Annotated in this window: 52 protein-coding genes and 1 pseudogene (2 of these 53 running past the window's edge); 30 read left to right on the forward strand and 23 right to left on the reverse strand. The window is 73.1% G+C overall.

Annotated features, from left to right (window positions below; all coding sequences use genetic code 11):
• A protein-coding gene (locus DMB42_RS47775) for a cyclase family protein (RefSeq protein WP_125647224.1) crosses the window boundary here: on the reverse strand, positions 1-309 show its start. Its footprint begins 600 nt before the window's first position; 309 of the gene's 909 nt are visible here — the first part of the coding sequence; its start codon is at positions 307-309; its stop codon lies beyond the left edge, outside the window.
• A 29-nt stretch (positions 310-338) separates the two neighbouring features.
• Here DMB42_RS47775 and DMB42_RS47780 point away from each other — a divergent pair, with 29 nt between their 5' ends.
• Positions 339-1517 carry a serine hydrolase domain-containing protein gene (locus DMB42_RS47780; protein WP_125647227.1) on the forward strand — a complete coding sequence of 393 codons (1179 nt, stop codon included), beginning with the start codon at positions 339-341 and terminating at the stop codon, positions 1515-1517.
• Positions 1518-1525: 8 nt separating this feature from the next.
• Here DMB42_RS47780 and DMB42_RS47785 read toward each other — a convergent pair whose 3' ends face one another.
• Together DMB42_RS47785 and DMB42_RS47790 are read right to left on the reverse strand one after the other, a co-directional pair.
• On the reverse strand, positions 1526-2263 hold the full coding sequence (locus DMB42_RS47785) for an SDR family NAD(P)-dependent oxidoreductase (RefSeq protein ID WP_125647397.1): 738 nt from the start codon (positions 2261-2263) through the stop codon (positions 1526-1528).
• Positions 2263-2859, reverse strand: a complete 597-nt coding sequence (locus tag DMB42_RS47790; protein WP_260478364.1) for an isochorismatase family cysteine hydrolase — start codon at positions 2857-2859, stop codon at positions 2263-2265. Before DMB42_RS47790 ends, DMB42_RS47785 begins: the two co-directional genes overlap by 1 nt.
• 162 nt (positions 2860-3021) lie before the next feature.
• Between DMB42_RS47790 and DMB42_RS47795 the strand changes: the two genes are divergently transcribed.
• The 9 genes and pseudogenes from DMB42_RS47795 to DMB42_RS47835 all read left to right on the forward strand — a co-directional run bounded on the left by DMB42_RS47795 (position 3022) and on the right by DMB42_RS47835 (position 13031).
• On the forward strand, positions 3022-4791 hold the full coding sequence (locus tag DMB42_RS47795; protein WP_185845249.1) for a serine/threonine-protein kinase: 1770 nt from the start codon (positions 3022-3024) through the stop codon (positions 4789-4791).
• 50 nt (positions 4792-4841) lie between these two features.
• Complete coding sequence (locus tag DMB42_RS47800) at positions 4842-5204, forward strand: Zn-ribbon domain-containing OB-fold protein (RefSeq protein WP_125647232.1); 363 nt, start codon at positions 4842-4844, stop codon at positions 5202-5204.
• Complete coding sequence (locus DMB42_RS47805; protein ID WP_260478365.1) at positions 5201-5524, forward strand: VOC family protein; 324 nt, start codon at positions 5201-5203, stop codon at positions 5522-5524. Before DMB42_RS47800 ends, DMB42_RS47805 begins: the two co-directional genes overlap by 4 nt.
• 15 nt (positions 5525-5539) lie before the next feature.
• A complete protein-coding gene (locus DMB42_RS47810) occupies positions 5540-7054 on the forward strand; it encodes a class I adenylate-forming enzyme family protein (protein ID WP_125647238.1) in 1515 nt (504 codons plus the stop codon).
• The gene (locus DMB42_RS47815) at positions 7051-9117 is read left to right on the forward strand and encodes an acetate--CoA ligase family protein (RefSeq protein WP_312024809.1); all 2067 of its coding nucleotides are present in this window, start codon (positions 7051-7053) and stop codon (positions 9115-9117) included. The genes DMB42_RS47810 and DMB42_RS47815 overlap by 4 nt, the downstream gene beginning before the upstream one ends.
• Complete coding sequence (locus DMB42_RS47820) at positions 9104-9853, forward strand: glucose 1-dehydrogenase (RefSeq protein WP_125647241.1); 750 nt, start codon at positions 9104-9106, stop codon at positions 9851-9853. The genes DMB42_RS47815 and DMB42_RS47820 overlap by 14 nt, the downstream gene beginning before the upstream one ends.
• An 88-nt stretch (positions 9854-9941) precedes the next feature.
• On the forward strand, positions 9942-10163 hold the full coding sequence (locus tag DMB42_RS47825) for a hypothetical protein (RefSeq protein WP_125647244.1): 222 nt from the start codon (positions 9942-9944) through the stop codon (positions 10161-10163).
• 16 nt (positions 10164-10179) lie between these two features.
• Positions 10180-10851 (forward strand): annotated as a pseudogene (locus tag DMB42_RS47830) (SDR family NAD(P)-dependent oxidoreductase); the annotation flags it as partial.
• Positions 10852-11222: 371 nt separating this feature from the next.
• Positions 11223-13031: a CHAP domain-containing protein gene (locus DMB42_RS47835; protein ID WP_125647250.1), complete on the forward strand. Its 1809-nt coding sequence runs from the start codon at positions 11223-11225 to the stop codon at positions 13029-13031.
• 20 nt (positions 13032-13051) lie between these two features.
• Here the strand turns inward: DMB42_RS47835 and DMB42_RS47840 are convergent, their stop codons facing one another.
• Genes DMB42_RS47840 through DMB42_RS47850 form a run of 3 tightly spaced genes read right to left on the reverse strand, consistent with a single transcriptional unit; the run spans position 13052 to position 15979 of the window.
• Entirely contained in the window at positions 13052-13864 is an 813-nt protein-coding gene (locus DMB42_RS47840) for a TIGR03619 family F420-dependent LLM class oxidoreductase (RefSeq protein ID WP_125647253.1), read from the reverse strand.
• Complete coding sequence (locus DMB42_RS47845) at positions 13861-14844, reverse strand: acyl-CoA dehydrogenase family protein (protein WP_125647256.1); 984 nt, start codon at positions 14842-14844, stop codon at positions 13861-13863. Before DMB42_RS47845 ends, DMB42_RS47840 begins: the two co-directional genes overlap by 4 nt.
• A 19-nt stretch (positions 14845-14863) precedes the next feature.
• The gene (locus DMB42_RS47850; protein WP_125647259.1) at positions 14864-15979 is read right to left on the reverse strand and encodes an acyl-CoA dehydrogenase family protein; all 1116 of its coding nucleotides are present in this window, start codon (positions 15977-15979) and stop codon (positions 14864-14866) included.
• Between the two features lie 66 nt (positions 15980-16045).
• Here DMB42_RS47850 and DMB42_RS47855 point away from each other — a divergent pair, with 66 nt between their 5' ends.
• Positions 16046-17137, forward strand: a complete 1092-nt coding sequence (locus tag DMB42_RS47855; protein WP_125647262.1) for a helix-turn-helix domain-containing protein — start codon at positions 16046-16048, stop codon at positions 17135-17137.
• Here DMB42_RS47855 and DMB42_RS47860 read toward each other — a convergent pair.
• Together DMB42_RS47860 and DMB42_RS47865 are read right to left on the reverse strand one after the other, a co-directional pair.
• Positions 17115-18080, reverse strand: a complete 966-nt coding sequence (locus tag DMB42_RS47860) for an alpha/beta hydrolase (RefSeq protein ID WP_125647265.1) — start codon at positions 18078-18080, stop codon at positions 17115-17117. The genes DMB42_RS47855 and DMB42_RS47860 overlap by 23 nt on opposite strands.
• A 119-nt stretch (positions 18081-18199) precedes the next feature.
• Entirely contained in the window at positions 18200-18856 is a 657-nt protein-coding gene (locus DMB42_RS47865; protein ID WP_125647267.1) for a type 1 glutamine amidotransferase domain-containing protein, read from the reverse strand.
• 72 nt (positions 18857-18928) lie between these two features.
• On the opposite strand from DMB42_RS47865, the gene DMB42_RS47870 reads away from it, so the two are divergent.
• Positions 18929-19822, forward strand: coding sequence for a LysR family transcriptional regulator (locus tag DMB42_RS47870; protein WP_125647270.1), 894 nt, complete (start codon positions 18929-18931; stop codon positions 19820-19822).
• Positions 19823-19868: 46 nt separating this feature from the next.
• The gene (locus tag DMB42_RS47875; protein WP_125647273.1) at positions 19869-20597 is read left to right on the forward strand and encodes a dienelactone hydrolase family protein; all 729 of its coding nucleotides are present in this window, start codon (positions 19869-19871) and stop codon (positions 20595-20597) included.
• On the opposite strand, the gene DMB42_RS47880 is transcribed toward DMB42_RS47875, so the two are convergent.
• The 3 genes from DMB42_RS47880 to DMB42_RS47890 are packed head-to-tail and all read right to left on the reverse strand — an operon-like array spanning position 20589 to position 25216.
• A complete protein-coding gene (locus tag DMB42_RS47880) occupies positions 20589-21329 on the reverse strand; it encodes an ABC transporter ATP-binding protein (protein ID WP_125647276.1) in 741 nt (246 codons plus the stop codon). The two genes, DMB42_RS47875 and DMB42_RS47880, sit on opposite strands and share 9 nt — an antisense overlap.
• Positions 21330-23987 carry an ABC transporter permease subunit gene (locus DMB42_RS47885; RefSeq protein ID WP_125647279.1) on the reverse strand — a complete coding sequence of 886 codons (2658 nt, stop codon included), beginning with the start codon at positions 23985-23987 and terminating at the stop codon, positions 21330-21332. It abuts the gene before it with no gap.
• Positions 23984-25216: an ABC transporter substrate-binding protein gene (locus tag DMB42_RS47890; protein WP_125647282.1), complete on the reverse strand. Its 1233-nt coding sequence runs from the start codon at positions 25214-25216 to the stop codon at positions 23984-23986. The genes DMB42_RS47885 and DMB42_RS47890 overlap by 4 nt, the downstream gene beginning before the upstream one ends.
• Positions 25217-25346: 130 nt before the next feature.
• On the opposite strand from DMB42_RS47890, the gene DMB42_RS47895 reads away from it, so the two are divergent.
• The 4 genes from DMB42_RS47895 to DMB42_RS47910 all read left to right on the forward strand — a co-directional run bounded on the left by DMB42_RS47895 (position 25347) and on the right by DMB42_RS47910 (position 27983).
• On the forward strand, positions 25347-26435 hold the full coding sequence (locus DMB42_RS47895) for an alcohol dehydrogenase catalytic domain-containing protein (RefSeq protein ID WP_125647285.1): 1089 nt from the start codon (positions 25347-25349) through the stop codon (positions 26433-26435).
• A gap of 62 nt (positions 26436-26497) precedes the next feature.
• Entirely contained in the window at positions 26498-26989 is a 492-nt protein-coding gene (locus tag DMB42_RS47900; RefSeq protein WP_125647288.1) for a cupin domain-containing protein, read from the forward strand.
• Positions 26989-27633, forward strand: coding sequence for a metalloregulator ArsR/SmtB family transcription factor (locus DMB42_RS47905; RefSeq protein WP_125647291.1), 645 nt, complete (start codon positions 26989-26991; stop codon positions 27631-27633). Before DMB42_RS47900 ends, DMB42_RS47905 begins: the two co-directional genes overlap by 1 nt.
• Before the next feature lie 17 nt (positions 27634-27650).
• On the forward strand, positions 27651-27983 hold the full coding sequence (locus DMB42_RS47910; protein ID WP_125647294.1) for a hypothetical protein: 333 nt from the start codon (positions 27651-27653) through the stop codon (positions 27981-27983).
• A gap of 32 nt (positions 27984-28015) precedes the next feature.
• Here DMB42_RS47910 and DMB42_RS47915 read toward each other — a convergent pair whose 3' ends face one another.
• On the reverse strand, positions 28016-30247 hold the full coding sequence (locus DMB42_RS47915) for an MMPL family transporter (RefSeq protein WP_125647297.1): 2232 nt from the start codon (positions 30245-30247) through the stop codon (positions 28016-28018).
• 98 nt (positions 30248-30345) lie between these two features.
• On the opposite strand from DMB42_RS47915, the gene DMB42_RS47920 reads away from it, so the two are divergent.
• Positions 30346-30867, forward strand: a complete 522-nt coding sequence (locus DMB42_RS47920) for a TetR/AcrR family transcriptional regulator (RefSeq protein WP_125647300.1) — start codon at positions 30346-30348, stop codon at positions 30865-30867.
• A gap of 97 nt (positions 30868-30964) precedes the next feature.
• Positions 30965-32200, forward strand: coding sequence for a Gfo/Idh/MocA family protein (locus DMB42_RS47925; RefSeq protein WP_125647303.1), 1236 nt, complete (start codon positions 30965-30967; stop codon positions 32198-32200).
• 14 nt (positions 32201-32214) lie between these two features.
• Here DMB42_RS47925 and DMB42_RS53865 read toward each other — a convergent pair whose 3' ends face one another.
• The 3 genes from DMB42_RS53865 to DMB42_RS47945 all read right to left on the reverse strand — a co-directional run bounded on the left by DMB42_RS53865 (position 32215) and on the right by DMB42_RS47945 (position 36705).
• Positions 32215-34341 (reverse strand): serine/threonine-protein kinase, encoded by a 2127-nt coding sequence (locus DMB42_RS53865; RefSeq protein WP_185845250.1) that lies wholly within the window; start codon positions 34339-34341, stop codon positions 32215-32217.
• A gap of 108 nt (positions 34342-34449) precedes the next feature.
• Complete coding sequence (locus DMB42_RS47940; protein ID WP_125647310.1) at positions 34450-35871, reverse strand: serine/threonine-protein kinase; 1422 nt, start codon at positions 35869-35871, stop codon at positions 34450-34452.
• 9 nt (positions 35872-35880) lie between these two features.
• The gene (locus tag DMB42_RS47945; protein ID WP_125647314.1) at positions 35881-36705 is read right to left on the reverse strand and encodes a TIGR03619 family F420-dependent LLM class oxidoreductase; all 825 of its coding nucleotides are present in this window, start codon (positions 36703-36705) and stop codon (positions 35881-35883) included.
• A gap of 86 nt (positions 36706-36791) precedes the next feature.
• Here DMB42_RS47945 and DMB42_RS47950 point away from each other — a divergent pair, with 86 nt between their 5' ends.
• Both DMB42_RS47950 and DMB42_RS47955 read left to right on the forward strand, forming a co-directional pair.
• A complete protein-coding gene (locus tag DMB42_RS47950; protein WP_125647318.1) occupies positions 36792-38039 on the forward strand; it encodes an LLM class flavin-dependent oxidoreductase in 1248 nt (415 codons plus the stop codon).
• Positions 38036-38905 carry a TIGR03619 family F420-dependent LLM class oxidoreductase gene (locus DMB42_RS47955; RefSeq protein WP_125647321.1) on the forward strand — a complete coding sequence of 290 codons (870 nt, stop codon included), beginning with the start codon at positions 38036-38038 and terminating at the stop codon, positions 38903-38905. The genes DMB42_RS47950 and DMB42_RS47955 overlap by 4 nt, the downstream gene beginning before the upstream one ends.
• Positions 38906-38962: 57 nt before the next feature.
• Here the strand turns inward: DMB42_RS47955 and DMB42_RS47960 are convergent, their stop codons facing one another.
• A complete protein-coding gene (locus tag DMB42_RS47960) occupies positions 38963-39436 on the reverse strand; it encodes a MarR family winged helix-turn-helix transcriptional regulator (protein ID WP_185845251.1) in 474 nt (157 codons plus the stop codon).
• Between the two features lie 62 nt (positions 39437-39498).
• Between DMB42_RS47960 and DMB42_RS47965 the strand changes: the two genes are divergently transcribed.
• The 3 genes from DMB42_RS47965 to DMB42_RS47975 are packed head-to-tail and all read left to right on the forward strand — an operon-like array spanning position 39499 to position 41913.
• Positions 39499-40677: an NAD(P)/FAD-dependent oxidoreductase gene (locus DMB42_RS47965; RefSeq protein ID WP_125647326.1), complete on the forward strand. Its 1179-nt coding sequence runs from the start codon at positions 39499-39501 to the stop codon at positions 40675-40677.
• Between the two features lie 49 nt (positions 40678-40726).
• Complete coding sequence (locus DMB42_RS54545; RefSeq protein ID WP_260478366.1) at positions 40727-41539, forward strand: HipA family kinase; 813 nt, start codon at positions 40727-40729, stop codon at positions 41537-41539.
• Entirely contained in the window at positions 41536-41913 is a 378-nt protein-coding gene (locus DMB42_RS47975) for a DUF3037 domain-containing protein (RefSeq protein ID WP_229824995.1), read from the forward strand. The genes DMB42_RS54545 and DMB42_RS47975 overlap by 4 nt, the downstream gene beginning before the upstream one ends.
• 43 nt (positions 41914-41956) lie before the next feature.
• Here the strand turns inward: DMB42_RS47975 and DMB42_RS47980 are convergent, their stop codons facing one another.
• The 4 genes from DMB42_RS47980 to dxr form a co-directional block, all read right to left on the reverse strand.
• The gene (locus tag DMB42_RS47980) at positions 41957-42799 is read right to left on the reverse strand and encodes a GNAT family N-acetyltransferase (protein ID WP_125647406.1); all 843 of its coding nucleotides are present in this window, start codon (positions 42797-42799) and stop codon (positions 41957-41959) included.
• Between the two features lie 36 nt (positions 42800-42835).
• Positions 42836-44416, reverse strand: a complete 1581-nt coding sequence (locus DMB42_RS47985) for an alpha/beta hydrolase (RefSeq protein WP_260478367.1) — start codon at positions 44414-44416, stop codon at positions 42836-42838.
• A gap of 129 nt (positions 44417-44545) precedes the next feature.
• A complete protein-coding gene (ispG, locus tag DMB42_RS47990) occupies positions 44546-45712 on the reverse strand; it encodes a flavodoxin-dependent (E)-4-hydroxy-3-methylbut-2-enyl-diphosphate synthase (protein ID WP_125647334.1) in 1167 nt (388 codons plus the stop codon).
• Positions 45713-45752: 40 nt separating this feature from the next.
• Positions 45753-46943: a 1-deoxy-D-xylulose-5-phosphate reductoisomerase gene (dxr, locus tag DMB42_RS47995; RefSeq protein ID WP_125647337.1), complete on the reverse strand. Its 1191-nt coding sequence runs from the start codon at positions 46941-46943 to the stop codon at positions 45753-45755.
• 197 nt (positions 46944-47140) lie between these two features.
• Between dxr and DMB42_RS53870 the strand changes: the two genes are divergently transcribed.
• The 3 genes from DMB42_RS53870 to DMB42_RS48005 are packed head-to-tail and all read left to right on the forward strand — an operon-like array spanning position 47141 to position 48838.
• Positions 47141-47512 (forward strand): hypothetical protein, encoded by a 372-nt coding sequence (locus DMB42_RS53870; RefSeq protein ID WP_185845252.1) that lies wholly within the window; start codon positions 47141-47143, stop codon positions 47510-47512.
• Positions 47509-47691, forward strand: a complete 183-nt coding sequence (locus DMB42_RS53875; protein ID WP_185845253.1) for a hypothetical protein — start codon at positions 47509-47511, stop codon at positions 47689-47691. Before DMB42_RS53870 ends, DMB42_RS53875 begins: the two co-directional genes overlap by 4 nt.
• A gap of 55 nt (positions 47692-47746) precedes the next feature.
• Positions 47747-48838 (forward strand): serine protease, encoded by a 1092-nt coding sequence (locus DMB42_RS48005; RefSeq protein ID WP_125647340.1) that lies wholly within the window; start codon positions 47747-47749, stop codon positions 48836-48838.
• A 74-nt stretch (positions 48839-48912) separates the two neighbouring features.
• On the opposite strand, the gene DMB42_RS48010 is transcribed toward DMB42_RS48005, so the two are convergent.
• Positions 48913-50340 (reverse strand): aldehyde dehydrogenase family protein, encoded by a 1428-nt coding sequence (locus DMB42_RS48010; protein WP_125647343.1) that lies wholly within the window; start codon positions 50338-50340, stop codon positions 48913-48915.
• Between the two features lie 293 nt (positions 50341-50633).
• Between DMB42_RS48010 and DMB42_RS48015 the strand changes: the two genes are divergently transcribed.
• Positions 50634-51281: a TetR/AcrR family transcriptional regulator gene (locus DMB42_RS48015; protein WP_125647346.1), complete on the forward strand. Its 648-nt coding sequence runs from the start codon at positions 50634-50636 to the stop codon at positions 51279-51281.
• Positions 51282-51316: 35 nt separating this feature from the next.
• Here DMB42_RS48015 and DMB42_RS55740 read toward each other — a convergent pair whose 3' ends face one another.
• Positions 51317-53050, reverse strand: a complete 1734-nt coding sequence (locus tag DMB42_RS55740) for a PucR family transcriptional regulator (RefSeq protein WP_260478368.1) — start codon at positions 53048-53050, stop codon at positions 51317-51319.
• A 91-nt stretch (positions 53051-53141) separates the two neighbouring features.
• On the opposite strand from DMB42_RS55740, the gene gabT reads away from it, so the two are divergent.
• Positions 53142-54470 (forward strand): 4-aminobutyrate--2-oxoglutarate transaminase, encoded by a 1329-nt coding sequence (gabT, locus tag DMB42_RS48030; RefSeq protein WP_125647349.1) that lies wholly within the window; start codon positions 53142-53144, stop codon positions 54468-54470.
• Between the two features lie 210 nt (positions 54471-54680).
• The gene (locus DMB42_RS48035; protein ID WP_185845254.1) at positions 54681-54881 is read left to right on the forward strand and encodes a hypothetical protein; all 201 of its coding nucleotides are present in this window, start codon (positions 54681-54683) and stop codon (positions 54879-54881) included.
• A gap of 53 nt (positions 54882-54934) precedes the next feature.
• Here DMB42_RS48035 and DMB42_RS48040 read toward each other — a convergent pair whose 3' ends face one another.
• A protein-coding gene (locus DMB42_RS48040) for a saccharopine dehydrogenase family protein (protein WP_125647355.1) crosses the window boundary here: on the reverse strand, positions 54935-55666 show its 3' portion. The gene runs 483 nt beyond the window's last position; 732 of the gene's 1215 nt are visible here — the last part of the coding sequence; its start codon lies beyond the right edge, outside the window; its stop codon occupies positions 54935-54937.

Raw genomic sequence — 55666 nt, forward strand, 5'->3', positions numbered from 1 at the left:
GCCGTGGTGGGTGACGAGCAGGGCGTCGTCGGCCACGCGCAGGCCGTCGCCGACGGGCCGGGCGCCCGCGGCGTAGTCGCCGCCGTCCACGGACATGAAGTGTTGCGGCAGCGGGCGGCCCCGCAGGTGGGGGACCGTCGTGGGGGCGGCCGAGGAGGTGGCGCCCCTGATCGGCATGGCCAGGCTCAGCACCTCGCCGGTGACGGCGCTGCGCAGGGCCTCCAGGACCAGGGCGGGGGTGAGCAGGTTGAGGGTTCCGCGCTGATCGTCTGGGCCGAATCGTCCCCAGTTGTTAGGCTCGTGCACCAAGTAAGCGCTTCCTTTCCTGCGGAGGTCTGATGTACTGCGATCCCCGGTTCTCCCGCGTGCGCGAGGCGTTCGAGCGGAACTTCGCCGAGGGCGAGGAGCTGGGCGCGGCCGTCGCCGTCTACCAGGACGGCGAGCTGGTCGTGGACCTGTGGGACGGCGTCGCCGACCGGCACACGGGCCGCCCCTGGGAGGCGGACACCCCGGCCTTCGCGTACTCGTGCACGAAGGCCGTCGCGGCCACCGTGCTGCTGCGGCTGGCCGAGCGCGGGCTGGTGGACGTGGCGGCGCCGGTCGCGGACGTGTGGCCGGAGTTCGCCGCCGGGGGCAAGCAGAGGGTCACGGTCGAGCACGTGCTGACGCACTCCTGCGGGCTGCCGGTGATCGAGACGCCGGTGCCCGTGACGGAGTTCGAGGACCAGCCGGCCATCGCCGCCCGGCTCGCCGGTCAGACGCCTCTGTGGGAGCCGGGGACGGCGCACGGGTACCACGCGCTGACGTACGGCTTCCTGGTCGGGGAGGTGGTGCGGCGGGTCACGGGCAAGTCGGTGGGCGAGCTGGTGGCCGCGGAGATCGCCGGGCCGCTGGGGCTGGACCTCTGGGTCGGGGCCCCCGACGACGTGATCGCCCGCGCCGCCCGCCTCAAGGCCCCCTCCCGCCCGGCCCCCGCAGCCCCCGAAACCCCGGCTCCCGAGAACGCGGACAGCCCGGCGGGCGGGGGGCGGGACCTGTTGGCCGAGATGAGCAGGGCGGTGCTCGACCCCGGCAGCCTGATGAACCGGGCGCTCGGCAACCCCGCCATCCGCCTGTTGGAAGGCGGCGCGAACAACCCGGTGATCCTGCGCGCCGGCTGGCCCGCCGCCGGGGTCGTCACCACCGCCAAGGGGCTGGCCGGGTTCTACCGCGCGCTGGTCGGCGGCGACGTCCTGGCCTCCGCGACCCTCCAGGACGCCCTGCGCCCCCGCGTCAGCGGCCCCGACCGCGTGTTGTTCATGGACACCACGTTCGGGCTCGGCTACATGCGTCCCTCGTTCACCTTCCCGATGCCGTCGAAGACCGCGTTCGGCCACTCGGGCATGGGTGGCTCGCTCGGCATGGGCGACCCCGACCGCCGGCTGGCCTTCGGGTACGTGATGAACAGGATGGCCGACAGCCTCACCGGCAACCTGCGCGGCCTGCGCCTCGTCGAGGCGGTCCACCGCTCCCTGTGACCCGCGCGTCACTGCATGGTCACGCCGCCGCTCACCGACAGCGTCTGCCCGGTGATGTAGGCGGCCCGGTCGGTGCACAGGTACGCGATCAGCCCCGCCACGTCGGCGGGCGTGCCGAGGCGGCGCAGCGGGATGCCCCGGGCGATCTTGTCCACGAGTCCCGGCTCGGCCTCGGACACCCGCCGGAGCATGGGCGTGTCGGTCGGCCCCGGGCAGACCACGTTCGAGGTCACCCCGCCCTTGGCGGCCTCGCGGGCCAGCGTCTTGGCCAGGCCGAACAGGGCCGCCTTGGTGGCCGCGTACGCCCCCTCGCCGCCCGACCCGGCCCTGGCCCCATCTGAGGAGACGAACACCAGCCGCCCCCATCCCCTGGCCGTCATCCCGGGCAGGAGCAGCTTGGTCATGAGCATCGGCCCGCGCAGGTTGACCTGCCACATGAGGTCCCAGTCGGCCGGGTCGCTCGCCGTGAACGGCCCCACGACCGACACCCCGGCGTTGTGCACGAGCACGTCCACGGGCCCCGCCTCGGCGCAGAACGCCTCGACGGAGGCGGGCGAGGCCAGGTCCACGGGCAGCGCCCGCGCCCCGGGCAGGGCGGCGGCCGTGCGGCGGGCGTTCGGCAGGTCCACGTCGGCGACGGTCACGCGGGCGCCGAGCGCGGCCAGGTCGGCGGCGATCGCCGTGCCGATGGCGCCGGCTCCCCCGGTCACGACGGCGGCGCGGCCGTCGAGGCGCAGGCCGTCCATCACGTCCACGCCCCGACGAGGTCGGCCGCGGCGACGCGGGTGGCGAGCAGGCCGATCGTGTTGCGCAGGACGGCCTTCGCGTAGTCCTCGGGGATGCCGGCCACGGCGTCCTTCACCACCGTGACCCGGTATCCCAGGTTGACCGCCTCCAGTGCCAGCCCCGGGATGCCCAGGTTGAGCGAGACCCCCATCGCGACCACGGACGTGACGCCGAGGGAGCGCAGCGTCATGTCGAGCGAGGTGCCGGTGAACGGCGAGAACCCGTGGTGGCGGCGGCTCTCCAGGTCGCCGTCCTCGCGCAGCTCGGGCAGGACTTCCACGGCGGGGGTGCCCTCCAGCATGTGCGCGGGGTCCTTGAGCAGGGAGATGATGAACGGGCAGTTGCCGGTGTGGGAGCCTGCCCGGTCGGGCCGGAAGGCGGCGGTGCAGTGGATCACGGGGAGTCCGGCCGCCCTGGCCGCGTTCAGGACGCGGGCGGCGTTGGGGACGACGTCGTGGCGGGTGCAGGCCGCCACCAATTCCGGAAATTTCGTGAGATCGCCGACGACCCCTCGCTGCATCTCCATCACCAGTACGGCCGGCCGCTCCACCCGCACCCTCCATAATTTAGCCGAGCGCTTGCTTGGGCAAGCTCAGCATAACACCGCCCCCCACAGCCCCACCCATCACCACATGAGGCGAAATTTCTCCAGACGTGACAACCCACACCCCGGGTGAGACCGTCGAATGCACGACGGCATGCCTGATGGGGGTTGGACTTGGTCCCTGGTTACCGTGAAGTTCGCCAGCTCGGCGCGGGCCGTACCGGCCGCGTGTTCCTCGCCACCTACCAGTCCACCGGCGCCTACGTGGCGATCAAGTACCTGAACGCCACCCTGCGCAGGGACGCCGAGTTCATGGAGCGCTTCAGGGCCGACACCCACCGCCTCGTCGAGCTCGACGACCCCGGCGTCGTCCGCCTCTACGAGTACGTCGAGACCCCGGCCAGGGCCGCCCTCGTCATGGAGCTCGTGGACGGCGTGTCGCTGCGCACACTGCTGGCCGAGCACGGCCGGACCTCGCCGGAGGCGGCCCTCGTGCTGCTCAAGGGCATCCTGGCCGCCCTGGCCGCCGCGCACGAGAAGGGCGTGCCACACCGGGACGTCAAGCCGGAGAACGTCCTGGTCCAGGCGGACGGCACCGGCAAGCTGGCCGACTTCGGCGTGGTCGTGCACGCCGAGGAGCCGGGGGTGCCCGCGGGGAGCCCGGCGTACATGTCGCCCGAGTTGTGGACGCAGGGACGGGCGGGGCCGCCGGCCGACCTGTACGCGGCGGCCTGCGTGTTGTTCGAGGCGGTCAGGGGGCGGCCGCCGTACCGGGCGTACAAGGAGGGCACGGGCGGCGAGCAGGACGTCCTGGCGCTGCGTGACCTGCACCTGATGGAGCCGGTGCCGCTGGAGGTGGTCCCGGACGCCCTGCGCGACCTGCTCAGGCGCGGGCTGGCCAAGGATCCGGCGCTCAGGTACGCCTCGGCCCGGCAGTTCGCGGCCGAGCTGGAGGAGGACGCGGTCGCCGCGTACGGACCGGACTGGGAGCAGCGGGGCCGACGCCGGCTCGCCGAGCTGGCCACGCTGCTCGCGCTGCGCTTCCCGCTGGCGGCCAGGACCGAGCAGGTGAGGCGGGCCTCGGCCGGGAGCCGCGGACGGGCGGTCAGGCTGCCCGCGCTGCCGCCGCACCTGTGGGTGGCCGGCGCGACGGTGGTCGCGGTGGCGATCGCCCTCGTGCTCTCCGGGGGGCGGTGGTCGCCGGGCGCGGGCACGATCCTGATGCCGCAGCCGAAGCCGTCGGGCGAGCTGAACCCCGCGCCGGTCGACGCGCACACGCCGACACCCAGGAGGAGCGTGCCCGTCTCCGCCCGCGGCAGCGCGCGCCCGACCACACCGCCCGTGTCCACCGGCGCGCCGCCCGTGCCGCCGGTGTCCACCGGGGGGCCGGTGCCGACGCCGGCGCAGAGCGGGAGCGCGGTGCCGCCGCCCTCGGTACGGGAGGCCAGCATCGCCCGGTGGAGTGGTTCGGCGGGCGCGATCAGGGTGTCCGCGGACGGCACGGGGCCGGTACGGCTGAGCATCGCCTACACCCGGCGGCTCGACGGCGGCCCGGTCAGCACCGTACGGCGGGAGACCCGCACCCTGCGCGGCAGCACCGCCTACACCAGCGGCGTGCGGCAGGACCCCGGGAGCGTGAGCTGCGGGACGCGGGCCTACCTCGGGATCGTCGTCATGACCGAGCCGGCGGCGGTCAACGGGCCGCAGGTCAGCGAGGTCGCGGTGGACGGGCCCGCGTGCCCCTCGCCGTCGGCCACGCCCACGCCGTCCCAGGCCCCCTCGGCCACCCCCTCGGGGGCGACGCCCACGGCGACCGGCGCGCCCGTCGCGCGTCCCAGCTCGGACGCGACGCCCCCGGCGCCCGGCTACTCCGGCGAGGGCGCCCTTCCGGATGCCACGGACGAGCCCACGGCGGAGCGCGGCGGCCTGGTCGAGGGCTACTAGCGGGGGCGGGGACCTTGTCCGGTAACCAAGCGTGCGCTAGCTTGGCAGCGATGAGCGGTGACACCTCCCCCACCGGCGCCCCCGGGCCGCACGGCGAGCTGGTGATCCGGCGCTGCGTGTCCTGCGGCCGCCGCGCCTGGCTGCCCGAGCCGTCGTGCCCGTCGTGCGGCGGCGGCGAGCACGCCGTCGAGCCCGCCGCGGGCACGGGCACGGTGCACACGTTCACCGTCGTGCACCGGTCGTTCGCGCCCGGCTACCGGGGGCGGGAGCCGTACGTGCCGGCGTGGGTGGACCTGGAGGAGGGTGTGCGCGCGTTCGGGCACGTGGTGGGGTGCGCGCCGGAGGAGGTCCGCGTCGGGATGCCGGTGCGGGTGACGTTCGTGGACGATCTACCGCATTGGAGGCCCGTGTGAAGCTCGGCAACGTGCTCATCCCCGTCGCCGACCTGGACGAGGCGATCGCCTTCTACGGGCTGCCGGTGAAGTTCAGGGACGGCGACAGGTTCGCCGCGCTGGACGGCGGCGGCGTCACCGTGGCGCTGGCCGGTCCCGAGGAGCACGTCACCGCGTCGGCGGCGCCGTCGTACAAGGTGGACGACGTGGCGGCGGCGGTGCGGGAGATGGCGGCGCGGGGGGCCGAGGTGGTGCGCGCGCCCGAGGACGGGCCGCACGAGAGGCGGGCCGTGTTGCGCGACCCCTCAGGAAACACGTTCGTGCTCTACTCGCCCCTCTGACCTGGAGGCACCCCCATGGCGCGATCACCCTACGGCAACTACGGCCACGCGATCCTGACCGCGGGAGCGCTGCGCACGCCCGACCGGGTGGCGCTGACGTACTGCGGCGAGCGCGGTTTCACCTACGACGAGCTGAACCGGGTCGTCAACCGCCGCGCGAACGCCCTGCTCGCGGCCGGGATCACCCCGGGGCAGCGGGTGGCGGCGCTGCTCAACGAGACGCTGCGGGTCGCCGAGGTCTACCTCGCGCAGGCCAAGATCGGGGCGGTGACGGCGGCACTCAACCCGTACTGGCCGGTCGAGACACTGCGGGCGGTGGTGGCCGCCTCCGGCTGCACGGCCTTCGTGTACGACTCCACGGTCGCCGACGTCGTCGGCCAGATCAGGGACTCGCTCCCGGACGTCACCACCTGGATCGACGCCGGGGAGCTGACCGACGGCCCGGACGAGGAACCCCCACTGGCCGGCTTCCACGACGACCCGCTGGCCCTCTACTACACCTCGGGCACGACCGGCCTGCCCAAGGCCGTCGTGCACACCCACGCCTCCTCCCTGGCGACGGCCCAGATCTGGCTGGACGTGCCGCGCGGCCCCGGCTCGGTGTTCGGCACCGGGGCGATCATCTGGGGCATCGGCTTCCCGGCCATCGTCGGCCCCGCCCTGTACGCGGGCATGCGCCTGGTGCTGGAGCAGGACTGGGGGCCGGCGAACTTCCTGCGCGTGGTGCCGCGCGAACGGGTCACGCACGTGTCGCAGATCCCGTCGTTCTACGCGGCGCTGCTGGGGTCGTCCGAGCACGAGGGCGTGGACCTGTCGTCGATCCAGGTGATCATGCTGGGCGGCGAGCCGCTGACCGCGACGATGCTGGAACGGATCAAGGGCAGGCTGCCCGGGGCCGGGGTGTACTCGTACTACGGGCAGACCGAGGCGCCGTACACGTGCATGGGCCGGGTGGACGACGGCTCGACGCCGCTCGGCTCCTCCGGCCGGGCCCGTACGGGCAACGCCGTACGGATCACCGACCCGGCCGGCGCCCCCGTGGTCGGCGCGGTCGGCGAGATCAACCTGGCCGGGCCCCACCGCATGGCGGGCTACGACGGGACGGACGACTCGGGCGTCCTGCGCGGCGACTGGTACGTGGGCGGCGACCTCGGGACGTTGTCGGCCGACGGCGTGCTGCGTGTCCTCGGCCGCCGCGAGGACGCCATTCTCAAACACGGCCTATGGACGCAACCCGCCACGATCGAGGAGGCCGTCTCCGCCCTGGACGGCGTGGCCGAGGCCGGCGCGGTGGGCGTCCCCGAGGGGGCGGACGAGCAGCGGGTGCTGCTGGCGGTCGTACCGCGGGCCGGGCACTCGCTGGAGGCCGCCAAGCTGTCGCTCGCGCTGGCCGACACGCTGCCCGCGCACCAGCGCCCCGACCACATCGTGGTGACCGGCGAGCTGCCGCACTCCCAGGACGCCTCCGGCGGGCCGGGCAAGCTGCTGCGCCGGCAGATCCGCGAGCAGCACGGGCACCTGCTCGGGTGAGCGGCGGCGAGGTTCGTGCCGCCCTCCGCGAGCACGAGGTCAAGGCGATGGTCGCGGCGGCCGGCGTGCCGGTGCCACGCGGGGTGGTGGTGCGCGAATCGGACGTGGCCGGCGCCCGCGAATCGGACTTCGCGGTGGCGCGGGGGCTGGCCGAGCCGTTGGTGTTGAAGGCGTTCGGCCCCGGGCTGGTGCACAAATCGGACGCCGGGGCCGTACGGCTCGGGCTGCGGGCGGACGAGCTGGCGGCGGCGGCCGGGGAGATGCGTGCCCGGCTCGACGGGCTTCTCGTCGAGGGGTTCCTCGTCGAGGAGCAGGCGCCCGCGGGCGTGGAGCTGATCGTGGGGCTGGTCGGCGATCCGGGGTTCGGCCCGGTGCTGCTGGTCGGGCTGGGCGGCATCTGGACGGAGGCGATGCGCGACACGGCGCTGCGCCTCTGCCCGATCTCCGAACGGGACGCGCGGCTCATGCTGGACTCGCTGCGCGGCTCGGCGCTCCTGCGCGGCCACCGCGGCCGGCCGCCCGTGGACCTGGACGCCGTGGTCAAGCTGCTCATGACGGTCGGCGGCCCCGGAGGGCTGTGGGAACGGCTGGAACTGGGCGAGTTCGAGCTGAACCCGGTCATCGCCACCCCTTCGGGCGTGACCGCCGTGGACGCCCGCCACCTGCCGGGCCCGGCCGCGCCGCGCCCGTCCGTCCCCCGCGAGCCGGCGGACTTCCTGCCGCTCTTCGAGCCCCGCGCGGTGGCCGTCGTCGGCGCCTCCGCCACCAGGCCGAACTTCGGGAACATGTTCCTCGACTTCTACCGGGCCGCCGGCGTCCCGCTCGTGGCCGTGCACCCGACGGCGGCCGAGGTGGCGGGGGTGCCCGCCGTACCGTCGCTGGCCGCCGCCGAGGTGGACTACGCGCTGGTGGCGGTGCCCGCCGACCGGTGCGCGGAGGTGGTCCGGCAGGCGTCGGGCATCCCGTACGTGCAGGTGATGAGCGGCGGGTTCGGCGAGGCGGGGCGTACGGACCTGGAACGCGGGCTGGCCGAGGCCGCGCGCGCGGCGGGCACGCGGCTGGTCGGGCCCAACTGCATGGGCGTGTACTGCCCGCGCGGGCGGCAGACGTTCGTCGGCGGCGGGATCGGGCCGGCGGGCTCGGTCGCGCTGATCTCCCAGAGCGGCGGGCTCGCGGGCGAGGTGATCAAGGTCGGGGAGCGGCGCGGCCTCGCGTTCAGCCGGGTCGTCACCGTGGGGAACTCGGCCGACGTGACCCCCGCCGAACTGCTGTCCTGGCTGGCCCGCGACACCGAGACCCGGGCCGTCGGGCTCTACCTGGAGGACCCGCGCGGCGGCCGGGAGCTGTACGAGGCGCTGGGCGCGGCCGGGCTCCCGGTGGCGCTGCTGGTCGGCGGGCGCAGCTCGCAGGGGCGGCGGGCGGCGCTCTCGCACACCGGCGGCCTGGTCGGCGACCTGCGGGTGTGGGAGGCGGTCGCGGCCCAGACGGGGACGGCGCTGGTGTCCTCGCAGGACGACCTGATCGGCGTGCTGGCCTTCTTCCAGGCGCACGGCTCGCGGGTGACGGACGGCGACGGGGTGCTGGTGATCGGGCCGAGCGGGGGCGCGGGCGTGCTGGCGGCCGACGCGTTCGACCGGGCGGGGGTGCGGCTCGACCCGCTGCCGGAGGGCGTGCTCGACGGGCTCGGCGCCGCCGCCCCCGGGAACCCGCTGGAGGTGCCGGTGGGGCCGCGCGGGCGTCCCGGGCTGGTGCCGGAGGTGATCGAGGCGGTCGTCCGGCGGCGGCCGTACGGGGACGTGGTCGCCCATGTGAACGTCCAGAGCTTCTTCACCTACGGCGACGCGGCCGAGCCCCTGTACGCCTACGCGCGGGCCCTGGCCGGCGCGCAGGAGGCGCTGCCGCGCGTCAGGATCACACTGGTCACCAGGAACGGCGAGTGCGCGCCCCCGGGCGTCGAGGACGAGGTACGGCGAATCGCGGCGGCGGCGGGCATCCCCGTCTACCGCACCATGGAGGCGGCCGCGGTGGCCGTCGCGGCAGGAGGTCGACGTGGGGCTGCTTGACGGCAAGGTCGCGCTGATCACGGGCGGGGCCAGGGGCATGGGCGAGTCGCACGTGCGGCTGTTCCTCGAAGAGGGCGCGCGGGTGGTCTTCGGCGACGTGCTGGAGGAGGAGGGCAAGGCGCTGGCGGCCGAGACCGGCGCCGCGTACGTGCGCCACGACGTACGCAGCCCCGCCGAGTGGCGGCGGGCCGTGGACACGGCCACGGAGCTGCACGGACGGCTCGACGTCCTGGTGAACAACGCCGGCATCCTCACCTACGGCCGCATTCAGGACATGGAACCCGAGGACTTCGACCGGGTGATCGACGTGAACCTCAAGGGCACCTGGCTCGGGGTCAAGTCGGTGATCGACCCCATGAAGGCGGCCGGGCGCGGCGCGATCGTGAACATCTCCTCGATCGAGGGCTTCGTCGGGGCGGAGGGGTTGTCGGCGTACGCGGCGTCGAAGTTCGCCGTCCGGGGGCTGACGAAGTCGGCCGCGCGGGAGCTGGCCCGGTTCAAGATCCGGGTGAACTCGGTGCATCCCGGGGCGATCAACACGGCGATGGCGGTGAACCCGGACCTGATGGCCGAGGTGGACGTGGAGGCGTTCGTGAAGTCGATGGTGATCAAGCGGTTCGCCAAGCCGGTGGAGGTCTCGCACGTGGTGGCGTTCCTGGCCTCGGACCGGGCCAGCTACTGCACCGGCAGCGAGTTCACCGTGGACGGGGGCCTGCTGACGGGCGCGGGCTACTGAGGTCTGCCGCGAAGTGCTGATCAACGGCGTGTCGTAGCCGGACACGGATGCCACATCCGGTGACTCCGCCCGCGACCACAACTGCCTGGTGAGCTTCTTCACCAACGCCCGCTTCCGCTCCTCGCTGTCCCACTGGGAGGACGCGGCCGAGGGTGTCAAGGTCGTCCACACACCGGAGACCGGTGAGCCGATCTTCGAGTACCGGTCACTGTCGTTGCCCGACCGGCCAGGACACCGGCTGATGCTGCACACGCCGCAGCCGGGCACCGCCACCGGGGCGCGGCTGTCCGAGCTGATGGCAAGCGCCTGAAGGTGGCGGTGCCAGTGGCATGGGCTTCGCCACCGCGCAGAGACTGCTGGACGAAGGCGCGTACGTCGTCATCAGCGGACGCGACCAGGTCCGTCTCGACACCGCGGCCGCCCGCTTGACGGACGCCCTGCCGGAGTCCGGCTCGGGCCGGGTGCTCGCGGTTCGAGCCGACGTCGCCTCCCCGGCGGACCTCGACCTTCTGATGCGGCGGATCGAGACCTGGCACGGCGGCCTGGACGCGGTCTTCGCGAACGCCGGCGTGGGCGTGTTCAAGCCGAGCGCCGAGATCACCGAGGCGGAGTTCGACCACACCGTCGGCGTCAACTTCAAGGGCGTCTTCTTCACCGTCCAGAAGGCGCTGCCGCTGATGCGGGACGGCGGCGCGATCGTCATCAACACGTCCTGGACGCTGTATCGCGGGCTGTCCGTCGCCTCCGTGTACTCCGCCAGCAAGGCAGCCGTCCACAACCTCGCCCGGACGCTGGGCGCCGACCTCGCGCCGCGCGGCATCAGGGTCAACTCGGTCAGCCCGGGTTACATCGACACCGAGATGTACCGCGACGCCAACCCCGCCCCGGAGAGCGCGGCGCACAACTCGGCCCAGGTACCGCTCGGCGCCCTCGGTCACGCCGACAACGTCGCGGCGGCGGTGGCGTTCGAGCCGGTTGATACCGCACTCGACGACTGAGCGGGCGTGATGGCCGGCCGGGCCGAACGTCGGCGGGCGGCCACCGCGACCGCCCCGCCGCCGCCGGGCGGCCCGGTCCCAGCCGGGCTCTGGGCCCACGGCTGCCGGGCGCGGTGTGACGGGTGGCTCTTTTCTTCTTAAATCGCCGGTTCCAGACAGTCCCGGTGGCGGGGCTGAACTGGGATTATGCGCCTGGTGGTGTCTTTGCCCTCTCTTGGGGTGTGCTTGACCTTGGTCACGAAGCGGTAACCTCGCTCAGCACGGAAGACAACAGGTCTCCGGCTTTGTCGCATGTATCCCGGGTTACCCCGCCGTACCCCGGTATGCGTGGATAAATCCGGATCTTGCCCGGAAGGTTCCCCCATACTTCCATGACGCCAGAGATGCAGAAGTACATCGACCTGCTCGAAAGCCAGCTGGGCTACTCCGAGAAGGCCGGCGCGTACACCAAGTTCGGCGACTGGTACGGAAAGACCGTCGAGTTCGACGCCGACTACTCCGCCGCACCCTGGTGTGACATGTACCTCTCCTGGGCCGCGCACAAGCTCGGCTACCAGGAATGGATCGGGCAGTTCGCCTGGACCGTACGGCACGCCGAATGGTTCAAGGCACAGGGGGCCTGGGGCAAGACGCCCAAGCCAGGCGCTTTCGTCTTCTACGACTGGAGCGGGTCCGGCGAGATCGACGGCATCGACCACGTCGGCATCGTCACCGCGGTCCGGGGCGACAAGATCCTCACCATCGAGGGCAACATCGACGGGGGCGTCGCCAAGCGCAAGGAACGCGACACCAGCAAGGTCGTCGGCTACGGCTACCCCGAGCGCATCAAGGCCCGTCTGGAGGAGGAGGCGGCCCAGAAGCGGGCCGACGAGCAGGCGGCGATGCCCGCCAGGCCCGGCACCGACGTCGGAACGCTCCAACTCCCCGAGGACTCCCTCAGCTCCCTCATCCCGCACGTCGAGCAGGAACGTCCGGCCTCGGCCCCGCTGGCCGCCCGTCCGAAGAGCACCGCCGAGCGGCCCGCCAAGGCCACGGCGACCTCGCCTTCCGGGTCTCCCGCCGTACCCTCGCCGGCCGCCTCGCCCGAGACGGCGGCGGCGCCCGTACCGACGGCGGCGGCCGGGCGGTCGGGGCAGAAGTCCAAGCACGCGAAGGCGACGACCGCCGACACCACGGCCGCCACCGCCGAGCCCCTCCCCACCCTCGTGGACGCCTCCTCGTCCGGCTCGCTGTCCACGATCGGCTCGCCGACGCTGGTCGGCTCGGCCCTGATCGCCGCCCTGGCCCTCCTCGCCCTCGCCAAGACCCGCCAATCCCGCCTTCGCCCCGCCAACGCCTCCCTGAAGCTCACCCCACCCCCGGCCCGCTTGAGAACCGCCACAACCGCGCCCGCCCCGACCCCCACCGTCGCGGGCCTCACCATCGGCACGGACACCACCGCGGGCACCACCGCGGGCACCACCGCGGGCCTCACCATCGGCGTGGGCACCACTTCAGCGGGCGAACTCAGGGTGCGCGACGCCTTGGGTGTCATCTCCTCGGAGCCTGGCCTCTCGGGCAGGGGTTCCGGAGAGGGCCGTCGTACCGGCGGCGCGGTCCCCGCGCCCGGCTCACGTCGCAGGCGTGGCTCCCACGCCGCAGGCGCCCGCCGCCGCCCCTCGAAGGCACACCCCGAGCACCCCCACCCGGCCCCCCTCCGCCTCACCGCCGCCAACCCCTCCGAGGAGGGGTTCGAAGCGTTCAGTGATCCGATGGCGCCGCCGCGGCGGTTGGACAGCGCGGCGTTCCGGCCCGCGCCCGACACCGCGCCCTTCGAGCCCACCTTCGACACCGGCCCGCTGGTCCCGATCTCGCTTCCCCCGGCGTCCAGCAGCTTCAGCGCCTTCTCCCCCGCCCCTCGTACGAGGGCGACGCCGCGTTCCGCCGAGGCGTCCGGGATCGGGGCGACCTACCGGGGCCGTCGCCGCCGCCCCGAGGCACCCACCGACCCGTACGTCCCCGAGCCCACCCCCTGCTGGGACGACCTCGCCCCGCGCGGCCGCCGCCACCGGCGCGCCACGACCGCCACCTCGCAGACGGTCACCGTCGAGACCTTCGTCCAGGACGCCCCCCTCAGGGGCCGCCGCCACCGCACCCGCGAAGTCCTCACCACACCCGACTGGGGACGCCAACCGGCCTGACCCGGCGGACACCGCCGCCGTCAGCCCACTCCGTACTCCGCGGCGAAGGCGGCCAGGCGGGTGACCGCGTCGCGGCTGCGCGTCCATGGGCGGACAATGAGCCGTTCCACCCCCAGCTCCACCCAGTCGGCCACCTCCCGGGGAGAGGCCAGCGCGTACGCGTGGGCGGTGACCGGCACCCCCGCCCCCAGCCGCGCCACCTGCGGCCTGATCGACTCGATCGTGTGCGGCATGCTGATCCACCCGTCGCACAGCCGGGCCGCCCGGCGCAGCGCCGCGGCCGACTCCCCGCCGGCCAGCACCGGCAGCCGCCCCTGTACGGGCTTGGGCTCGAAGGCGACCTCGGGAAACCGGTAGAACCGCCCTGAGTGCGCGACGACGGGTTCGGTCCAGAGCCGCCTGATCACCTCGATGGCCTCGGGCGGCCGGGCGCCGCGGGTCTCGAAGGGCAGCCCGGCCGCCGTCCACTCCCCCTGGTACCAGCCGGCGCCGACCCCGCAGACGGCCCGCCCGCCGGAGAGCACGTCCAGGGTGGCGAACGCGCGGGCCACGGCGAACGGGTGGCGCAGGGCGGGCAGGTACACGGCGGTGCCCAGCCGGACGCGGGTGGTGAGCCCGGCCAGCCAGCACAGGTAGGCCGGGGCGTCGAACAGCGGCGTCGTCGGCTTGATGCCGGGATCCTCGGTCCCGGGGTAGACCGCGAGCGACAGGTCGGTGGCGAACACCAGGTGCTCGGGCAGCCACACCGACTCGAACCCCAGCTCGTCGGCGGCCACGGCCACGTCCTTCCAGGCGTCCGGGTGCAGCAGGCCGAGCGGGACGCCGTACTTCACGGGTTCCTCCGCAGGTCGCCGCCGAACAGGGAGGCGCGCACGCGTTCGCGGTGGAGGGCGGCGCCGCCGTACGCGGCCGACAGCGACCAGGCGCGCGCGAGCCAGAACCGCAGGTCCAGCTCCTCGGTGTAGCCGATCGCCCCGTGGGTCTGGAGCGCGACCCGGGCGGCCAGCGTCGCCGCCTCGCCGGCCGCGGCCTTGGCGGCGCTGACGTCCCGTTCGGCGGTGGGCGCGGACCGATCCACGGACAGCGCCGCCCGGTGCACCAGCGGCGCGGCGAACTCGACGGCCACCGCCACGTCGGCGAGCTTGTGCCGGACGGCCTGGAAGGACCCGATCGCCGCCCCGAACTGCCTCCTGACCCGCGCGTACGACACCGAGACCCCGAGCAGCTCCCGCGCGACCCCGACGAGCTGGGCGGCGGTCGCGACCGTGACGGCCCGCGCCGCGAGCGCGACCCGGTCCGCGCCGGGCGCCGCGAGGTCGTCCTGGCCGGACGGCTCCACGGCGACGTAGACCAGCGGCCGGCACGGGTCCACCCCCGGCCTGGCCGCGAGCCGCGCCGCGTGCCCGGGAAACACCCGGGCCGCACTCCCGGTACGCGCCACGACGAGCACGTCGGCGAGATCGGCGTCGGCCGCGTACGTCTCCCCCGGCAACAACACGCCCACGCACACCGCCCCCGAGGCGAGCTTGGGGACGCGCGGCACCAGGAACGCCGCCGCCACGGCGGTCTGCACGACCGGCCCCGGCAGGCACGCCCGCCCGGTCTCCTCGACGGCTGGCAGCACGTCGGTCAGGCCGAGCCCGAGCCCGTCGAGCTCCGGCGGCAGGAGCAGCCCGAAGAAGCCCAGCTCGGCGAGCTGGTCCCAGGCGGGACGGCGTTCGGTCCGCAGCGCGCCGGGCGGGCAGTGCGCCCGCAGCACGTCGCGTACGGTCGCGCCCAGGGCGAGTTGCTCGTCGGTGAAGGCGAAGTGCATGAGGGCGACTCCAGAGGACTCAGCGGGGCAGGCCCAGGACACGCTCGGCGATGATGTTGCGCTGGATCTCGTTCGTGCCCGCGTAGATGGGCCCGGCCAGCGAGAACAGGAAGCCGTCCAGCCAGTCCGTGCCGCCCGCGCGGTCGCCGAGCAGTTCCATGGCCAGCTCGTGCATGCGCAGGTCCAGCTCCGACCAGAAGACCTTGCCCATGCTGGCCGCGGCCCCGATCTCGGCCCCGGCCATGATCCGGCGGGCGGTGGCGAAGGTGTGCAGCCGGTACGCCTCGGCCGCCGTCCAGCAGCGCGCGGCCTGGTCGGCAAGGGCGGGGTCGGCGAGGCCGGGGTCGGCGTCCCTGGCCAGCTCGACGAGCCGGTCGGCGGTGGCCAGGAAGCGGCCGGGGCTGCGCAGGGTCAGGCCGCGTTCGGAGGAGGTGGTGGCCATCGCGATCCGCCAGCCGTCGCCGGGTTCGCCGAGCACCATGGAGTCGTCCGCGAACACGCCGTCGAAGTGCAGCTCGGCGAACCCGGGCAGGCCGTCGAGCTGCGCGATCGGCCGTACGGCGACCTCGTCCAGGGGGAACAGGAAGTACGTCAGGCCCTTGTGCCGCGCGCCGGAGGTGCGGAAGAGGCCGAAGCCGTGGGAGGCGTGGGCGGCCCGGGAGCTCCAGGTCTTGTGGCCGTACAGGCGCCAGCCGCCGTCGACGCGCTCGGCGCGGGCGGTGAGCGCGGCGAGGTCGCTGCCGGCCTCGGGTTCGGACCACGCCTGCGCCCAGACGTCCTCGGCCGCCGCCATCCGGGGCAGCCAGCGTCGCCGCTGCTCGGGGGTGCCGAACCGCATGAGGCTCGGGGCGAGGAGGAAGATGCCGTTCTGGCTGACGCGGGCGGGGGCTCCGGCGGCCCAGTACTCCTCCTCGAAGATCAGCCATTCGATCAGGGACGCGCCGCGGCCGCCGTACTCGCGGGGCCAGGAGACGACCGACAGCCGCTCGCCGGCCAGCAGCGCCTCCCAGGCGCGGTGCGCCTCGAAGCCCTCGGGGCCGTCCATGGGCGGGAGCCGTTCCGGCACGTGGGCGGCCAGCCAGTCGCGAACCTCGGCGCGGAAGTCCAGCTCGGCCGGGGAGAAGTCGAGATCCACGAAACCAACCTAGCGCACGCTTGGTCGCCTGGCCAGGCCGCCGCCCGCGCGCATATTGTGAGGGGCGTGCAGGGTCTTCTGCTCCGGCTGTCCACGCTCGACGCCGACGCCGAGAGCGCGGTCCGGGTCATCGCCTACTTCGACTCGCTGGTGCGCGATCACGTGACCGTGCCGGTGCTGCTCGCGGCCACCGCGCGGCTGGCGCAGTGTCCGGCCGGCCTGTTCGACGCCGCCGCCGGCGAGCGCGTCAGGGTCGCGCCCGACGGCCGGCCCGCCCCGCCCGAGGGCGGCGCGTCGCAGGTCAGGGAGCTGAGCGGCGGGCTGGGCAGCGTGTGGATGGAACGCGAGGGCGCCGCGCACGGCCTCGACGAGATCGTGCTCGAACGGTTCGCCGCGGCGGCCGAGCTGACCTTGGAGCGCGCCGCCGCGCAGGCCCGCGAGGGTCAGGACCCGGCGCTGGTCGAGCTGGTGCTCTCGGCCGAGACCGGCGAGGCGGAGCGGGCGCGGGCGCTGCGGCTGCTCGGGTTCGCCCCGTCCGCCCCGCTCCAGGCCCTGGCCTTCGCCTCCCCCCACGTCCCGCCCCCGAACCTCCCCCACACCCCGCCCCAGGGGCTTCCCCGTGATCCGGTCGCGGGCGGGCTGCGGGCCATGGGCCATCGTGTACGCGCCGCCAGGATCGGCGACACCCAGGCCGTACTGGTGGCCACCCCCCTCGACGGCGAGCTGCCCGAGGGCTCGCGCGTGGGCATCGGCCCCGAGCTGCCCGGTTCGCACGCCGCCGAGTCGTGGGCCAAGGCCCGCACCGCGCTGCGTTTCACCGGCCCGTACGACCGGGTGGTGCGCTGGACCGACCTCGGGGCCCTCGCGCTATTCGCCGACCTGCCCGGCGCGGCCGTCGCGGAGCTGGCCGACGTGCGGGCGATGGCCAGGCTGGGCGAGGATCACCTGCTCGCGGTGCGCGCGCTGTGCGCGGCCGGGTCGGTACGCGCCGCCGCCGCCGAGGTGCACCTGCACCACAGCTCGATGGCCGGCCGCATCGCGCGGGCGGAGTCGGTGCTCGGCTTCTCCCTCGCCGGCCCCGCCGGCCGCCTGCGCGCGCACCTCGCCCTCGCCCTGGTACGCCTGCTCGCGAACGCTACAACCGGTACGCCCGCCTGAGCGCGGCCAGCCGGCCCTCCCGCGCCCGCCTGCTCAGCGCGGTGTCCGGCACCATGATGTCGAACCCGTGGAAGGCCCCGGGGTAGAGGTGGAACTCGGTGGACACCCCGGCGCGCGAGAGCCGCTGGGCGTAGTCGATGTCCTCGTCCCTGAACACTTCCAGCTCGCCCACGTCGATGAACGCGGGCGGCAATCCCGACAGGTCCTCGGCCCGCGAGGGCGCCGCGTACGGCGGGACGTCCGCGCCGCCCGCCCGGTCGCCGAGCAGGGCGGACCAGCCGAAGAGGTTCGCGGCCCGGTCCCAGACGACGGCCTCGGTGAACTCCCGGCTCGACGGCGTGTTGTTGCGGTCGTCGAGCATCGGGCAGATCAGGAGCTGGAAGACCACCTCGGGCCCGCCCCGGTCACGGGCGAGCAACACGGTCGCGGCGGCCAGCCCGCCACCCGCGCTGGCCCCGCCGACGGCCAGCCTGGCGGGGTCGAGGCCCAGTTCCTCCGCGTTCTTGGCGGTCCACACCAGGCCCGCGTAGCAGTCCTCGACCGGCGCGGGATGCGGGTGATCGGGCGCCAGGCGGTAGTCGACGGAGACCACCACGACGCCGAGCCGCTCGACGTAGTCGATCATCACGGCCTCGTCGACCTCGGGCACGCCGAAGATCATGCCGCCGCCGTGTATCCAGTAGAGGCCGGGCCCGCCGGTTCCCCCCTCGGCCGGACGGTAGATCCGGACCCGTACGTCCGGCTCGCCGTCGGGGCCGGGGACGTGGCGGTTCTCGATCAGGACGTCGGTCTCGGCGGGCGGCGCCGCGGCCAGCATCGCGTTCATCTGCGCCCGCTGCCCGGCCAGATCCTCCGGTGACAGGGCCGTCACGTCGAAGGCCGGGAACGGCGCGAGTTCGAGCGCGGTACGCAGCTCCGGATCGAGATTGGGGTGGAACGCCATGCGGACTTCCTTCCACGGGGTGTGGCCTGCCGTACCCCTCGATCGTCGGCTCCCGCGCGAGGGTGCGGCAACCGCCATCCGGCTGCCGTTGCGCGTACCGCGCCCGCCGGTCGGCGAGGTCAGGCGAGCAGGCCGACCACCCGTTCGGCCAGGGGCGCGGCGCTGGCCGGGTTCTGGCCGGTGACCAGGCGGCCGTCCACCACGACGTGGGCCTGCCAGTTCGGGGCGGGCTCGTGCCGGGCGCCCCGCTCGGTCAGCGCGTCGGCCAGCAGGAACGGCACCACCTCCGCCACTCCCCGCGCGGTCTCCTCGCTGTTGGTGAACGCGGCCACCCGCTTGCCGTCCACCAGGTGGGAGCCGTCCGACAGGGTCAGGCCGACCAGCGCCGAGGGGCCGTGGCAGACGGCCGCCACCACGCCGCCGCGCTCGTAGATCTCCCGGCCGACGCGGGCGACGTCGGGGTCGCCGGGGAAGTCCCACATGGTGCCGTGGCCGCCGGCGTACAGGACGGCGTCGTAGGCGGAGGCGTCCACACCGGCCAGGCGGGCGGTGTCGCGGTGCAGTCCGGCGGCGAGGAAGGCGGCCTGGACGTGGTCGTCCGGGTCGTAGCCGTCCCGCGCCTGCGCGCCGCCCGCGACGCTGGCGACGTCCACCTCGAAGCCCGCCTTGGTGAAGATCTCCCAGGGGTGGGCCGCCTCGGGCACGTAATATCCGGTACGTTCCACGCCGCCGAGGTCGTCATGGCTGGTCAGCACGATCAGAATGCGCTTGCTCATACGTCCAGGATCGCCGTGCGCCGCCATCAGCCGCAAATAGCGAAATATTAGTCTTGCCATCAGAATGGTGATATGTCGCCACTCTCGTTGGACCTGCTGCGGACCTTCCTCGCCGTCCACCGCACCGGCTCCATCACGGCCGCCGCGCAGACGCTCGGCCTGTCACAGCCCGCGGTGACCGCCCAGGTCAAGACGCTGGAGGCGACGCTCGACCGGCCGCTGTTCGACCGGCTGCCACGCGGTGTCGCGCCCACCCCCGCGGCCGCCGAGCTGGCCCGCCGGATCGCCCCCGCCCTCGACGCGCTGGACGAGGTGGCCGGGTCGGAGCTGCCCTCGGACGAGGCCGTGCACCTGGGCGGCCCGGCCGAGTTCCTGTGCGAGGTGGTGATGCCGATGCTCGCCCCGCTCGTACGGGACGGGCTGCGGCTGCGCACCACCCTCGGCCTGGCCGACGACCTGCTGGCCGACCTCGCGGCCGGACGGCTCGACCTGGTGTTGTCCACGATCCGGCCCCGGGTGCGCGGCGTGCGGGCGGACCCGGTGTACGACGAGGAGTTCGTCCTGGTCGCGGCGCCGTCCCTGGCCGCCACGCTGCCGCCTGGCCGGGTCGGGCCCAAGGAGCTGGCCACGGTCCCGATGGTGGCCTACGCCGAGGACCTGCCCATCGTGCGCCGCTACTGGCGGACCGTCTTCGGGCGGCGGCCGTCGATGGCCGCGCAGGTCGTCATCCCCGACCTGCGCGGCGTGCTGAGCGCGGTACGGGCCGGGACGGGCGTCTCGGTCCTGCCCGCGTACCTGTGCCGGCGCGACCTGGCCGAGGGCACGCTGGTCGTGCTGGCCGAACCGGCGGAGCCGCCGATCAACACCGGCTACCTGGCCGTACGGTCGGGGGCGCTGGCCAGGACGGCCGTGGCACGAGTACGGGCCCACCTGCTGGAGGCGTTCCGGGCGGCGCCGCCGTACTGAGGGCGAAATCAGATGGTGGACGATCACCTTGGGGCATGCTGGGCACATGTGTCATTCCACCGACAGCCGACCGCCCGCCCCGCCGATCCAGGGCGAGGTGGCCGCGCACGAGCAGATCACCCTGACCTCCGCCGACGGCACCCGGTTCATGGCCTACCGGGCCGACCCGGCCGAGCCGAACGGCCGCGGTGTGGTGATCATGCCGGACGTGCGCGGCCTGCACCCGTTCTACCGCGACCTCGCGATGCGCTTCGCCGAGGCGGGGTTCCGTACGATCGCGATCGACTACTTCGGCCGTACCGAGGAGAGCGGCGACCGCGGCGACGACTTCGACTACCTGCCCCACGTCAACCAGCTCAAGCTCGACCAGGTGCAGGCCGACGCGGCGGCGGCCACCGCCGAGCTGGCCGGTGACGGCCCGGTGTTCACGGTGGGCTTCTGCATGGGCGGCGCGCTGTCGTGGCGTCAGGGCGCCGAGGGCAACGGCCTGGCCGGGAGCATCGGCTTCTACGGCGCGCTGCGCTTCATCGACGAGCCCACGACCGGGCCGGGCGCGCCGCTGCTGCTGCTCAGGGGCGGCGCGGACACGGTGTCGAGCCCCGAGGAGTTCGACGCCTACACCGCGGCGCTCGACCGGGTGGGCACCGAGCACGAGACCCACGTCTACGAGGGCGCGCCCCACTCCTTCTTCGACCGCTCGTTCAAGGAGTGGGACGGGGTCTGCCAGGACGCCTGGCGCCGCGTCCTGTCCTTCACCGAGCGGCACTCAGCCTAGGTACGCGGCCCGCACCACCGGATCGTCGCGCACCTGCGCGGGCGTCCCGGACGCGATCACCCGGCCGAGGTCCAGCACGACGATCCGGTCGCAGATGTCCATGACGAAGCCCATGTCGTGCTCGACCAGCAGCACGGTCGTGTCCAGGGTCCTGACGACCTCGGCGAGCCGGGCGGTCTGGGCGGCGTCCAGGCCGGAGGTGGGCTCGTCCAGCAGCAGGAGTCTCGGGCGGTCGGCGAGCGCCCGGGCCAGCTCGACCAGGCGGCGCTGCCCGACCGGCAGCGCGGCGGCGTACGCGTCGCGCAGCGGCGTGAGCCCGCACAGGTCGAGCACCTCCGCCACACGCGTGCCGCGTTCGCGCTCGATCCGCCGCCGGCCCGGCCAGCCGGCCAGGTCGGCGGCCAGCCCGCCGCCACCGCCGTGCCAGTCGAGCGCGGCCAGCACGTTCTGGGCCACGGTGAGCCGGCCGAAGACCTGGGTGCGCTGGAACGTCCTGCGCACCCCGGCCCTGGCCCGCCGGACCGCCGGCATGCCGGTCACGTCCCGCCCGGCCAGCCTGACCCGGCCCGCGACCGGTCTGCGCAACCCGGACACGACGTCGAACAACGTGGTCTTGCCCGCGCCGTTCGGGCCGATCACGCCGCAGACCTGGCCCGGCCCGGCCTCGAACGTCACCCCGTCCAGCGCCCTGACCCCGCCGAAGGCCACGGACACGCCCTCCACCGCGAGCATTCACCTCACCCCCAGGTAGGCGGCGGTCAGCCGGTCGCCGTCCACCTCCGAACGCGGGCCCGTCCAGGTGACGCCGCCCAACCGCATGAACGCGACCCGGTCGGCGACGGCCAGCGCCTCGGTGGCCTTCTCCTCGACCAGCAGCAACGCCACACCCCGGTCGCGCAGCTCGGCGAAGACGTCGAACACCTGCCGTACCACGAGGGGCGCGAGGCCGAGCGACGGCTCGTCGGCGATCAGCACGCGCGGCGGGCGCACCAGGGCCGGGGCCAGCGTGAGGAGCTGCTGCTCGCCGCCCGACAACGCGCCCGCCGCCACCGTACGGCGGGCCGCGAGCTGCGGCAGACGGTCGTAGACCGGCCCGGGATCCACCAGCCAGGTACGCAGGTTCTCCTCCACGGTGAGCCCCGGGAACACGCCCCGGCCCTCGGGGGCCAGCAGGACGCCCGCGCGGGCCCGCCGGTGCGCGGGCCAGGCGGTGACGTCCACGCCGTCGAGCAGGACGCGTCCGCCGGTCGCGGGCAGGTCCCCGGCGGCGACGGCGCACGTGGTGGACTTGCCCGCGCCGTTCGCGCCGAGCAGCGCCACCACCTCGCCGGGCCGCACCTCCAGCGTCACCCCGCGCAGCACGGTGCAGTCGGCGTAGCCGGCCACGACGTCCTCCAGCACGAACAGCGGCGAGCCGCCCCCGCCCGGCGCGGCCCGCCGTGGCACGGCGGCGCGGACGTCCGCCACGACCGACGGGACCGGCGCGACCAACCCGACCGGCGCGACGGCGGCGGTGCGACGGCGGTGCCGGGCCTCGGCGAACTGGGCGAGCACGCCGTCCGGATGCCGGGCCAGGATCATGCCGCCGGCCCCGAACAGGATCGACCCGACGTGCGCGGACACCCCCCAGGTCGCCAGCAGCTCCGGCACGGCCACCGCGACCAGCCCGCCGAGCACCGCCCCGCCGATCCTGCGCACGCCCTGCAGCACCACCACGGCCAGCCACACGAACCCGGAGAACGCGGGCAGGTCGGTGGCGGTGATCGACCCCTTGGAGATCGCGAACAACACCCCGCCGAGCCCCGCGATGCCCGACGCCAGCACGAACAACACGATCTTGGCGCGCGGCGCCGACAACCCGGAGGTGACGGCCGCCGCGGGCGCGGACCGTACGGCGAGGACGGCCCGCCCGGACGCCGACCGCTCCAGATTGCGTACCAGCAGCGCCACCAGCCCGATCAGGGCCAGCAGCACGGCCACCCGCACCCGCGGGTCGGAGGTGTCGGCGAAGCCGAGCCCGAGCGCGGGCAGCGTCCACCCGATCGTCCCGTTGCTGAAGGCGTCCACCTGGAACAGCACCTGGTCGGCCAGCAGCGCCAGGGCCAGCGTGGCCAGCGTCAGCACCCTCCCGCCCAGCCGCAGCGCGGGCAGCGCCACCACCAGGCCGACCGCCCCCGCGGCGAGCACCCCCAGCAGGATCGCCAGGGCGAACGGCAACCCGGAGGCGAAGGCCCATCCGCAGGTCAGGGCCGCCATGGCGGCGAAGGCGGCCTGCGCCAGGTTCACCATGCCGCCGATCCCGGTCACCACCACGAACGAGCAGAAGATCAGCGCGAGCACCAGCCCCTGGGCCGCGACGCCCACGTAGTACTGCGGCCCGAGCAGCGCGAAGGCCGCCAGCACGACCAGGCCCGCCGCCCACGGCAGCCGCCTGCGCCAGACGGGCACCCCGGCCAGCCGGTCGGGCGGCGGGACGTCCTCGGCGGCGCTGCCCGCCACCCGCTCCCGCGACCGGTTCAGCAACACCAGCCCGGCGAACAGCAGGATCACCGGTACGGCGGTCCGCAACCCGGTGACCTCCTCCAGGAAGTCGGTGTACCCGGCGACCAGGTTCTGCACGACCCCGAGCGCGAGCCCGGCCGCGAACGTCCAGGGGATCGAGCGCAGCCGTCCGAACACCGCCGCCGTCGCCGAGGCGAACAGCAGCACCGTGTACGCCGTCGCGTCCAGCCCGAGCACCGGCACCGCCACCACGCCGGCCAGCCCGGCGAGCCCGGACCCGAGCATCCAGGCCAGCGCCGAGGTGGCGTCCACGTCGATGCCCCGCAGCGTGGCCAGGCGGCGGCGGTCCACGGAGGCCCGCATGCGCAGCCCGTACGGCGTGTGCCGCATGAACGCCCACAACCCCGCCGCCGCGACGGCCGAGACGGCGAAGGTGATGAGCTGGTCGCTGTCCAGCCGCACCCCGAGCAGGTCGAACCCGAGCGCCGGGTGCGGGCCGACGCCGCGCGGCAGCGAGGTGGCGTCCGCGCCGGGCAGTCCGGCCAGGTCCACGACCAGCAGGCCGATCGCGGGCAGCGCGATGGTGAGCCCGATCGTGGCGACGATCTGCGCGGTCTCCCCCGCCTGGGCGAGCCCGCGGAACATGGCCCGGTGCAGCAGGAAGCCGAGCGCGGGCGCGAACAACCCGGCCGCCAGAAGCGCCGACAGCCACGCGGGCAGCCCGGCGGCGGCGACGAGTTCGTGGAACAGCAGGGCGGCCAGGAAGGCGACGGCGCCGTGGGCGAAGTTGAACACCCCGGTCGCCGCGTACGACAGGGTCAGGCCGGAGCCCATGATCGCGAAGACGGCCCCGGTGACCAGGCCGCTGAGCACGTACTGGAGGATCATTTCAGCGGCACGTTGTCGAAGCAGGCCATCCGCCTGGCCACCTGGAAGGCGCCGCCCTCCAGCTTGACCAGGGCGCCGCAGCCGTTCGGCTCGCTGTGGTCCCTCGGGTAGCGGATGCGGCCGAACCCGGGGTTCTCGTACAGGTAGTCGCCGTTGGCGGTGGCCAGGAACTTCTCCCTGGTCAGGTCCTTGCCGGTGCGCCGGAGCACGTCGAGGAAGATGTCGGCGGCCCAGTAGCCGATCGCCAGGTGCTGGGTGAGCGCGGTGCCGGGGGCGACCTTCTCCACGTCCTTCTTGAGCTGGGCGATCTCGGGCGCGGGCGACTCGAACGGCTCGAACATGGGCGCGGCGATCACGCCTTCGAGCGCCTGCGCACTGGCCTGGTCCTTGAGGATGGCCACGTCGTAGCTGGTGGCGTCGGTGAGCACGCCCTTGTAACCGGCCCGCTTGAGCGCCGAGTACAGGCCGACGTTGAACTTGGTGCCCGCGATCACCGACACGACGACGTCGGGGGCCTTGCCGCCGTCCGAGGTCATGATCTTGTTGACGTACGGGAGCCAGTCGGGGGGCGGGGCGGCGGCCGGGAGGCCGGAGTTCACGCCGGCCAGCCTGAATCCGGCGGCGGTGAACGACTGGGAGATGGTGGTGCCGCCGTACTTGCTGCCGCTGGAGTCGCTGGTCTGGACGTAGACGCTCTTGCCCTCGGCGCCGCCGAGCAGGTCGGCCATCTGCCTGCCCCACCACGTCTGGGAGCCCGCGCCCTGTTTGGGCGCCAGGCAGCCGTTGTAGCCGAACCCGGTCCTGGTGCCGCACCACTGCGGCCCGGTGGCCCAGCCGAACCAGGGCACGCCCTGCTGTTCGAGGAAGGCCGCGCCGCCGAAGTTCGGGGCGTGCACCGGCACCAGGGCGAACACCTGGTCCTTCTGCACGAGCTTCTTGGCCGCCGCGTCGCCCTTGGCCGCGTCCTGGGCGTCGTCCTCGGCGCCGATGAAGTCGATCCTGCGGCCGAGGACGCCGCCCTCGGCGTTGGCGCGTTCGAACCTGGCCTTCGCGCCGATCTCGGCGTCCCTGGTCGAGTAGCCGCTCGCGCTGGTCTTGGTCAGCACGCCGCCGATCTTGATCGTGGTGTCCGTCACTCCCGTGCCCGACTGGGCCGTACCGGTCTGCTGGGCCGCGCAGCCGGTGACGAGCAGCGTCAGGGTGAGCGCCGCCGCGCCCCGCCGTACCATGTTGTTCTCCCTCGCGATTCGGCCTAGCGCTCGCTTGGTTTCGCTGAGCGTAGATTTGCCGGGAAGGGGTGTCAACGGGCACCCGAGCAACCGCTTGCTCGCAAGCGGCGCGCCGGGCTAGCGTGGGCGCATGCTGATGCGCGCGGCCGTGCTGACCGGGTTCCACGAGCCCATGGAGATCCGCGACGTGGAGATCGACGACCCCGAGCCCGGCGAGGTGCGCGTCCGGATCAGGGCCTCGGGCGTGTGCGGCTCCGACCTCAAGGCCATCGACGGCAAGAGCCCGGTGGTGGCCGCGCCGCCGTTCATCCTCGGGCACGAGAGCGCGGGCGTCGTGGAGAGCGTCGGCGCGGGCGTCACCACCGTCAGGCCGGACGACCACGTCATCATCGCCATGAGCGGCCCCTGCGGACACTGCCGCCACTGCGGCTCGGGCCGCTTCCACCTGTGCTCGGGCCCGCTACGGCTGCCGACCATCATGGGCGGCCCGCCCCGGATCACCCTGGACGGCCGGGAGACCCGCCGTTTCATCGGCATCGGCTCCTTCGCCGAGTACGCGGTGGTCACCGAGGCCATGTGCGTGAAGATCGCCGAGGACGCCCCCTTCGACGCCATGTGCCTGCTGGCCTGCGGCGTGATCACCGGCGTGGGCGCGGTCCTGAACGTGGCCGAGGTGCCGCCGGGCGCCTCGGTCCTGGTGGTGGGCTGCGGCGGCGTGGGACTCAACGTCATCCAGGGCGCGGTGCTGGCCGGCGCGACCACGATCATCGCCGCCGACGTGGCCGAGCAGAAGCTCAAGCTGGCCGAACGCTTCGGCGCCACCCATCTGCTCACCGCCGGCGACCTGCCCCGCCAGGTGGGCGCGCTGGTCCGCGGCGGCGTCGACTACGCCTTCGACGCGACCGGCGTGCCCGGCGTGCTGGCGCGGGCCTTCGCCGCCACCCAGCCGGGCGGGACCACGGTCATGGTCGGCAGCCCGCCCCAGGGCCACCCGATGGAGCTGGACACCGGCCTGCTGTTCTCCTCCCGCCGTCTCATGGGCACCCAGGGCGGCGACGCCGCGCCCCACCGCGACCTGCCCATGCTGGCCGCCCAGTACCTGCGCGAACGGCTTGACCAGGACGGCCTGATCACCGAACGCCTGCCACTCGACCGGATCAACGACGCCGTCGCCCACGTACGCCAGGGCACGGTCGCCCGCACGGTCATCACGTTCTGAGGACACGCCCGGGCCGATCTTCCTATATTCTAACTTTCTTTGGAATATTGGAGGAATCCCCCATGTCCTACCCCGAGCAGCGCTACCTGGCCGAATCCGGCACGACCAACGGCACCCTGCGCCTGGCCGACGCCGCCCCCGACCTGGCGATGAAGAGCGGCACCAACGTCCACTACCTGGGCACGGGCGGCTCGACGAACGGCGCCTTCGGCCTGTACCGGTGGGAGATGGGCCCGCGCCCCAGCGGCCCGGCCCCGCACTTCCACCGCACGATCACCGAGTCGTTCTACGTGTTGTCGGGCACCGTGCGCCTCTACGACGGGATCAAGTGGACCGACGGCCGGCCGGGCGACTTCCTGCACCTGCCGGAGGGCGGCATCCACGCCTTCCGCAACGAGTCGGGCGAACCGGCCTCGATGTTGATCCTCTTCACGCCCGGCGCGCCGCGCGAGGCGTACTTCGAGGAGCTGGCCGGCCGCGCCGTCACCGGCCGGGAGCTCAGCCCCGAGGAGTGGACCGAGCTCTGGCTGCGCCACGACCAGTACCCGGCCTGATGCCGGAGTTCCCGGAGGAGCCGATCTACCGGCACCTGGCCCGCATCGGCAAGGCACTGTCCAACCCGGTGCGGCTGCGGCTGCTCGACGTGCTCGACCAGAGCGAGCGTACGGTCGAGGAGCTGGCCGAGGCGGCGGGCGTACCGCTCAAGAACACCTCGGCCCAGCTCCAGCACCTGCGCGCGGCCCACCTGGTCACCAGCAGCAGGGACGGCACGCGGGTTCGCTACCGGCTGGCCGACGAGCAGGTCTCGCGTTTCCTGGGCACCCTCCAGCACTTCGCCCACGACCGGCTGTCCGACCTGCGCGGGGCCGTACAGGAGCGGCTGGGCGACCTGGCCGGCGTCACGGCGGACGAGCTGGCCGAAAGGCTCGCCGATCCCGACACGGTGATCATCGACGTACGGGCGTCGTCCGCGTACGCGAAGGGGCACGTGCCGGGCGCGGTCTCGGTGCCCCTGGAGGAGCTGGAGCACCACCTGGACGAGTTGCCGGCCGACGCCCGGATCGTGGCCTACTGCGGCGGGCCGTACTGCGTGGTCTCGCCCGAGGCCGTACGCCTGCTGCGCGAACGCGGCTTCGACGCCCGCCCGCTGGACGGCGGACTGATCGGCTGGCGGCGCTCCGGGCACGGGCTCGCCTGAGCGCGTACTGTGAGCGGGTGAAAGCCCACAGTGAGCGCACCCTCGCGCGGGGAGCCGTCGCGGCCGGCCTGCTCGCGGCCCTGACCATGGGCGGCGCCGGCCCCGCCGAGGCCCGCTACCGCTACGACTTCCGCAGCCCGGAGGTGGCGATCTGGAGCGAGCCCAAGGGCGGCGCGGCCCAGGTGGGTGTGGGCCGCCCCGGCGACGGCTTCGACTCCGACTACTCGGAGGAACACGAGCGGTACCAGTGCGACGACCTGTACGACAGCACCCTGTGGCACCACGGCACCGACGCGGCCACCGGGGTCGTCGGCTGGGTCCCGGCCTGCCACGTCGACGACCCCGACTGACCCTGCGGCGACCGCGTCACGGGGCCGGCTCACTAGCGGCCGGCGCCCACCGGCTCCTGCGCGCGCCCTGCCTGGGGAGCCGGGTCCTCCTCCTCGTGCCCCTCGACCGACAGGTTCGGCAGCAGGCGGTCCAGCCAGCGCGGGCACCACCAGTTGGCCCGCCCGAGCAACACCATCGTGGCCGGTACGAGGAACCCGCGGATGACGGTCGCGTCCACCGCGATGGCCACGGCCAGCCCCACGCCGAACGTCTTGACCATCGCGTCCGGATAGGCGATGAACGCCACGAACACCGCGACCATGATCAGAGCGGCCGAGGTGATGACCCGCCCGGTCGAGCCGAGCCCTTCGGCCACCGCCCGGCTGTTGTCGCCGTGCCGGACGTGGGCCTGCCGCACCGCGGTCAGCAGGAACACCTCGTAGTCCATCGACAGGCCGAACAACACCGCGAACAACATCAGCGGCACGTAACTCTCGATCGGCACCGAGAAGAACAGTGTCTGGAGGTAGGAGGAGTCCGCCGGGGCGTCCATGCCGACCAGGCCGCTGCCGAGGCCGATCGAGAACACCAGCGCCAGCGCGCCGAACGCGGCCCCCAGGGACACCAGGTTCATCACCGCGGCCTTGACCGCGACGACGGGCGCGCGGAAGGCGAGCAGCAGGAGCAGGGCGCTCAGCAGCACGACCACGCCGATGACCAGCGGGGTGCGTTCCGCCATGCGGTCGCCGGCGTCGGTCATGCCGGCCACCTTGCCGCCGACGTGCACCTGGACGCCCGGGATCGAGACGTCCCTGACCCGCCTGACCACCTCGGCCGCCTGCGGGTCGCTCGGGGCGTAGTCGCTGATCGTCTGGAGCAGGACCGAGCGGCCGGAGGAGTTGACCTTCGGGTCGGACACGTGGGCGACCCCGTCGATGCCGGCGACCTCGTCCGCGATCCGCTTCACGGTCGCGTCCCCGGCGCCGGACACCTTCTCCGGCAGCTCGGCGACCACGATCAGCGGGCCGTTGCTGCCGGGCCCGAAGGCCGTGGCCATCAGCTCGTACGCCCGCCGCCCCGGCGAGTCCTTGGCCGCGTACCCCTCGTCCAGCGGCCCCAGCTTCAGCGCGAGCGCGGGCGCGGCCAGCGCGGCGAGCACGAGGACGCTGCCGATCAGCACCCGCCACGGCCTGCGGGCCACCCACGCGCCGAGTCCGGCCCAGCCGGAGCCCCCGCCCCGGGTGGACGAACGCCCGCGCACCAGCGGGATCCTGAGCGCGTTGACGCGATGGCCGAGCAACCCGAGCAGGGCGGGCACGAGCGTGACCGAAGTGAGCACGGCGAAGACGACGGAGATGCCGGTCACCCAGCCGAGCGTGCTCAGCAGCGGGAACCCGGCCAGCATCAGCGCGCTCAACGCGATGATCACCGTGCCGCCGGCGAACACGACGGCCCCGCCCGAGCTGGCCACCGTCCGGCGTACGGACTCCACCACCGGCACCCCGTCGGCCAGCAGCTTGCGGTGCCGCGACAACAGGAACAGCGCGTAGTCGATGCCGACGCCGAGCCCGATCATCGTGGACATGATCCCGGCCTGCTTGGGCATGTCCACGACGTACCCGAGCAGGCCGATCACGCCGAGCCCGGTCGCGACGCTGACCAGCGCGGCGAAGATCGGCACCATCGCGGCCACCAGCGTCCCGAACGCGAAGACCAGCACGAGCAGCGCGCAGATCACCCCGATGACCTCGCTCGGCCCGGTCTTGATCTCCTTGCTGGCCGGGTTGGAGTCGTCGGCGGCCACCACTTCCAGCCCGGCGTCCCTGGCGGGGGCCGCGGCGTCGGCCAAAGCCTGCGTGGTGTCGGCCGCCTTGTCGGGGTCGTTGCCCTGCATCTTGACGGTGATCACGCCGATCTGCAGGTTCGAGGCGATGCCGCCCTTGCGGAAGGGCGTGTCCACCTGCACGACGTGCGGCATCGTGCGCATCGCGGCGACCGAGCGCTCGACGGCCTGCTTGCGCGGCTCCTCGGTGAGCTTGCCGTCCGGGGAGTACAGGAGCAGCTGCACGGTTCCGCCGGTGGCGTAGCCGGGGCCGAAGCCCTCCTTCATGAGGTCGTGCGCGCGCTGCGCGTCGGTGCCCGGGATGGAGGCGTCGTTGCTGACCGGACGGCCGAGCGCCAGACTGCCGCCCATCAGGCCGGCGGCCAGGACCACCCATAACGCCAGTACGATCCGCCCGTGCCGCGCGCACCAGCCACCCAGCAGTCCAAGAAACCGCGTCATCGTCCTCGCCCCTGCCCGACGGCCGTCCTGTACGGTCGTACAGGACTACGATAAAACGGGGAACAACGGAAATTCCGGATCCCGTGGGAAATGAGACGATGACCACACCCGACGACACCCGCTCCCGGATCCTGGCGGCCGCGCGCGAGCTGTTCGCCGAGCGCGGCTACGCGGGCACCTCGCTGGCCGACATCGCCGCCGCCGTCGGGCTGACCAAGACCGCCGTCGCCTACCACTTCCACCCCAAGGACCGCCTGGCCTCCGAACTGCTCTCCCCCGCCGCCGCCGAGATGATCACGCTGCTCGACACCGGCTTCCCCGACCGGAAGGCGTTTGTCGAGGCCCTGGTCGTCTTCGCGGTACGGCACCGCGCGGTGATCCGCCTGTTCATGGAGGACCTGGCGGCCGACGACACCGTGCCGCCCGACTCCGAACGCGCGGTCGTCGGCACGTTCCGGGACGAGATCTTCGCCAAGCTCGCGGGCGCGGACCCGGGGCCCGAGGCCAGGATCAGGTGCTGGGCCCTGCTCGGGGCGTTGCAGTGGGGCGTGGTCAAGACCATGGACCTGCCCGAGGAGCAGGTCGTCGCGGTCATGCTGGAGTCCGCGCCGGCGTTCTAGCAGATCTTCCCGCCGTAGAGTCGGGGCCGTTCAAGCGGATCTTCCCACCGTAGAGTCGGGGCAACGTACGTGAACCGGTCAGCACCTGGAGGCGCCCATGGTCACGCTCGCCGTCGTCGGCGCGGGTTCGCGAGGGAGTTCCTACGCCCGCCACGCCGCCGCCACCGGCCGCGCGGAGGTGGTCGCGGTCGCCGACCCGCTGGACGGCCGCCGCGCGCGTTTCCCCGGCGCGACCGGCTACGCGGACTGGCGGGAGCTGGCCGCCCTGCCCCGCCAGGCGGACGCGGTCGTCATCGCCACCCAGGACCGCGAGCACGTCGAGCCCGCGCTGCGCCTGGCCGAGCTGGGCTACCACATCCTGCTGGAGAAGCCGATGGCGGTCACCGAGGACGACTGCCGGGCCATCGTGGCCGCCGCCGAACGTTCCGGGGCGGTGTTCGCGGTGTGCCACGTGCTGCGGTACACGCCGTACACGAGGGCGCTGAAGGAGCTGCTGGACGCGGGGCGCGTCGGCGAGGTCGTCAGCGTGCAGCACCTGGAGCCGGTCGGCTGGTGGCACCAGGCCCACTCGTACGTGCGGGGCAACTGGCGCAGGACCGACGAGTCCACGTTCATGTTGCTGGCCAAGTCGTGCCACGATCTCGACTGGCTGGTGCACCTGACGGGCCGGCGGGTCACCCGCGTCTCCTCCTTCGGCGGCCTCCACCACTTCCGTCCCGAGAACCGGCCCGCCGGGGCCGCCGACCGGTGCCTCGACTGCGCGGTGGAGCCCGGCTGCCCGTACTCGGCCGCGCGCATCTACCTGCCGCTCGCCGGTCAGGACGTCTGGCCGCTGTCGGTGCTCACCGACGACGTCTCCGAACAGGGTGTCCTGGAGGCCCTGCGCACCGGCCCGTACGGCAGGTGCGTGTACGCCTGCGACAACGACGTGGTCGACCACCAGGTCGTGAACCTGGAGTTCGACGGCGGGGCGACGGCCTCGTTCACCATGACCGCCTTCACCCCGTCCGGGCACCGGCAGACCCGGATCTTCGGCACCCGCGGCTCGATCGACGGCGACGGCGTCCACCTGACCGTGCACGACTTCGTCACCGGCCGTTCCGAGACCCTGGACACCCGGCCGCCGGGCGACGGGACGGCGGGAGGCGGGCACGGCGGGGGCGACGAGGGCCTGGTGGCGGCGTTCCTGGCCGCGGTCGCGACCGGCGACCGCTCCCCGATCCTCTCCTCACCCGCCGAGAGCCTGCACAGCCACCTCATCGCCTGGGCCGCCGAACACTCCCGCCTGACCGGCGAAACCGTCCCACTCCCCGCCGAACACCCGGCCCCCTGATGTCCAGGCGGGGGCTACGGCCCCGCAGTGGGGTCGGTGGCGGGGCCGGTCGGGGTCTGTGTGGGCTCCTCGGGGCCGCCCGACTGGCCGGTCACGCCGACCGTGATCACGACCACGTCGCCGGACCCGGCGCAGGTTCCCGGGGCGAGACTCTGGCTCAGTACGGTGTCCGCCTTGGAGTCGTCGTCCACGACCTGGGCGCGGGCCCGTACCGTGAACCCGGCCGCGACCAGGTCGGCCCTGCCGTCGGCGCGGGACAGTCCCACGACGGACGGCACCTCGACGCCCTGGCGGGCCAGGGTGAGCGCCACCGCGGCGCCGCCGGACACCCGGGCGCCGGCCTCGGGCCGGGTGGCGAGGACCTGGCCGTCCGGCTGGTCGGAGCAGGCCCGGGTGACCGCGCCGGCCTCCAGCCCGGCGGCGGCGAGCGCCGCCTCGGCGGCCTTGCGCGGCCGCCCGGCGACGGACGGCACCACCACCCCCGCCGACACCCGCAACGCGACCGCGCTCCCCCGGTCCACCACCGTGCCGGCCGCCGGTGTGCTGCCGAGCACCTGGCCGATCGCCTGCGGCGAGTCGGACTCGGTGACCACGCCGACCGTCAGCCCGGCGCGCTTGACGGCCTTGGCCGCGTCGGCCCGGTCCAGCCCCGTCAGCGACGGCACCGCGACCGTCGTCACCGGCCGCGCCGAGGGAGGCTCGACGGTCGGTACGCGCTCCCGCTCCGACGGCCTGCCCACCGGCCGCGAGGAGGCGGACGACGCCGGGCGCACCGGGGACGAACTCGACGGGGACAACGCGGACGACGCGGACAACCTGGACGGCGCGGACGGCAACGCCCCCGCCGCCTGGCCGGAACGGTGGCCGCCGGAGACCGCGGGCACGATCACGGTCAGCAGCACGACCCCGGTCACCGCCAGTGCCGCACACACCGCCACGACCGCCCGCACCCACCCCGCCCGCACCCACTCAGCACGCCCCCACCCAGCCCGCCGCCCCCTCGCCCCGCCGGACGCCCCCATCCCGCCCGCGCCCGGCCCTGCCGCGATCCCCGGACCGGTCAGTGCGCCTGCCCCACCCGACGTGCCCGGCCTGGTCGGGGTGCTCGCGGTGCTCGGGGTGGAGGGGGTGGGGCCGCCGGGGGCGCGGCCCGTCCGGGAGCGCAGGCGGTAGGCGTCGGCCGCGCCGGTCGCCTCCGGCTCGGCCAGCGGCACGGACGGTCGCTGCCCGGGCACCAGCGGCACGTACCCGTACGCCGAACCCGACGGCGAACCCGGCACCGAACCCGGTGGCAGGCCGTACGCCGAATCCGGTGGTGGGCCCGGTGCTTCGGCGGGGGTCTCGTTCGAGTCGCCCAGCAGCGCGAACAGCAGTTCCCTGCTGGTCGGCCGGTTCCTGACGTCCTTGTCCAGGCAGGCGGCGACCAGCACCCGCAGCCGCCCGTCCAGCCGTCCCAGCTCCGGCGGCGCGGTCAGGATGCGGTGCAGCACCGGCGCCACCGAGTCCTGCCCGAACGGCGCGCTCGCGTTGGCCGCGAAGCACATCGTCGCGCCCCAGGAGAACACGTCGGCCGCCCCGGTCACGGCCGAGGCGGTGATCTGCTCGGGAGCCATGTACGCCGGAGTGCCGACCCCCCTGTTCGTCACCGTTGCCGCCGCGTCCAGCGCCCTGGCCAGGCCGAAATCGATCACCCGCGGCCCGTCGGGGCCGAGCAACACGTTCTGCGGCTTGAAGTCCCGGTGCACGATGCCCGCCCGGTGGATCGCGGCCAGCGCGGTCGCGGTGCCGACCGCCAGCCGCTCCAGCGCGCCGCCGTGGCGCGGCCCGGTCAGCGAGACCTCCCGGTGCAACGAGGGCCCGTCGACGTACTCGCTCACGATGTACGGCCGGCCCTCGTCGAACCCGGCGTCGATCACCTGGGCCGTGCAGAACCGCGCCACATGCTTGGCCAGCTCCACCTCCCGCAGGAACGCCCCGCGTTCGTCCCCGACGGGCCCGTGCAGCAGCTTGACCGCGTACCTCTCCCCACCCCTCGAACCGAGGAACACCGTGCCCTGGCCGCCCTCGCCCAGCCGTCCGGCGAGCTCGTAGTCGCCGAGTCTGTGCGGGTCCCCCGTTCTGAGCGGCTGCGCCGTTGGCACGGGGCGCCTCCCCTCGCCGCCACCCCTACTTGCTCTCCACTGAAAGCAACGGCCCGCGTTCAGTCAACCGTGCGCACCGCAATCGCCGCCTGACCGTGACACAGCCGGTCAGGAGGTCCGGGACACCTTGCCCGTGTACGAGACGGTGTCGGCGCCGGAGCGGGTGACCTTGACGAGGATCTGGTTGGGGTCGTCCGAGGGGACGATCCGGACCGTACTCGGGTAGCAGGCTTTGCCCTGGACCTGGTCGAGGACGTACACGACGGCGCTCCTGGTGGGGGTGAGCCGTCCGGAACAGTGCAGGTCGGCGCCCCAGCGCATGGTCGACCCGCCGGGGCGCAGGCGCAGCTCGACCGGGAAGACCCGCTGGGCGGACGGGTGCTCGGCGAAGCCCGTCCAGGTGCCGTCCAGGCCCGGCCCTTGGGCGCCGCGCAACCAGAACACGAACCCGGCCACCCCCATCGCGATCCCGGCGACCGCGATCACCACCTGCCACGCCTTCACCCGCCGACCCCCACCGACCGCCGGCGTGGTCGCGGGCGTGGTCGCGGGCGCCTTCCCGGGCGTCTCCACGTACGCCTTCCCAGGCGTCTTTCCGGGGGTGGCCGCCGGGGCGGTTCCAGGCGCGCGCTCGTAGGTGACGGTCGGGGTGTCGAGGGGTTCCGTGGTGGGGGGCCGGGAGGGGGTGGTGGCCGCGAGGGCTCCGGAGGGGAGGGGGTCGCCCGTGACGGCGTCCTGCCCGAGCAGTGCGCGCAGCACCGCCTCGGCGTCCGGCCGGTCGCGCGGATCATGGGCCAGGCACGCCTCCACGATCTCCCGCAACCGCCCCGACAACCCGCGCAGGTCGGGCCTGCCGTACAGGATCCGCGCCAGGATCTCCTGGTACGTGTCCGCCATGTACGCGTGCCGCCCCCCGGCCGTGTACGCCACGGTCAGCCCCCACGCCCACATGTCGGCGGGCGGCCCGGCCGCCTCCCCGTTGATGCGTTCGGGCGACAGGTACGCCGGGGTGCCGATGGGCGACCTGGTGGTCGTGGCGGCGGCGTCCATCAGCCGGGACACCCCGAAGTCGATCACCCGCGGCCCGTCGAGGCTGAGCAGCACGTTGCCCGGCTTGAGGTCGCGGTGCACGACCCCCGCCCGGTGGATCGCGCCCAGGGCGGTGGCGGTGCCGATGGCCAGCCGGTCGAGCGAGCCGCCGCGCCGCGGCCCCTTCTCGACCACGTGCTCGCCCAGCGAGGGGCCTTCGACGTACTCGCTGACCAGGTAGGGCCGGTCGCCGTCGAGGTCGGCGTCGAGGAGCTGGGCGGTGCAGAAGGCCGCGACCCGGCGCACCGCCTCGGCCTCGCCGAGGAACCTGCGCCGTACGACGGGATCCTTCGACAGGCTCGCGTGCAGCAGCTTGACCGCGACCTGCGCCCCGGACGCCGAGTGGCCGAGGAAGACGACGCCCTGGCCGCCTTGCCCGAGCCTGCGCGTGAGCCGGTAGTCCCCCAACCGTCGCGGGTCATCAGCACGAAGCTCGGACATAGGCCGCCATTATGGCATCGCCTCCAGAAGGGCGGCGTACTCGTCGAGGACGGGCAGTACGACGTCCGCGGGCCCGCTCGGCAGGTTGGCCACCGCCTCCTCGACGCCGAGCCCGGCGAGGTGGTCCAGCTTCTCCCTGGTGGGCCGCGTCCCGAACGGGATCACCCTGGCAGCCTCCGGCCGCCCGGCCTTCTCGCACGCCTCGCGCAGCGCGGGCAGCGCGTCCTTGACGCCCTTGCCGCCGATCGGCAGCCAGCCGTCGCCGTACTCGGCGATGTGGGCGAACAGCTTGGGCCCGGCGGCGCCGCCGAGGTAGACGGGCAGGTCGTGCGCGGGTTTGGGCCACGACCAGGACGGTTCGAGCCCTTCGGCGGAGGCCACCTCGTCCCGCCAGAAGGCCCGCATGGCCAGCACGTTGCGCCGGGCGACCGCGCGCAGCAGGGCGTACGGCACGCCGTGGTTCTCGATCTCCTCGACGTTCCAGCCGAATCCGACGCCGACCACCACGCGCCCGCCCGACAGGTGGTCGAGGGTGGCGAGGGCCTTGGCGGTCACGATCGGGTCGCGCTGGGCGGCCAGCAGGATGCCGGTGCCGAGGCGCAGCCGCCGGGTGGCGGCGGCGGCGAAGGAGAGCGCGACCAGCGGGTCGAGCGTGCGCTTGTACTCCTCGGGCAGCTCGGCCTGCCCTCCGGCGGGCGGCGTGCGGCGGCTGACCGGGATATGGGTGTGCTCGGGCAGGTAGAGCGAGTCGAACCCGCGCTCGTCGGCCGCCGCCGCGAGGTCCTGGACGGGCATGGCCAGATCCGTGGCGAACATCGTGACACCCAGCCTCATACGCACTCCTCATATCAACCAAGCGATTGCTCGGCTAAGATTTCCAGGGTAGCTTGCAAGGCGACGTCCGCGGAAAGAGGTTCCCGGTGAAGTTCTCTATCTTCCTGAACCCGCAGATTCCAGGCTCTGGATACGCGGCCGAGGAGAACGCCAAGGCACGGCGTCCCATCGGACGCGACACCGAGTCGTATCAGCGGCTGCTGCACGAGGTGCGGGAGATAGCCGTCCACGCCGACCAGATCGGGTTCGACGCGCTGATGATGACCGAGCACCACTTCCACTCGGAGGGGATGGAGTTCTCGGTCAATCCGCTGATGTTCCTCACCGACCTCGCCGCGCGGACCGAGCGCATCCTGCTCGCCCCGCTCGGCATGGTGCTGCCCGCCTGGGACCCGATCAGGGCCGCCGAGGACGTGGCGCTGCTCGACCAGTTCAGCAAGGGACGCCTGCGGCTGGGCGTGGCCCGCGGCTACCAGAACCGCTGGATGAACGTCCTCGGCCAGCGCTGGCAGGCGGCCGCCGCCCGGTCCGACGGCTCGGCCTCGGACACCCGGAACTTCGACGTCTTCGGCGAGGTGCTGAAGATCATGAAGATGGCCTGGACGCAGGAGACCCTCCGCTACAAGTCCGACGTGCTGGACTACGAGGTGCCGTACCCCTACGACGGTATCGAGGGCTGGCCCGCGATGGAATGGACCAAGACCTTCGGGGCCCCCGGCGAGGTCTCCGACGACGGGAAGATCCAGGCCGTCTCCGTCTGCCCGCGGCCGTACCAGAACCCGCATCCGGAGTTGTGGCAGCCGTTCACGATCTCCGACCGTTCGGTCATCAGGGCCGCGCAGGAGGACATCCTGCCGTGGATGTTCACCCCCAACCCCGACGACCACGCCGCCAAGGCCAAGCTCTACCAGGAGGAGTCGGCCAGGCAGGGCCGCGACTACAAGCTCGGCGAGCACACCGGCATCCTCAAGATCGTCGGCATCGCGGACACCACCGAGGAGGCGATCAACACCTTCGGACGCAGCATCCCCAAGGACTTCGCCGCCTTCTTCGGCCCGTTCGGCTACCTGGAGGTGCTGCGCAAGAAGGAGGACGAGAAGCACAAGCCCATCTCCCCCGAGAAGGGCGACGCCAAGCGCATGAACGACGTGGAGATGGCGCTGTTCGGCACGCCCGACGACGTCAAGCGCGGCATCCAGCGCATGCTCGACCGGATGCCGGACCTGGAGTGGTTCGGCCTGTACATGCAGGGGCAGCAGGGCGTGCTCCCGCTGGACACGGTCAAGCGCAACCTGGAGCTGTTCGCCACCAAGGTCGCCCCGGAGTTCCGATGAAGATGTGGCTGGGGGCCTCGTTCGTCCCGGCGGACCAGTACGTGGAGCTGGCGCGGGCGGCCGAACGCTGCGGCTTCGACACCTTCACGCTGTCGGACCACCTCTTCTACGCCGACTTCGCCTCGCGGTACCCGTACTCGCGGTCGGGCGCGCCCCGCTGGACCGCCGAGACGCACTGGCCCGACGTGTGGGTGACGATCGGCGCGATGGCCGCGGTGACCACGACGCTGCGCTTCTCGCCGAACGTCTACATCGCCCCGGCCCGCGACCTGTTCACCGTGGCCAAGCTGGTCTCCACGGCGGCCGTGCTGTCGCGGGAACGGGTGACGTTCGGGGTCGGGGTGGGCTGGTGCGAGGAGGAGTTCGTCGGCACCGGCCAGGACTTCCACACCCGGGGCCGCCGCCTCGACCGGATGTTGCCCGAGCTGCGCGCCCTGTGGTCCGGCGAGACGGTCACCCTGGACGGCCTGCCGCCCCTGTCCATCTCCCCGACCCCGGCCGGGCCCGTACCCGTCTATGTGGGCGGCGACAGCGAGACGGCCCTGCGCCGCGCCGCCCGTTTCGGCGACGGCTGGCTCGGCAACCGCATCTACACCGAGGAGCAGCTCGACCCGGTGCTCGACACGCTCCGCCGCCACCTCGACGAGAACGGCAGGACGGGCCCGTTCGACATCGTCGCGCCGCTGGCCGTGCTGCCGGACGCCGAGACCTACCGCCGCTTCGCCGCCAAGGGCGTGACCGCCACCCTCGCCGCGCCCTGGTGGCTGGCCACCCCCGAGGAGAAGGCCCGGTACGGCGAGGACACCCTCGACCTCAAGATCGCCACCATGGAACGCTTCGCCGAAGAGATCATCGCCAAACTCTGACCCAGGCCCGCGCCCCCGGCCGCGGAGGCCGGGGGCGCAGCGGCGGCGGGCGGACGGTCACCCCGTGGGCGGGGCGGTGCGGCCCTCCGTCAGGTTGGCCATGATCCGCCGCAGCATGCCCGTGACCTGCCCGATCTCCTCCTCCGAGAAGCCCGAGAAGACCTGGCGGCTGACCCCGCCGAAGATCGGCGGCAGGCGGGGCACCAGCGCCAGCCCCTCGTCCGTCAGCTCGATCACCACCGAACGCCGGTCCTCGGCCCGCCGGACCCGCCGCAGCAGCCCCTTGGCCTCCAGCCGGTCAAGCAGCCGGGTCATCCCCGCCGTGTCCGTGCCGAGCCGGCCCTTCAGCACGCCGGGCGTGCTCTGCCCGCGCGCGGCGTGCAGCAGCAGCGCCGCCTGCTGCGCGGTGAGCCCGAGCGGGGCCAGCCGCCGTTCGGTCTCGGTGTTGAGCTCCCGCCCCACCTGCACGAGCAGCGACCCGCCGCCCAGCACCAGCTCGAACGGGGACGTCGGTACACCATCGTCGGTCACGCCCCCAGAATAGCTGGCAAAGGCATTTACTGTCGCGACAGCTATCACTTATCGTCGACCCCATGGACACTTCTGCTCACATCATCGTCGTGGGAGGCGGCATCGGCGGGTTATCCCTGGCGCAGGGCCTGCGCCAGGCCGGCTTCGAGGTCACCGTGTTCGAACGCGACCCCTCGCCCGGCCACCGCCCCCAGGGCTACCGCATCAGCCTCAAGGAGACGGCCGCGTCGGCGCTGCGGGCGTGCCTGCCCGCACACCTCCACGACCTGGCAGTGGCCACCTCCATCCGCCCGGCCACCCGCATGACCTTCATGGACACCCGCCTGGTCCCCAAGTTCTCCAAGGACATCCCGCCGCAGCTCCCCGGCGTGGACGGCCTCGGCGTCAACAGGCTCACCCTGCGCGAGATCCTCCTGTCCGGCCTCGACGTACGCTTCGGCACCGAGTTCACCCGTTACGAACCGCTGCCCGGCGCGGCCGTCCGCGCCCGCTTCGCCGACGGCTCCACGACCGACGGCGACCTGCTGGCGGGCGCGGACGGCGTCGCCTCCCGCGTACGCGCCCAGCTTCTCCCCGACGCCGTCGTGGACCGGCTCGACTGGGCCCTGTACGGCCGGACCGACCTCACCCCCGCCCTGCTGGCCGCCACACCCCCGGACCTGGTCGACAGCTTCAACCGCGTCACCGCCGGCGACCACACCGCCCTGTCCGTCGCCACCTGCCGCCCCTTCACCCCCGTGGACGAGGCCGCCGCCCGCCACGCCCCCGGCCTGGAGCTGACCGACGTCCCCGGCTACTTCTCCTGGACGCTGACCGCCCCGGGCCCCCAGCCCGAGCACACCACGCCCGCCGACCTGCACCGGCTCGCGCTCGCCACGGTCGCCGGCTGGCACGAGGGTGTAAGCCGGATCGTCGAGCAGGCCGACCCCGAGGCGACGTTCCTGGTCCGCACCCACTCGGCCAGACGCGTACGCCCCTGGGACGAGCCCGCGGTGACCCTGCTCGGCGACGCCGTCCACAGCATGAGCCCGGGGCGCGGCGAGGGCGCGAACGTCGCGCTGCGCGACGCCCACACCCTGAGCACGCGCCTGGCCGCGGCCGCCGCCGAGGGCCGCCCGCTAGCCGAGGCGAAGTCGGCCTACGAACGCGCCATGCTCGACTACGCGTTCACCGCCGTCGAAGCCTCGTTGCGGCAGCCGTTCGCCCCCTTCGCCCGCCCCGCCCGTCCCCCGGCGGGCTGAACCGGGCCGGGGTTTCGGAACGGGGTCGCGGGGACGATAGCCTCGTGCCGTGCTGGAAAAGATCGCAGCCACCCGATATGTGACCCCGCTGCGGGAGGGCGGGTCGCTGCCCGGAGTCGTCGAGGCCGATGACCTCGGCACGTACGTCGTGAAGTTCCGCGAGGCGGGCCAGGGCCGTCGTGTGCTCGTCGCGGAGATCATCGCCGCCGAGCTGGGCCGCCGGCTCGGGCTGCGCACCCCCGAGCTCAAGCTCATCGACCTCGACCCGCAGCTCGGCATCCGGGAGCCTGACGAGGAGGTCCAAGACCTGCTCAAGGCCAGCACCGGCCTCAACCTGGCGATCGACTTCCTACCCGGCGCGCTCGGGTTCGACCCGCTCGGCTGGATCCCCGACCCGGTGTTCGCCTCCAGGGTGGTGTGGTTCGACGGCCTGATCCACAACGTCGACCGGAGCTGGCGCAACCCCAATCTCCTGGTCTGGCACCGCGACACCTGGCTCATCGACCACGGCGCGGCCCTGTGGTTCCACCACAACTGGCGCACGGCCGACCCGCAGCGCGTGTTCGACGCGGGCGACCACGTGCTCGCGCCGTTCGCGCCCGACGCGGAGGCCGCGGGCGACGACCTGGCCGGCCGGATCACCCGCGAGCTGCTCGACGAGGTGACGGCCCTGGTGCCGGACGAATGGCTCGACGGCGAGCCGGGGTTCGACTCGGCGGGGGCCGTGCGCGAGGCTTACACCGACCATCTGCTGCGGCGCGCGCACGGGCCGCGCGAGTGGCTGAAGCGCGGCCCGGCGAAGGACCGCGGCACGTCCGGGCCCGGGTCGGTCGGCCAGTTCTGGCGGGGAGGCAGCCGGTGACCAGAGACGTCTACGAGTACGCGGTGATCCGCGTCATGCCCAAGGTCGAGCGCGGCGAGCTGATCAACGCCGGTGTGCTGCTCTACTGCCAGCCGCGCGACTACCTGTGTGCCCGCGTCCAGCTCGACCCCGCCCGCCTGCGTGCCCTCGACCCGGGCGCGGACGTCGACGGCGTGCGCAACGCGCTCAGCGCGTACGAGCTGGCCTGCGGCGACCGGCCGGGCCCCCTCGCCGCCGAGCCGCTGGGCGGCCGGTTCCGCTGGCTGACCGCGCCGCGCAGCACGATCGTCCAGACCGGCCCGGTGCACGCGGGGCTCACCGCCGACCCCGACACCGAGCTGGCCCGGCTCTTCGACAAGCTGGTACGCCTCTGACCGCACGCCCGCCGCCCGTCCACGCGGGCGGGACGGCGCTCCGCTAGAACAACACGGACATGAAGGTGTCGACCTCGCGGAACCCCACCTTGCGGTAGACGGCCCGCGCCGAATGGTTGAAGTCGTTGACGTAGAGCGACACCACGGGGGCGAAGCAGCTCATCGCCGCCTCCACGACCGCCGCCATGCCCGCCACCGCGTGGCCCTTGCCGCGCAGCTCGGGGGCCACCCACACACCCTGGATCTGGCAGGCCTGCGGCGTGACCGCCCCGACCTCCGCCTTGAACACCACCCGGCCGTCGTCGATGCGCGCGTAGGAGCGGCCGATGCGGATCAGCTCGGCCACCCGGGTGCGGTAGAGCGCGCCACCGTCGCCGAGGTTGGGCGAGACGCCCACCTCCTCGGTGAACATCGCCACGCACGCCGGCAACACGATCTCGAACTCCTCCGGCCGCACCCGGCGCACCAGCGGATCGGCCGGTACGGGCGGCTTGGCGGAGGTCGCCATGACCGGCTGCGCCCACCGGATGGCGCGCGCCCTGCCCCAGTGCGGCTCCAGCCGCTCCCACAGCAGGGACACCGCCTCGACCGGCCCCACGATGGACGAGCACCTGCGCCCCTGCTTGCGCGCACGGTCCGCGAAGGCGTGCACGGCCTCGGGGCCGGCGTTGACCGGCACCATGTTGGCTCCGGCGTAACAGAGCGACACGAGCCCGCCGCGCGGCCCGAACCCCCACATCTGCCCGCCGAGACGCGCCGGGTTGAGTCCGACGGCCCGCACCCGGGAGGAGACGAAGACGTTGGCGACCGGATCGCAGTCAAGCAGGGCGAGAACTTCGTCCCGGTCGCTGTCGTCGAGCACGCGCGACGCCGATGTACGCAGCATCACATGGTCAGACTACGCGAACGACCCCCGATTAGCTCAACGGGTGAGCACGTCGGTGAGCCGATCGTGACCCGGCACGCCTCCTGACGCCATGTGGGCGGCCGGGCTCGGGTCCGGAAGGGCCGCGCAGGACACGGTCCGCGCCGGAAGCGTGCCATCGGCCAGGTACGCCGCGAGGTAGCCGTCCACGCACCGGTTGCCGGCCAGCGACACACCGTGGTTGCCGCCCTCGTCGATCACCATGCCCGCCCGCGGGAATCGCCGGTGCATGGCCAGCGCCCCCCGCAACGGCGTCGCCGCGTCGTCGCGCGACTGCAACATCAGGACCGGCGGCAACTTCGGCGAGGCGTGCACCGTGACCGGCGTCCCGCCCCTGACCTTCCAGAACGCGCAGGGCGCGTTGAACCAGGCGTTCGGCCAGGTCAGGAACGGCGCCCGGCGGTGCAGCGCGGTCATGTCGGTCCGCCACCTGGTCCAGTCGCGCGGCCAGGCGGCGTCGCGGCACTGCACGCCGAGGTAGACGGCGTAGCCGTTCTCGTCGTCGGCGTCGTTCTTGCCGCGCCGGTTGTAGGAGTCGACCAGCGGCTTCACGTCGCCCTTGCGGACGTAGGCGGACCAGGCCCGCGCGAACTCCGGCCACACCCGGTCGGTGTACCCGGCCAGGGTGAAGGTGTCATCGAGCTCGCTCGGCCCCACCACGCCGCCGGCCGCGCGGGTGCGCAGGCGGTCCAGCATGGCGTAGTAGGCGAACGAGGTCTGCTTCAGCGTGCCGCCCAGCCGGTAGACGTCGTTGTGGCGGGCCGTCCAGGCCAGGAAGGCGCGGTGGCGGCGTTCGAAGGCGACGTCCTGGCCCAGGTTCGACCGGTACCAGACGCCTCCGGGGTCGACCGTGCTGTCCATGACGAGCCGCCTGACCCGCTGCGGGAACAGGGTCGCGTAGACGGCGCCGAGGTAGGTGCCATACGAGTAGCCCAGGTAGCTGATCTTCTCCTCGCCCAGCGCCGCCCTGATGGTGTCCATGTCCCTGGCCGAGTTCTCGGTCGTCAGGTGGGGCAACATCCAGGCCCAGAAGTCACCGCAGCGGGTGGCGTACTCGTTCGCCCTGGCCAGGAGCCTGGTCTCGTCGGCCGCCGAGTGCGGGACCGCGTCCGGCCGCGGCGCGCGGTAGTAGGTGCCGGGGTCCACGCAGTGGAGGGACGGCTCGCTGCCGCCGACCCCGCGCGGGTCGAACCCGACGACGTCGTAGCGTTCACCCAGCCGGTTCGGCAGCCCGTTCGAGACGAACTCGGTCAGGTCCCGGCCCGAGGCCCCCGGCCCGCCCGGATTGATCAGCAGCGTGCCGAGATGGTTGCCGTCCCTGGACACCTTGGCCTTGATGCGGTTGATCGCCAGCTTGATCGACTGCCCCCAGGGGTCGTGGTAGTCGAGCGGCACGCGTACGGTGGCGCACTCCAGGTTCGCCGGGACCGTCTTGCCCTCCTTCGCCTGGCAGGGCCCCCAGTCCACCTCCTGCGCCCCCAGAGCCACGCCCTTGCCGGCCGACGCCACACCGTCCGCGCTGACCACCCCGGCGACCAGCACCGCGATGCCGACGGCAACACTGAATACCCGCTTCACCCAGCCCCTCCCCCATGTCATGGCCCTGTGATGCTCCCGCGAGCAACCGGGTCATGACTCTGGGTATGGGAAAACACTTGCCACTTTGTAATGGGCCCATTGCTACGGGTGATCGGGCCTCGGGGGCATTCAGCCCACGGTCACCTGCGGGCCGGAGACGTCGTCGTCGAGGTCGATCTCGACGCCCATCTCGTCGGCCAGCCGCAGCGCCTCCTCGATCAGCGTCTCGACGATCTGCGACTCGGGCACGGTCTTGATGACCTCGCCCTTGACGAAGATCTGGCCCTTGCCGTTGCCGGACGCGACGCCGAGGTCGGCCTCGCGGGCCTCGCCGGGGCCGTTGACCACGCAGCCCATGACGGCCACCCGCAGCGGGACCTTGAGCCCCTCCAGACCCGCCTGGACCTGCTCGGCCAGCGTGTAGACGTCGACCTGGGCCCGGCCGCACGACGGGCAGGAGACGATCTCCAGCCCCCGCTCGCGCAGCCCCAGCGACTCCAGGATCTGGGCGCCGACCTTGACCTCCTCGACCGGAGGCGCGGACAGCGAGACGCGGATGGTGTCGCCGATGCCCTCGGCCAGCAGCGCGCCGAACGCCACGGCCGACTTGACCGTGCCCTGGAAGGCGGGGCCGGCCTCGGTGACGCCGAGGTGGAGCGGGTAGTCGCACTTGGCGGCGAGCAGCCGGTAGGCGTTGATCATCACGACCGGGTCGTTGTGCTTGACCGAGATCTTGATGTCCCTGAACCCGTGCTCCTCGAACAGCGAGCACTCCCACAGCGCGGACTCCACCAGCGCCTCGGGCGTGGCCTTGCCGTACTTCTGGAGCAGGCGGGGGTCGAGCGAGCCGGCGTTGACGCCGATCCTGATCGGCACGCCGTGGTCGGCGGCCGCCCTGGCGATCTCGCCCACCTTGTCGTCGAACTTCTTGATGTTGCCGGGGTTGACGCGGACCGCCGCACAGCCGGCCTCGATGGCCGCGAACACGTACTTCGGCTGGAAGTGGATGTCGGCGATGACCGGGATCTGCGACTTCTTCGCGATGATCGGCAGCGCGTCCGCGTCGTCCTGCGACGGGACGGCCACGCGCACGATCTGGCAGCCGGACGCGGTCAGCTCGGCGATCTGCTGCAACGTCGCGTTGATGTCGGCGGTGACCGTCGTCGTCATCGACTGGACGGAGACGGGCGCGTCGCCGCCCACGGGAACGCTGCCGACCATGATCTGGCGGGAGTGCCGGCGTTCGGCGAGCGGCTTGGGGCGGACCGTCGGGATGCCAAGTGCTACAGAAGACATTTCTACCCTTAGGTGTGACGACGCTACCCAGTCTAGGTAGCTAGAAGGACTGCCCGGCTGTGAGTTCGGCCGCACGGGCCCGGGCCCAGGCGGCGGCGGCCAGCACCTCCTCCACGCTGGAGGCCGGGGTGACGCGGTGCTCCTCGACGACCTTGGCGACGGTGTCGACGATCGCGGGGAAGCGCAGGCCGCCCCTGCTGAACGCCTCGACGCAGGTCTCGTTGGCGGCGTTGTAGACGGCGGGCGCGGTGCCGCCCTCGGCGCCGACGTGCCTGGCCAGCGCGACGGCCGGGAAGGCGGTGTCGTCGAGCGGCTCGAAGGTCCAGGTGTGGGCCTTGGTCCAGTCGACGGGCCTGGCCGCGCCCGGCACGCGGGCCGGGTGCGGCGCGGCGAGCGCGATCGGCAGGCGCATGTCGGGCGGGCTGGCCTGGGCGATGGTGGAGCCGTCGACGTACTCGACCATGGAGTGGATCACGGACTGCGGGTGGACCACCACCTCGATGCGGTCGAAGCCGAGGTCGAACAGCAGGTGGGCCTCGATGACCTCAAGCCCCTTGTTGACCAGGGTGGCGGAGTTGATGGTGATGACGGGGCCCATGGACCAGGTGGGGTGGGCCATCGCCATCTCGGGCGTGACGTCGGCCATCTCCTCGCGCTTCATGCCCCTGAACGGGCCGCCGCTGGCGGTGATCACGAGCTGCCGGACGCCGGCCGGGTCGTAGCCGCCGGGGCCGGCCGCCCACAGGCACTGTTGCAGCGCCGAGTGCTCGGAGTCGACCGGGAGGATCTGGCCCGGCCTGGCCAGCCGCTTGACCAGCGGCCCGCCGATGATCAGGGACTCCTTGTTGGCCAGCGCGAGTGTGCGGCCCGCCTCCAGCGCGACCAGCGTCGAGGTCAGGCCCAGGGCGCCGGTGATGGCGTTGAGCACGGTGTCGCACTGCCAGGCCGCGACCTCGGCGACGCCCTCATGGCCGCCCAGCACGACGGGGGACGCCCCACGCGCGGCCAGCGCCTCCTTCAGCGCCGGGACGGCGGCGGCGTCGGCCACCGCGACGACCTCCACGTCGAACGCGGCCGCCTGCGCGGCCAGCACGTCGACCCGGCCGCCCCCGGCCGCGAGGCCGGCGACCTTGAACCCGCCAGGGTTGGCGGCGATGACGTCGAGGGCCTGGGTGCCGACCGAGCCGGTGGAGCCGAGCACGACGACGGAGCGGAGGGTCTTTGCATGCACCTGTCCATTGTCCCCGCTGCCGGGGGCTGCCGGGCACGTGAGGGGCCCAAGAGCCCGATCTCGCTTCTTATGTGACGCGAGATAATGCAAGCCATTTATGTCTGAATATCGCTATATCGGAACGCGCATTTCTTGAGAAATCCCGATAATCGTGCGGCTGCCTTCCAACCCCAGATCCGGTTTCGGGAGGTTACGTAATGCACCGCAGATTTGCCCTGCTCCCCGGCACCGCGGCGCAGGCCGGCGCGGCCCCCCGCCCCGCCTGGCACGCCGCCGCGGACTCGACGTCCGAGCAACGGCAGGTCACCCGGTACTGGACCGAGGGACGCATGGAGAGCGCGCGGCCGCTCGACCTCCCCGCGCCGAAGAGCGGCGGCAAGGCGGGCCGCAGCTCGGCGGCCGAACCCGGCGAACCCGGCGAACCCACCGCGGGCACCCCGTGGCAGGCTCCGCCCGCCGTCGCGGCCCAGCTGGACGGCAAGAGCCTGGTGGACGTGGTGGGCGGCCAGGGCGTGGCCTTCAACCAGCGGCGCGGCTCTCCGGCGACCTCGGGCCGACCTGCGACATGACCGGCGGCGCGAGCGGCGGCCCCTGGATGCCGAACCTCAACGAGTCGACCGGTCTCGGCACGCAGAATTCCGTCAACAGTTTCAAATACAACTTCGCCCCCAACTGGATGTTCGGCCCGTATTTCGGAAACGAAGCCCAGGCCGTCTACCAAGCCGCGCAAAACATCAACGCAGTCTGATCAATTTACGGAAAGTAGCCACAAGAACACATCTCGTGGTGCACACTCGGGGCCCATGACCCTGAGCAACCCCCTGCTCGCGGCCGCTCCGCTGATCGCGGGGTTGATGGGACCGACGATCCTCGGCGCGGTCCCAGGCCAGCAGCAGGTTGATCGTCCCGCCGCCGTGCAGCACTCCGCGGCCCGGGAGGCCCTGGTGGTCGAGCACGAGGCCGCCCCCGGCCGCGCCGAGCAGCGGCGCGTGCTCGGCTACTGGACCCCGCAGCGCATGGCGGCGGCCCTTCCCATCGGCCTGCTCGACACCGTGACCGACGGCCGCGGCCTGCTCGACCCCGTCACCGGCGACCTGCTCAGCGGCATGACCCGGCACGGCGGCGTACAGGCGAGGCCGGACGTGTCCGGCGGCCACACCGAGATCAACCTGGGCCGCCGGCACCAGGCGTCGTCCAGGCCGCAGGCCAGCACGATCGGCTCGCGCTGGAGCACGGGCGGGGCCGTGACCAGGACCACCGGCCGGGTATTCCTGACGCTGGCGGGCGCCGACTTCGTCTGCTCGGCCAGCACGGTCAGCAGCGCCAGCAAGGACCTCGTCGTCACCGCCGGCCACTGCGTCAAGGACGGCCAGGGCGAATGGGCCGAGAACTGGACGTTCGTCCCCGGCTACGGCAGGGGCGGCGAGCAGCCCTACGGCCAGTACGCGGCCCGCCGCATGTTCGTCGCCGCGCCCTGGTCGCGCTCCGCCGACGACAACCACGACGTGGGCATGGTCGCCCTGACCACCTCGGGCGGCCGGCACGTCGCCGACGTGGTGGGCACCCAGGACATCGCCTTCAACGCCCGGCGCGGCGGCCAGACCTACGGCTTCGGCTACCCGGCCGACCCGCCCTACGACGGCGACCGGCTGGTCTACTGCGCGGGGCGGCTGCGCGACGACCCGTACAAGCAGACGCACGACCAGGGGCTCGGCTGCGCCATGACGGCCGGGTCGAGCGGCGGCCCCTGGATGTCCGACTTCGACCCGATGACCGGGCGCGGCACGATCACGTCGCTGAGCAGCTTCAAGTACAGCGACGACCAGCACACCATGTACGGCCCGTACTTCGGCGAGGCCGCCAAGGCGGTCTACGCGACCGCCGAACGCGCCTGAGACCGGCGCCCGGCGGCCCGCCACGGCGTTTCACGGAACCCCCGTGCCCTTCCGGGCACGGGGGTTCCCGGGTTTCAGAGCGACAGGCCGGTCAGCACCATGACCTTCTCGTAGGTCAGGTCCTCCATGGCCGAGTGCACACCCTCGCGGCCGATGCCGGAGTCCTTCACGCCGCCGTACGGCATCTGGTCGGCCCGGTACGACGGCACGTCGCCGATGATCACGCCGCCGACCTCCAGCTCCCGGTTGGCCCGGAACGCGGCGTCGAGGGAACGGGTGAACACGCCGGCCTGAAGGCCGTACTTGGAGTCGTTCACCATCGCGTACGCCTCGTCGATCGAGGCGGCCGGCTGGAGGATCATGACCGGGCCGAAGACCTCCTCGCAGGCCACCTTGGCGTCGTGCGGGACGTCGGCCAGCACCGTCGGCGCGACCGTGGCGCCCTCGCGGGTGCCCCCGGCCAGGACGCGGGCGCCACCGGCGACCGCCTCCTTGACCCACTGCTCGACGCGCTCGGCGGCGGCCTCCGACACCAGCGGCCCCACCTGCGTCTTCTCGTCGGCGGGGTCACCCGTCACGAGCCCGGCCACGGCCGGCAGCAGCCGCTCGACGAACGCGTCGTAGACCGGCTGCTCGACGATCACCCGCTGGACGGCGATGCAGCTCTGGCCGGCCTGGTAGTTGGAGAACAGGGCGACGCGCTGCGCGGCCCAGTCGAGGTCGGCGTCGGCGAGCACGACGGCCGCCGCGTTGCCGCCCAGCTCCAGGGTCACGTGCTTGCGCGGCACCTGGTCGGCGATGGAGTAGCCGACGGGCGCGGAGCCGGTGAAGGAGACCACGGGCAGGCGGGGGTCGTCCACGAGGGCGGCGGCGCGCTCGTTCTGGACGGGCAGCACCGAGAACATGCCCGCGGGCAGGTCGGTCTCGGCCAGGATCTCGCCGAGGACCAGCGAGGACAGCGGCGTGGCGGGGGCGGGCTTGATGATGATCGGGGCGCCGACGGCGATGGCGGGCGCGACCTTGTGGGCGACCAGGTTCAGCGGGAAGTTGAACGGGGTGATCGCCAGCACCGGTCCCTTGGGCACGCGGGAGACGTAGGCGAGGCGGCCCGCGGCGGCCGGCTCGGTGTCGAGCCGCTGTGCCTGGCCCGACCAGCGGCGGGCCTCCTCGGCGGCGAAGCGGAACGTGGAGACGGCCCGGTTGACCTCGCCGCGGGCCCAGAAGATCGGCTTGCCGTTCTCGGCGGTGATCAGGTGGGCGATCTCGTCGGCCCGCGCGGCCAGCCGGCGCGAGACGTGGGCCAGGGCCTCGGCACGTACGTGCACGGGCAGCGCGGCGGCCTCGCGCGAGACCGCGTGCGCGGCCGCGACGGCCTCCTCGACCTGGGCATCGGTCGGTACGGAGTACCGGCCGACCGCACGACCGTCATGGGGATTGGTCACGGTGAGATCGGTTTCGCCGGTGGCGGGCCGGCCGGCAAGCCAGAAGGTACGCACGTCCATACCCACGACGTTATGCCAAGCGGGAGACCGGGGATTTACACCACGGTGCACAAGACTCCCATGAGCGCTCACCGTTAAGTACAAGCTCTGGTGTATACCCATGATGTAACGGAAGTAGACCCAATTCGGGATGTTTACCATGCGGAGTGGTTTGAGCGATCTCCGCCATGGCTAAGTCATCGGATGCGGGTCTCCAGCGCGGTGGGCCCCCGACTTCAGAAAGGCGTGGGCCCCGTGACCGAACAGCGTGAGGTCACAAGGACGCTGAGCTCCTTGGTCGCTGGGGAGGTCGCATGACCTCGACGCCGCTGGGCCTTCAGGGCGCCTACCTGCTCGGCGAACGCGCCACTCACGACGAACTCCGCTCCCGCCTGCTCGACGTGGCCGTCAACCTGCTCCGGAGCGAGGGGCCCGACAGCCTGACCATGCGCAGGATCGCGGCCGAGGCCGGCTGCACCACGACGGTCATCTACACGATGTTCGGCAACCGGGAGGGCCTGGCCGAGGCCTTGTACCTGGAGGGTTTCGAGCGTTTCCGCCGGTTTCTGGAGGCGGTCCCGCAGCGGCGCAACCCCCTGGAGTACCTGACCGCGCTCGGCCCCGCCTACCGCCAGGCGTGCCTGACCGAGCCGGGTTACTACAGCCTGATGTTCGAACGGGCCATCCCCGGCTTCGAGCCAAGCGAACGGGCCAGGACCCTCGCCCGCGCCGCGCTGAACATCCTCGACCGGGTGATCGCCGACTGCATCTCGGCCGGTTACCTCGTGCCGACCCAGCCGCGCAAGATCGCCGACGCGCTGTGGGCCGCCGCGCAGGGCGCGATCAGCCTCGAACGGGCCGGCCACCTGCGGGACGACCGCACGTACGAGGCGGTCACGCTGGCCACGATCTGCTGCTACCTGGTGGACAAGGACAGCCTGCCGTCCGCTCCCGGCCGCTGACCGTACCCGGGCCGGCACCCGGGCCGGCGTCCGGGTCAGCGGCGGGCCGCCTCCAGGGCGAGCCAGAGTTCGGCGCGCACCCCGGGGTCGTCGAGGTCGCGGCCGAGGAGTTCGGCGACGCGGCGCATGCGGTAGCGCAGGGTGTGCCGGTGGATGCCGAGGCGCTGGGCGGCGGCGTCCCAGTGGCCGTTGCTGTCGAGGTAGGCGCGCAACGACTCGATGAGGTCGGCACGGGAGCCGTAGGCGGTCAGGGCGGCCAGCAGCGCGCCGGAGAACGCGCGCAGGGCGTCGGCGTCCAGCAGTTCGAGCAGGCCCTGTCCGGCCAGGTCGGCGAAGCGCACCGGGCCGCCGTCGCTGCGGGCCAGCGCGCGGCGGGCCTGGTCGAGCCCGGAGCGCAGGCCGTCGTACCGGCAGGGTGAGCTGAGACCGACCGCCCCCTCCACCTCCCGCGCCACCTTCTCCGCCTGCGCCTCTGCCACCAGACAGACCGCCACCGGCCCACCCCCGCCACCGCCGTTGTGGCCCCGGCCGCCTTGTCCGCCGCCTTGACCGCTGCCCTGGCTGTCGCCCTGGTCGCCGCCTTGGCCACCGCCTTGGTCGCCGTTGTCGAGCAGCGCCGTGAAGCCGTGGGGTTCCAGGGTCTCCAGCGCTCCCGCGCCCGCCGCCAGGACCACCAGCGGCTCGCCGGGCAGCCGGGCGCCGAGCGGCCCGACCACCGCGCGCGCCTGCTCCACGGCCCCGCCGAGCAGCAGCTCAAGGACGGCCGAACGCAGCAGCCGCCCGGCCTCCCGCTGGGCCCTGCCCTGCTCCATGGCGAGCGTGAGCAGCGAGCCGGCGGCGTTGATCACCGTGTGGGTCACCGGCGAGAAGGGCTTGCGGGCGCCGACCGCGAAGAAGCCACGCGGCCGGGGACCGCCGCCGAGCGGCTGGATCACGATGTGCTCACCGGGCCCGGACAACGAGAGGCTGGCCGGCAGGCGTTCACCCACCTGCGCACCCCCACGGGCCCGCTCCCCCGCCTGCACAGCCCCGCGAGCCCGCTCCCCCGCCTGCGCACCCCCGCGAGCCCGCTCCACGGGCTGGGCACCGGCCTGCGGACGCTCACCGTCGCCGGCCGCCTCCGGCTGAGGCCGCCCGGGACCACCGGGACCGCCAGGACCACCAGGACCGCCGCGGCCGCCGGAGCGCAGGCGGCGCAGTTCGGCCGCCACCACCGGTACGTCCGCGCCCCGGGTGGCATGGCGGACCTCGCCCGTCTCGTCGAGCAGGGCGGCCCAGCCGTCGATCTCCTTGGCCACCCGGTCGATGACCGCGTGCATGCCCTCCGGCCGCAGCGCCGCCCGCGTGAGCCGCCCTTGCGCGGCGAAGGCCCGGGTGATCTCGTCGTACTGCTCGGCCGCCAGCAGCTCGCTGACCACCTTGCCGATTGCGATGAACGGCGTCTCGCGCGGCACCTCGAACAGCGGCAGCCCGGCCGCGTCGGCGGCCCGGACCAGGGCGTCGGGCACGTGCTCGTGGGAGAGCCCGACGCCGAAGCCGAGCCCGGCCACCCCACGGCCCACCAGCCGGGCGACATATCCAGACAGGTCGCCTTCCAGGCGGATGCCCGTCGTAAGCAGCAGCTCCGCCCCCTCCAGGAACGGGGTCGGGTCCTCCAGCTCGCTGACCGCCACCCAGCGCACCGCCACGTCGAGCGCGTCGGGGGCGGCGGCGCCGGCCAGCGGACGCAAACCCATCCGTCGCACCACGGTGCGCAGCGAAGGTGCCATACGAGTTTGTCCATTCCGGCAAAGGCGAGCACCCCCAGTGTGCCATATCGACGTATCGGCGCAGGTGGGAGGCCGACGTAGCGTCGAGCACATGAGCATTCCCCAGGAGCGGCGCCTCGTGACCGCGATCCCAGGCCCCAAGTCGCAGGAGCTGCTGGCCCGCAAGCAGGCCGCCGTACCGTCCGGCATCGGCACCACGCTGCCGGTTTTCGTCACCCGCGCCGGCGGCGGCATCGTGCAGGACGCCGACGGGAACTCTCTGATCGACTTCGGCTCCGGCATCGCCGTGACCAACGTGGGCAACTCCGCGCCGAAGGTCGTCGAGCGCGTTCAGAAGCAGGTGGCCGACTTCACGCACACCTGTTTCATGGTCACCCCGTACGAGTCGTACGTGCAGGTCTGCGAGAAGCTCAACGAGCTGACCCCCGGCGACCACGAGAAGCGTACGTTCCTGGTGAACTCGGGCGCCGAGGCCGTCGAGAACGCGGTCAAGGTCGCCCGCAGCGCCACCGGCAGGCAGGCCGTCGTGGTGTTCGACCACGGCTACCACGGCCGCACGCTGCTCTCGATGACCATGACCGCCAAGAACATGCCGTACAAGCAGGGCTTCGGCCCGTACGCGCCCGAGGTGTACCGGGTGCCGCTGGCCTACCCGTTCCGCTGGCCGACGGGCGCGGAGAACTGCGCGGAGGAGGCCGCCGCGCAGGCCATCGACCAGATCAACAAGCAGGTCGGGGCCGAGAACGTGGCCGCCGTGGTGATCGAGCCGATCGCCGGCGAGGGCGGCTTCATCGTCCCGGCGCGGGGTTTCCTGCCGAGGATCGCCGAGTTCTGCCGGGCGAACGGCATCGTGTTCGTGGCCGACGAGGTCCAGACCGGGTTCGCGCGCACCGGTGACCTGTTCGCCTGCGAGGACGAGGGCGTCGTGCCCGACATCATCTGCACCGCCAAGGGCATCGCGGGCGGCCTGCCGCTGGCCGCCGTGACCGGCCGCGCCGACCTGATGGACATGGTGCACGTCGGCGGCCTGGGCGGCACGTACGGCGGCAACCCGCTGGCCTGCGCGGCCGCGCTCGGCGTCCTGGAGACGATCGAGTCGGAGGACCTGGTCGCCAAGGCCCGCCGCATCGGCGAGATCATGCTCCCCCGCCTCCGGGCGCTCCAGGAGCGGTTCCCGGTGATCGGCGACGTGCGCGGGCGCGGCGCGATGATCGCGATCGAGCTGGTCGAGCCCGGGACGAAGAACCCCGACCCGGCCGCCGTCCAGGAGATCGTCAAGCGCTGCCACGCCGAGGGCCTGGTGGTCCTGACCGCCGGCACGTACGGCAACGTGCTGCGTTTCCTGCCCCCGCTCGTCATGCCCGAGCACCTGCTTGAGGAGGGCCTGGGGATCTTGGAGAAGGCCATCTCCGCTCTGTAGCAAAGACCGAAAAATCGGGCATCCAGCTTGCGGCTGGATGCCCGATTTTGTGTGTGTAACAGATGTCACTCGGGTAGAGAATTCACCCTGGCTTGACGCTCAGCTAGACGATCACGGCCTCGGTCAGGGTTATAACGGATCCGGACATGCGGAGGGGCGATGGCAGCTGGGAGCGTGATGAACTGGGGTCCCACCAGAACGGCACGGAGTATGTTGACGTTCGACCCTGAGGGCCTGAGCCTGGCCCAGCGCGACGGCGACGCCTGCGTGGTCTGTCACAAGCGGTGGCCGCGGCCCCGGGTCCGCGTCGGCAAGCTGCCCGACAACTCCTCCGTGCTCGCCTGCACCGAATGCGCCGAGGCGCTCCTGCCCGCTCCCATGGCGACCGTGGTGGCCTTCCCGGGCCGCTAGCCGCGGCCCCCGGCCCTCAGCCGACGCCCGTTCGTCGACCGCGGCCCCGGCCGTCAGGCCGCCGCCGCGGCCTTGCGCAGGCCCCACGGCGAGCCGTACTCGCGCAGCAGGTCGAGGAACGGCACCGCGTCGAACGCCTCGGGGCCGAGCACGCCCTCGCCCTTCCACACCCCGGTCGCGACCAGCTCCAGCGCGACGACCGGGTGGATCGCCGTCTGCCACACGACGGCCTGGGAGCCGTACTCCCGCATCGACCACTCGTTGTCCACCACGTGGTACAGGTACACCTCGCGCGGCGAGCCGTCCTTGCCGGTGCCCTTGACCCACGTGCCCGCGCAGGTCTTGCCGCGCATGCGGGCGCCCAGCGTCGCCGGGTCGGGCAGGCTCGCGGCCACCATGTCGCGCGGCGCCACCTCCGCGCCGCCCACCCTGATCTTGTCGGCGCTGTCGAGGCCCAGCTTGCGCAGCGTCTTGAGCACGCCGATGAACTCCTCGCCGAGCCCGTACTTGAACGTCACCCGCCGGGCCGGGATCCACCTCGGGACCAGCAGCACCTCCTCGTGCTCGACGTTCACGCACTCCACGGGACCGATGCCGTCGGGGAAGTCGAACACCTCCGGCTCGCTGAACGGCTCGGTGGTGCGCCACTGGCCGTCCTCCCAGACGACGGGCGGGTTCAGGCACTCCTCGATCGTGGTCCAGATGGAGAACGTGGGCGCGAAGTCGTAGCCGTCCACCACGAGGTTGGCGCCGTCCCGGATGCCGATCTCGTCGATCTCCTCGAA

It is taken from the genome of Nonomuraea sp. WAC 01424 (genome assembly GCF_003947315.1).
Taxonomy (GTDB): domain Bacteria; phylum Actinomycetota; class Actinomycetes; order Streptosporangiales; family Streptosporangiaceae; genus Nonomuraea; species Nonomuraea spiralis.

What these genes read in the sequence shown, in the direction of transcription:
- DMB42_RS47865 (WP_125647267.1), bottom strand. Translation starts at nt 18,856, where the DNA reads ATGAGCAAGCGCATTCTGATCGTGCTGACCAGCCATGACGACCTCGGC.
- DMB42_RS47870 (WP_125647270.1), top strand. Translation starts at nt 18,929, where the DNA reads ATGTCGCCACTCTCGTTGGACCTGCTGCGGACCTTCCTCGCCGTCCAC.
- DMB42_RS47920 (WP_125647300.1), top strand. Translation starts at nt 30,346, where the DNA reads ATGACCACACCCGACGACACCCGCTCCCGGATCCTGGCGGCCGCGCGC.
- DMB42_RS47860 (WP_125647265.1), bottom strand. Translation starts at nt 18,080, where the DNA reads ATGGCGTTCCACCCCAATCTCGATCCGGAGCTGCGTACCGCGCTCGAA.
- DMB42_RS47940 (WP_125647310.1), bottom strand. Translation starts at nt 35,871, where the DNA reads ATGTCCGAGCTTCGTGCTGATGACCCGCGACGGTTGGGGGACTACCGG.
- ispG (WP_125647334.1), bottom strand. Translation starts at nt 45,712, where the DNA reads ATGTCTTCTGTAGCACTTGGCATCCCGACGGTCCGCCCCAAGCCGCTC.
- DMB42_RS47845 (WP_125647256.1), bottom strand. Translation starts at nt 14,844, where the DNA reads ATGCACTTCGCCTTCACCGACGAGCAACTCGCCCTGGGCGCGACCGTA.
- DMB42_RS47980 (WP_125647406.1), bottom strand. Translation starts at nt 42,799, where the DNA reads ATGCTGCGTACATCGGCGTCGCGCGTGCTCGACGACAGCGACCGGGAC.
- DMB42_RS47915 (WP_125647297.1), bottom strand. Translation starts at nt 30,247, where the DNA reads ATGACGCGGTTTCTTGGACTGCTGGGTGGCTGGTGCGCGCGGCACGGG.
- DMB42_RS47895 (WP_125647285.1), top strand. Translation starts at nt 25,347, where the DNA reads ATGCTGATGCGCGCGGCCGTGCTGACCGGGTTCCACGAGCCCATGGAG.
- DMB42_RS47880 (WP_125647276.1), bottom strand. Translation starts at nt 21,329, where the DNA reads ATGCTCGCGGTGGAGGGCGTGTCCGTGGCCTTCGGCGGGGTCAGGGCG.
- DMB42_RS53875 (WP_185845253.1), top strand. Translation starts at nt 47,509, where the DNA reads ATGACCGGCGGCGCGAGCGGCGGCCCCTGGATGCCGAACCTCAACGAG.
- DMB42_RS47785 (WP_125647397.1), bottom strand. Translation starts at nt 2,263, where the DNA reads ATGGACGGCCTGCGCCTCGACGGCCGCGCCGCCGTCGTGACCGGGGGA.
- DMB42_RS47885 (WP_125647279.1), bottom strand. Translation starts at nt 23,987, where the DNA reads ATGATCCTCCAGTACGTGCTCAGCGGCCTGGTCACCGGGGCCGTCTTC.
- DMB42_RS47965 (WP_125647326.1), top strand. Translation starts at nt 39,499, where the DNA reads ATGGACACTTCTGCTCACATCATCGTCGTGGGAGGCGGCATCGGCGGG.
- DMB42_RS48010 (WP_125647343.1), bottom strand. Translation starts at nt 50,340, where the DNA reads ATGGACGTGCGTACCTTCTGGCTTGCCGGCCGGCCCGCCACCGGCGAA.
- DMB42_RS47890 (WP_125647282.1), bottom strand. Translation starts at nt 25,216, where the DNA reads ATGGTACGGCGGGGCGCGGCGGCGCTCACCCTGACGCTGCTCGTCACC.
- DMB42_RS47900 (WP_125647288.1), top strand. Translation starts at nt 26,498, where the DNA reads ATGTCCTACCCCGAGCAGCGCTACCTGGCCGAATCCGGCACGACCAAC.
- DMB42_RS47955 (WP_125647321.1), top strand. Translation starts at nt 38,036, where the DNA reads ATGAAGATGTGGCTGGGGGCCTCGTTCGTCCCGGCGGACCAGTACGTG.
- DMB42_RS47780 (WP_125647227.1), top strand. Translation starts at nt 339, where the DNA reads ATGTACTGCGATCCCCGGTTCTCCCGCGTGCGCGAGGCGTTCGAGCGG.
- DMB42_RS48015 (WP_125647346.1), top strand. Translation starts at nt 50,634, where the DNA reads ATGACCTCGACGCCGCTGGGCCTTCAGGGCGCCTACCTGCTCGGCGAA.
- DMB42_RS47925 (WP_125647303.1), top strand. Translation starts at nt 30,965, where the DNA reads ATGGTCACGCTCGCCGTCGTCGGCGCGGGTTCGCGAGGGAGTTCCTAC.
- DMB42_RS55740 (WP_260478368.1), bottom strand. Translation starts at nt 53,050, where the DNA reads ATGGCACCTTCGCTGCGCACCGTGGTGCGACGGATGGGTTTGCGTCCG.
- DMB42_RS47800 (WP_125647232.1), top strand. Translation starts at nt 4,842, where the DNA reads ATGAGCGGTGACACCTCCCCCACCGGCGCCCCCGGGCCGCACGGCGAG.
- gabT (WP_125647349.1), top strand. Translation starts at nt 53,142, where the DNA reads ATGAGCATTCCCCAGGAGCGGCGCCTCGTGACCGCGATCCCAGGCCCC.
- DMB42_RS53870 (WP_185845252.1), top strand. Translation starts at nt 47,141, where the DNA reads ATGCACCGCAGATTTGCCCTGCTCCCCGGCACCGCGGCGCAGGCCGGC.
- DMB42_RS47875 (WP_125647273.1), top strand. Translation starts at nt 19,869, where the DNA reads ATGTGTCATTCCACCGACAGCCGACCGCCCGCCCCGCCGATCCAGGGC.
- DMB42_RS47945 (WP_125647314.1), bottom strand. Translation starts at nt 36,705, where the DNA reads ATGAGGCTGGGTGTCACGATGTTCGCCACGGATCTGGCCATGCCCGTC.
- DMB42_RS47905 (WP_125647291.1), top strand. Translation starts at nt 26,989, where the DNA reads ATGCCGGAGTTCCCGGAGGAGCCGATCTACCGGCACCTGGCCCGCATC.
- DMB42_RS48005 (WP_125647340.1), top strand. Translation starts at nt 47,747, where the DNA reads ATGACCCTGAGCAACCCCCTGCTCGCGGCCGCTCCGCTGATCGCGGGG.
- DMB42_RS47810 (WP_125647238.1), top strand. Translation starts at nt 5,540, where the DNA reads ATGGCGCGATCACCCTACGGCAACTACGGCCACGCGATCCTGACCGCG.
- DMB42_RS48035 (WP_185845254.1), top strand. Translation starts at nt 54,681, where the DNA reads ATGTTGACGTTCGACCCTGAGGGCCTGAGCCTGGCCCAGCGCGACGGC.
- DMB42_RS47835 (WP_125647250.1), top strand. Translation starts at nt 11,223, where the DNA reads ATGACGCCAGAGATGCAGAAGTACATCGACCTGCTCGAAAGCCAGCTG.